The sequence below is a fragment of the Mycobacterium sp. IS-1742 genome (assembly GCF_001500125.1).
Lineage (GTDB): Bacteria > Actinomycetota > Actinomycetes > Mycobacteriales > Mycobacteriaceae > Mycobacterium.
This window is the reverse complement of sequence record NZ_LQIV01000001.1, coordinates 223,562-280,808: the sequence shown is the minus strand read 5'-3', so window position 1 is coordinate 280,808 and position 57,247 is coordinate 223,562. Positions and strand designations below refer to the sequence as shown.

General features: G+C 69.7%; 52 protein-coding genes, 1 tRNA gene, 1 pseudogene and 1 riboswitch (2 of these 55 cut by a window edge). Of the genes and pseudogenes, 31 read left to right on the top strand and 23 right to left on the bottom strand.

Annotated elements, in window-relative coordinates; translation table 11 throughout:
* A protein-coding gene (locus AU196_RS01425) for a DEAD/DEAH box helicase (RefSeq protein ID WP_059093287.1) crosses the window boundary here: on the bottom strand, nucleotides 1-345 show its 5' end (the start). The gene continues 1,983 nt to the left of window position 1, outside the view; only the first 345 of its 2,328 coding nucleotides appear in the window; it begins with the start codon at nucleotides 343-345; the stop codon falls past the left edge of the window.
* A 308-nt stretch (nucleotides 346-653) separates the two neighbouring features.
* Between AU196_RS01425 and AU196_RS01420 the strand changes: the two genes are divergently transcribed.
* The 3 genes from AU196_RS01420 (at nucleotide 654) to topA (ending at nucleotide 4,538) form a co-directional block, all read left to right on the top strand.
* The gene (locus AU196_RS01420; RefSeq protein ID WP_011562175.1) at nucleotides 654-857 is read left to right on the top strand and encodes a cold-shock protein; all 204 of its coding nucleotides are present in this window, start codon (nucleotides 654-656) and stop codon (nucleotides 855-857) included.
* A 134-nt stretch (nucleotides 858-991) separates the two neighbouring features.
* On the top strand, nucleotides 992-1,585 hold the full coding sequence (locus AU196_RS01415; protein WP_059093286.1) for a hypothetical protein: 594 nt from the start codon (nucleotides 992-994) through the stop codon (nucleotides 1,583-1,585).
* A 121-nt stretch (nucleotides 1,586-1,706) separates the two neighbouring features.
* Nucleotides 1,707-4,538: a type I DNA topoisomerase gene (gene topA, locus AU196_RS01410; RefSeq protein WP_059093285.1), complete on the top strand. Its 2,832-nt coding sequence runs from the start codon at nucleotides 1,707-1,709 to the stop codon at nucleotides 4,536-4,538.
* Between the two features lie 3 nt (nucleotides 4,539-4,541).
* On the opposite strand, the gene AU196_RS01405 is transcribed toward topA, so the two are convergent.
* Entirely contained in the window at nucleotides 4,542-6,173 is a 1,632-nt protein-coding gene (locus tag AU196_RS01405) for an adenylate/guanylate cyclase domain-containing protein (protein WP_197415677.1), read from the bottom strand.
* A gap of 36 nt (nucleotides 6,174-6,209) precedes the next feature.
* Between AU196_RS01405 and AU196_RS01400 the strand changes: the two genes are divergently transcribed.
* On the top strand, nucleotides 6,210-7,418 hold the full coding sequence (locus AU196_RS01400) for a DNA polymerase III subunit delta' (RefSeq protein ID WP_059093283.1): 1,209 nt from the start codon (nucleotides 6,210-6,212) through the stop codon (nucleotides 7,416-7,418).
* A 56-nt stretch (nucleotides 7,419-7,474) separates the two neighbouring features.
* A tRNA-Thr gene (locus AU196_RS01395) sits at nucleotides 7,475-7,547 on the top strand.
* Nucleotides 7,548-7,657: 110 nt separating this feature from the next.
* Here AU196_RS01395 and AU196_RS01390 read toward each other — a convergent pair.
* From AU196_RS01390 to AU196_RS01360, 7 genes are read right to left on the bottom strand one after another with little or no spacing between them, the layout of a single operon-like run.
* Nucleotides 7,658-8,437: a hypothetical protein gene (locus tag AU196_RS01390; RefSeq protein ID WP_059093282.1), complete on the bottom strand. Its 780-nt coding sequence runs from the start codon at nucleotides 8,435-8,437 to the stop codon at nucleotides 7,658-7,660.
* Nucleotides 8,437-10,632 carry a TPR repeat domain-containing protein gene (locus AU196_RS01385; RefSeq protein WP_059093281.1) on the bottom strand — a complete coding sequence of 732 codons (2,196 nt, stop codon included), beginning with the start codon at nucleotides 10,630-10,632 and terminating at the stop codon, nucleotides 8,437-8,439. Before AU196_RS01385 ends, AU196_RS01390 begins: the two co-directional genes overlap by 1 nt.
* A gap of 56 nt (nucleotides 10,633-10,688) precedes the next feature.
* Nucleotides 10,689-12,440: a hypothetical protein gene (locus tag AU196_RS01380; protein ID WP_059093406.1), complete on the bottom strand. Its 1,752-nt coding sequence runs from the start codon at nucleotides 12,438-12,440 to the stop codon at nucleotides 10,689-10,691.
* Nucleotides 12,437-13,429 carry a UDP-glucose 4-epimerase GalE gene (galE, locus tag AU196_RS01375; RefSeq protein ID WP_059093280.1) on the bottom strand — a complete coding sequence of 331 codons (993 nt, stop codon included), beginning with the start codon at nucleotides 13,427-13,429 and terminating at the stop codon, nucleotides 12,437-12,439. The genes AU196_RS01380 and galE overlap by 4 nt, the downstream gene beginning before the upstream one ends.
* A gap of 14 nt (nucleotides 13,430-13,443) precedes the next feature.
* On the bottom strand, nucleotides 13,444-14,700 hold the full coding sequence (locus AU196_RS01370) for a hypothetical protein (RefSeq protein WP_059093279.1): 1,257 nt from the start codon (nucleotides 14,698-14,700) through the stop codon (nucleotides 13,444-13,446).
* Complete coding sequence (locus AU196_RS01365; RefSeq protein ID WP_059093278.1) at nucleotides 14,697-16,025, bottom strand: M1 family metallopeptidase; 1,329 nt, start codon at nucleotides 16,023-16,025, stop codon at nucleotides 14,697-14,699. Before AU196_RS01365 ends, AU196_RS01370 begins: the two co-directional genes overlap by 4 nt.
* Nucleotides 16,022-19,969, bottom strand: a complete 3,948-nt coding sequence (locus AU196_RS01360) for a Pls/PosA family non-ribosomal peptide synthetase (RefSeq protein ID WP_059093277.1) — start codon at nucleotides 19,967-19,969, stop codon at nucleotides 16,022-16,024. Before AU196_RS01360 ends, AU196_RS01365 begins: the two co-directional genes overlap by 4 nt.
* A gap of 277 nt (nucleotides 19,970-20,246) precedes the next feature.
* Between AU196_RS01360 and AU196_RS01355 the strand changes: the two genes are divergently transcribed.
* The 3 genes and pseudogenes from AU196_RS01355 (at nucleotide 20,247) to AU196_RS01345 (ending at nucleotide 23,371) form a co-directional block, all read left to right on the top strand.
* On the top strand, nucleotides 20,247-21,275 hold the full coding sequence (locus AU196_RS01355; protein ID WP_059093276.1) for a TerC family protein: 1,029 nt from the start codon (nucleotides 20,247-20,249) through the stop codon (nucleotides 21,273-21,275).
* A 36-nt stretch (nucleotides 21,276-21,311) separates the two neighbouring features.
* Complete coding sequence (locus tag AU196_RS01350; RefSeq protein ID WP_059093275.1) at nucleotides 21,312-21,722, top strand: hypothetical protein; 411 nt, start codon at nucleotides 21,312-21,314, stop codon at nucleotides 21,720-21,722.
* Between the two features lie 42 nt (nucleotides 21,723-21,764).
* A pseudogene (locus AU196_RS01345) lies at nucleotides 21,765-23,371 on the top strand (aldehyde dehydrogenase (NADP(+))).
* Here AU196_RS01345 and AU196_RS01340 read toward each other — a convergent pair.
* The 4 genes from AU196_RS01340 to AU196_RS01325 all read right to left on the bottom strand — a co-directional run bounded on the left by AU196_RS01340 (nucleotide 23,343) and on the right by AU196_RS01325 (nucleotide 26,643).
* Nucleotides 23,343-24,524, bottom strand: a complete 1,182-nt coding sequence (locus AU196_RS01340) for a metallophosphoesterase (protein ID WP_059093274.1) — start codon at nucleotides 24,522-24,524, stop codon at nucleotides 23,343-23,345. The pseudogene AU196_RS01345 and the gene AU196_RS01340 sit on opposite strands and share 29 nt — an antisense overlap.
* A gap of 1 nt (nucleotide 24,525) precedes the next feature.
* A complete protein-coding gene (alc, locus tag AU196_RS01335) occupies nucleotides 24,526-25,536 on the bottom strand; it encodes an allantoicase (RefSeq protein WP_059093273.1) in 1,011 nt (336 codons plus the stop codon).
* 22 nt (nucleotides 25,537-25,558) lie between these two features.
* Nucleotides 25,559-26,080: a 2-oxo-4-hydroxy-4-carboxy-5-ureidoimidazoline decarboxylase gene (locus AU196_RS01330; protein WP_059093272.1), complete on the bottom strand. Its 522-nt coding sequence runs from the start codon at nucleotides 26,078-26,080 to the stop codon at nucleotides 25,559-25,561.
* 74 nt (nucleotides 26,081-26,154) lie between these two features.
* Nucleotides 26,155-26,643, bottom strand: coding sequence for an inorganic diphosphatase (locus AU196_RS01325; RefSeq protein WP_059093271.1), 489 nt, complete (start codon nucleotides 26,641-26,643; stop codon nucleotides 26,155-26,157).
* A gap of 129 nt (nucleotides 26,644-26,772) precedes the next feature.
* Between AU196_RS01325 and dacB the strand changes: the two genes are divergently transcribed.
* From dacB to hpt, 4 genes are read left to right on the top strand one after another with little or no spacing between them, the layout of a single operon-like run.
* Nucleotides 26,773-28,161, top strand: coding sequence for a D-alanyl-D-alanine carboxypeptidase/D-alanyl-D-alanine endopeptidase (gene dacB, locus AU196_RS01320; RefSeq protein WP_059093270.1), 1,389 nt, complete (start codon nucleotides 26,773-26,775; stop codon nucleotides 28,159-28,161).
* Nucleotides 28,149-29,201, top strand: coding sequence for an Rv3626c family coenzyme F420 biosynthesis-associated protein (locus AU196_RS01315; RefSeq protein ID WP_059093269.1), 1,053 nt, complete (start codon nucleotides 28,149-28,151; stop codon nucleotides 29,199-29,201). The genes dacB and AU196_RS01315 overlap by 13 nt, the downstream gene beginning before the upstream one ends.
* Entirely contained in the window at nucleotides 29,180-30,142 is a 963-nt protein-coding gene (gene tilS, locus AU196_RS01310; RefSeq protein ID WP_059093268.1) for a tRNA lysidine(34) synthetase TilS, read from the top strand. Before AU196_RS01315 ends, tilS begins: the two co-directional genes overlap by 22 nt.
* Entirely contained in the window at nucleotides 30,126-30,773 is a 648-nt protein-coding gene (gene hpt, locus AU196_RS01305) for a hypoxanthine phosphoribosyltransferase (RefSeq protein ID WP_059093267.1), read from the top strand. Before tilS ends, hpt begins: the two co-directional genes overlap by 17 nt.
* A gap of 14 nt (nucleotides 30,774-30,787) precedes the next feature.
* On the opposite strand, the gene AU196_RS01300 is transcribed toward hpt, so the two are convergent.
* From AU196_RS01300 to AU196_RS01285, 4 genes are read right to left on the bottom strand one after another with little or no spacing between them, the layout of a single operon-like run.
* A complete protein-coding gene (locus AU196_RS01300) occupies nucleotides 30,788-31,513 on the bottom strand; it encodes an SIMPL domain-containing protein (RefSeq protein WP_059093266.1) in 726 nt (241 codons plus the stop codon).
* A 16-nt stretch (nucleotides 31,514-31,529) separates the two neighbouring features.
* Complete coding sequence (locus AU196_RS01295; RefSeq protein WP_059093265.1) at nucleotides 31,530-32,546, bottom strand: zinc-binding dehydrogenase; 1,017 nt, start codon at nucleotides 32,544-32,546, stop codon at nucleotides 31,530-31,532.
* Nucleotides 32,546-33,736, bottom strand: a complete 1,191-nt coding sequence (locus AU196_RS01290; RefSeq protein ID WP_059093264.1) for an LLM class flavin-dependent oxidoreductase — start codon at nucleotides 33,734-33,736, stop codon at nucleotides 32,546-32,548. Before AU196_RS01290 ends, AU196_RS01295 begins: the two co-directional genes overlap by 1 nt.
* Nucleotides 33,733-34,662, bottom strand: coding sequence for an alpha/beta fold hydrolase (locus AU196_RS01285; RefSeq protein WP_197415665.1), 930 nt, complete (start codon nucleotides 34,660-34,662; stop codon nucleotides 33,733-33,735). Before AU196_RS01285 ends, AU196_RS01290 begins: the two co-directional genes overlap by 4 nt.
* 220 nt (nucleotides 34,663-34,882) lie before the next feature.
* Between AU196_RS01285 and ftsH the strand changes: the two genes are divergently transcribed.
* The 11 genes from ftsH to AU196_RS01230 all read left to right on the top strand — a co-directional run bounded on the left by ftsH (nucleotide 34,883) and on the right by AU196_RS01230 (nucleotide 44,557).
* Complete coding sequence (gene ftsH / locus AU196_RS01280) at nucleotides 34,883-37,216, top strand: ATP-dependent zinc metalloprotease FtsH (RefSeq protein WP_059093262.1); 2,334 nt, start codon at nucleotides 34,883-34,885, stop codon at nucleotides 37,214-37,216.
* 22 nt (nucleotides 37,217-37,238) lie between these two features.
* Nucleotides 37,239-37,844 carry a GTP cyclohydrolase I FolE gene (gene folE / locus AU196_RS01275; RefSeq protein ID WP_059093261.1) on the top strand — a complete coding sequence of 202 codons (606 nt, stop codon included), beginning with the start codon at nucleotides 37,239-37,241 and terminating at the stop codon, nucleotides 37,842-37,844.
* Nucleotides 37,841-38,668: a dihydropteroate synthase gene (gene folP / locus AU196_RS01270; protein WP_059093260.1), complete on the top strand. Its 828-nt coding sequence runs from the start codon at nucleotides 37,841-37,843 to the stop codon at nucleotides 38,666-38,668. The genes folE and folP overlap by 4 nt, the downstream gene beginning before the upstream one ends.
* Nucleotides 38,665-39,039 carry a dihydroneopterin aldolase gene (gene folB, locus AU196_RS01265; RefSeq protein ID WP_059093259.1) on the top strand — a complete coding sequence of 125 codons (375 nt, stop codon included), beginning with the start codon at nucleotides 38,665-38,667 and terminating at the stop codon, nucleotides 39,037-39,039. The genes folP and folB overlap by 4 nt, the downstream gene beginning before the upstream one ends.
* Nucleotides 39,039-39,569 carry a 2-amino-4-hydroxy-6-hydroxymethyldihydropteridine diphosphokinase gene (gene folK, locus AU196_RS01260; RefSeq protein ID WP_059093258.1) on the top strand — a complete coding sequence of 177 codons (531 nt, stop codon included), beginning with the start codon at nucleotides 39,039-39,041 and terminating at the stop codon, nucleotides 39,567-39,569. Before folB ends, folK begins: the two co-directional genes overlap by 1 nt.
* The gene (locus AU196_RS01255) at nucleotides 39,569-40,048 is read left to right on the top strand and encodes a DUF3180 domain-containing protein (protein ID WP_059093257.1); all 480 of its coding nucleotides are present in this window, start codon (nucleotides 39,569-39,571) and stop codon (nucleotides 40,046-40,048) included. The genes folK and AU196_RS01255 overlap by 1 nt, the downstream gene beginning before the upstream one ends.
* Before the next feature lie 77 nt (nucleotides 40,049-40,125).
* Nucleotides 40,126-41,382 (top strand): DUF6779 domain-containing protein, encoded by a 1,257-nt coding sequence (locus tag AU196_RS01250; protein ID WP_059093256.1) that lies wholly within the window; start codon nucleotides 40,126-40,128, stop codon nucleotides 41,380-41,382.
* Nucleotides 41,383-41,465: 83 nt separating this feature from the next.
* Entirely contained in the window at nucleotides 41,466-42,407 is a 942-nt protein-coding gene (locus AU196_RS01245) for a Rossmann-like and DUF2520 domain-containing protein (RefSeq protein WP_059093255.1), read from the top strand.
* Nucleotides 42,404-43,345: a pantoate--beta-alanine ligase gene (gene panC / locus AU196_RS01240; RefSeq protein WP_059093254.1), complete on the top strand. Its 942-nt coding sequence runs from the start codon at nucleotides 42,404-42,406 to the stop codon at nucleotides 43,343-43,345. Before AU196_RS01245 ends, panC begins: the two co-directional genes overlap by 4 nt.
* Nucleotides 43,345-43,752: an aspartate 1-decarboxylase gene (gene panD, locus AU196_RS01235; protein ID WP_059093253.1), complete on the top strand. Its 408-nt coding sequence runs from the start codon at nucleotides 43,345-43,347 to the stop codon at nucleotides 43,750-43,752. Before panC ends, panD begins: the two co-directional genes overlap by 1 nt.
* Before the next feature lie 4 nt (nucleotides 43,753-43,756).
* Complete coding sequence (locus tag AU196_RS01230; protein ID WP_059093252.1) at nucleotides 43,757-44,557, top strand: type III pantothenate kinase; 801 nt, start codon at nucleotides 43,757-43,759, stop codon at nucleotides 44,555-44,557.
* Here the strand turns inward: AU196_RS01230 and AU196_RS01225 are convergent.
* Complete coding sequence (locus AU196_RS01225; protein WP_059093251.1) at nucleotides 44,554-45,798, bottom strand: alanine racemase; 1,245 nt, start codon at nucleotides 45,796-45,798, stop codon at nucleotides 44,554-44,556. The two genes, AU196_RS01230 and AU196_RS01225, sit on opposite strands and share 4 nt — an antisense overlap.
* Nucleotides 45,799-45,879: 81 nt before the next feature.
* On the opposite strand from AU196_RS01225, the gene lysS reads away from it, so the two are divergent.
* From lysS to AU196_RS01195, 6 genes are all read left to right on the top strand, one after another.
* Nucleotides 45,880-47,418 (top strand): lysine--tRNA ligase, encoded by a 1,539-nt coding sequence (lysS, locus tag AU196_RS01220; RefSeq protein ID WP_059093250.1) that lies wholly within the window; start codon nucleotides 45,880-45,882, stop codon nucleotides 47,416-47,418.
* 115 nt (nucleotides 47,419-47,533) lie between these two features.
* Entirely contained in the window at nucleotides 47,534-47,875 is a 342-nt protein-coding gene (gene lsr2 / locus AU196_RS01215) for a histone-like nucleoid-structuring protein Lsr2 (protein WP_059093249.1), read from the top strand.
* A 362-nt stretch (nucleotides 47,876-48,237) separates the two neighbouring features.
* A complete protein-coding gene (gene clpC1 / locus AU196_RS01210) occupies nucleotides 48,238-50,781 on the top strand; it encodes an ATP-dependent protease ATP-binding subunit ClpC (protein ID WP_059093248.1) in 2,544 nt (847 codons plus the stop codon).
* A gap of 129 nt (nucleotides 50,782-50,910) precedes the next feature.
* Nucleotides 50,911-51,036: riboswitch (cobalamin riboswitch) on the top strand.
* The gene (locus AU196_RS01205; RefSeq protein WP_059093247.1) at nucleotides 51,011-51,229 is read left to right on the top strand and encodes a CbtB domain-containing protein; all 219 of its coding nucleotides are present in this window, start codon (nucleotides 51,011-51,013) and stop codon (nucleotides 51,227-51,229) included. It overlaps the preceding riboswitch by 26 nt.
* A gap of 28 nt (nucleotides 51,230-51,257) precedes the next feature.
* Nucleotides 51,258-52,052: a CbtA family protein gene (locus tag AU196_RS01200; protein WP_059093246.1), complete on the top strand. Its 795-nt coding sequence runs from the start codon at nucleotides 51,258-51,260 to the stop codon at nucleotides 52,050-52,052.
* Complete coding sequence (locus AU196_RS01195; RefSeq protein ID WP_059093245.1) at nucleotides 52,049-52,600, top strand: histidine phosphatase family protein; 552 nt, start codon at nucleotides 52,049-52,051, stop codon at nucleotides 52,598-52,600. The genes AU196_RS01200 and AU196_RS01195 overlap by 4 nt, the downstream gene beginning before the upstream one ends.
* Here the strand turns inward: AU196_RS01195 and AU196_RS01190 are convergent.
* Both AU196_RS01190 and mhuD read right to left on the bottom strand, forming a co-directional pair.
* Nucleotides 52,597-53,937, bottom strand: a complete 1,341-nt coding sequence (locus tag AU196_RS01190) for a serine hydrolase (RefSeq protein WP_059093244.1) — start codon at nucleotides 53,935-53,937, stop codon at nucleotides 52,597-52,599. The two genes, AU196_RS01195 and AU196_RS01190, sit on opposite strands and share 4 nt — an antisense overlap.
* Before the next feature lie 13 nt (nucleotides 53,938-53,950).
* Nucleotides 53,951-54,280 (bottom strand): mycobilin-forming heme oxygenase MhuD, encoded by a 330-nt coding sequence (mhuD, locus tag AU196_RS01185; RefSeq protein ID WP_059093243.1) that lies wholly within the window; start codon nucleotides 54,278-54,280, stop codon nucleotides 53,951-53,953.
* 38 nt (nucleotides 54,281-54,318) lie between these two features.
* Between mhuD and AU196_RS01180 the strand changes: the two genes are divergently transcribed.
* Nucleotides 54,319-55,089, top strand: a complete 771-nt coding sequence (locus tag AU196_RS01180) for an alpha/beta fold hydrolase (RefSeq protein ID WP_059093242.1) — start codon at nucleotides 54,319-54,321, stop codon at nucleotides 55,087-55,089.
* Here AU196_RS01180 and AU196_RS01175 read toward each other — a convergent pair.
* Nucleotides 55,063-55,326, bottom strand: coding sequence for a hypothetical protein (locus tag AU196_RS01175; RefSeq protein ID WP_059093241.1), 264 nt, complete (start codon nucleotides 55,324-55,326; stop codon nucleotides 55,063-55,065). The genes AU196_RS01180 and AU196_RS01175 overlap by 27 nt on opposite strands.
* Nucleotides 55,327-55,397: 71 nt before the next feature.
* On the opposite strand from AU196_RS01175, the gene AU196_RS01170 reads away from it, so the two are divergent.
* Nucleotides 55,398-56,378, top strand: a complete 981-nt coding sequence (locus AU196_RS01170; RefSeq protein ID WP_059093240.1) for a helix-turn-helix domain-containing protein — start codon at nucleotides 55,398-55,400, stop codon at nucleotides 56,376-56,378.
* Between the two features lie 7 nt (nucleotides 56,379-56,385).
* On the opposite strand, the gene AU196_RS01165 is transcribed toward AU196_RS01170, so the two are convergent.
* Together AU196_RS01165 and AU196_RS01160 are read right to left on the bottom strand one after the other, a co-directional pair.
* On the bottom strand, nucleotides 56,386-57,069 hold the full coding sequence (locus tag AU196_RS01165) for a class I SAM-dependent methyltransferase (protein ID WP_059093239.1): 684 nt from the start codon (nucleotides 57,067-57,069) through the stop codon (nucleotides 56,386-56,388).
* Nucleotides 57,070-57,141: 72 nt separating this feature from the next.
* A protein-coding gene (locus AU196_RS01160) for a putative bifunctional diguanylate cyclase/phosphodiesterase (RefSeq protein ID WP_059093238.1) crosses the window boundary here: on the bottom strand, nucleotides 57,142-57,247 show its final stretch. It continues 1,766 nt past the right edge of the window; 106 of the gene's 1,872 nt are visible here — the last part of the coding sequence; the start codon falls outside the window, past its right edge; its stop codon occupies nucleotides 57,142-57,144.

Genomic DNA, 57,247 nt, shown 5'->3' with positions numbered 1-57,247 from the left:
GAGCGCCTTCGTCGGCGACAGATACAGTGCGCGCGTACGGGGCTCGGATGCCATCGCGGACAGGATCAGCAGCTGGTAGGCCAGCGATTTGCCGGACGCCGTGCCGGTGGACAGCACCACGTGCCTGCCGTCGTGGGCGAGGTCGGCCGCCTCGCGCTGATGGGACCACGGCGTGCGCACGCCCCGATCAACGAACGCCTGCACGACATCTGGGTGCGCCCACTGCGGCCACGGTTGCGGTTGCCCCGAACGGGGCGGGAGGTCGGCGACGTGACGCAGCGGATGCTCGTCGGCCACCACTCCCGCCACCGCACAAGACAGCAGCTCCCGGCCGAAATCTGACACTGCCCACCCTTCCGAAACACGTCCGTAACAGTGCGCCGCGCCGTCGGCGTCGGTGCACACGTGAATTGTTCCCCAAGGAAGTGCGCTGAGACTGTCGCACCAGCGCTGAACGTGATTGACTTAGCGCGGTCGCAGCTTCTGTGTTCGTGTACTCGCACTCGCAGGATCGACGTTGCGATCGCGGTTCCTGCGAGGGTTGTAGGTCGGGTCGAGTTCCGACGACTCCACGAAGGATGGCGGTCGGAACGGGCCCGGTGTACCGAAACGGTGGACCGCACCCGGAGAAGAAGAAAAGGAAAAAACAGGAAATGCCACAGGGAACTGTGAAGTGGTTCAACGCGGAGAAGGGGTTCGGTTTCATCGCCCCCGAGGACGGCTCCGCAGACGTGTTTGTCCACTACACGGAGATTCAGGGCAGCGGCTTCCGCACCCTGGAGGAGAACCAGAAGGTCGAGTTCGAGGTCGGCCAGAGCCCCAAGGGGCCGCAAGCTACGGGTGTGCGCACCATCTAGTACAGCGAGCCTGACGAAACACCCCCACTGATCCGCTTCCACGGAACTGTGGGGGTGTTCTCGTTCGCGGTGCCGTCGCTGCGCATGCCGCGGGGCACCTCACGGCGGACGCTCGGCTGGCTTACTGTCGATTCGTGAGCCAGCTGTCCTTCTTCTCGGCGGAGGCGGTACCCCCCGCCGTCGCCGACCTCACCGGGTTGCTCGCCGCACCCGGTCAGGTGGTGCTGGTCGGCGCGGGCCGCGAACAGGGTGCTCGGCTCTCGGTGGTCGTGGACGATCTGTGGCGGGCCGAGGCGCTCTCCGAGATGATCGCCGACGCCGGATTGACCCCGGAGATCTCGCGCACCGACGAGAACACCCCGCTGGTGCGCACCGCCGTGGAGCCGCGGCTGGTCGCGATCGCCGCCGAATGGACCCGTGGCGCGGTCAAGACGGTCCCCCCGCAGTGGCTGCCCGGACCCCGTGAATTGCGGGCGTGGACGTTGGCGTCAGGCACCAGGGAACCCAACGGCTATCTGCTCGGGCTGGACCCGCACGCGCCGGACACCCATTCGCCGCTGGCGTCGGCGATGATGCGCATCGGGATCGCGCCGACCCTGATCGGCACCAGAGGGTCCCGTCCGGCACTGCGAATCAGTGGTCGACGCCGCCTGACACGCCTGGTGGAGACGGTGGGGGAACCTCCGGAACACGCCGCGGCGTTGCCCCATTGGCCCAGCGTTCAGTGACCCGTGACGAAGGGGTCAGTTTGCGTCGCTCAGCGTAGGGTGCGAAATTGTCAGGTGCCGACAGGCGCTGACGGAGGCATCCGGCGCCGCATGGCGATCGAGGAATTGGAGCAGGATCCAGTTGGCTGACGGTAGCCGCAGAGGCGGAAACAATGGCGTTCGGCGACTCGTCATTGTCGAGTCGCCGACGAAGGCACGCAAAATCGCCGGGTATCTGGGCTCGAATTACATCGTCGAATCGTCGCGCGGACACATCCGTGACCTGCCCAGAGCCGCTGCTGACGTGCCCGCCAAGTACAAGTCGGAGCCGTGGGCCCGCCTCGGCGTCGACGTCGAACACGACTTCGAACCGCTCTACATCATCAGCCCGGACAAGAAGGGCACCGTCACCGAGCTCAAGGGCCTCCTCAAGGACGTCGACGAGCTCTACCTCGCGACGGACGGTGACCGCGAGGGCGAGGCCATCGCCTGGCACCTGCTGGAAACGCTCAAACCGCGCATCCCGGTCAAGCGGATGGTGTTCCACGAGATCACCGAACCCGCCATCCGCGCCGCCGCCGAAAGCCCCCGCGACCTCGACAACGACCTGGTCGACGCGCAGGAGACCCGCCGCATCCTCGACCGCCTCTACGGCTACGAGGTCAGCCCGGTGCTGTGGAAGAAGGTGGCGCCGAAGCTCTCGGCGGGCCGCGTGCAGTCCGTGGCGACCCGCATCATCGTCCAGCGTGAACGCGAGCGGATGGCCTTCCGCACCGCCGGCTACTGGGATGTGAGCGCCGAACTGGACGCCAGCGTCTCCGATGCGCAGGCCACCCCGCCGACGTTCACGGCGAAACTGAACAGCGTCGACGGTCGCCGGGTGGCCACCGGCCGCGATTTCGACTCCCTCGGTCAGGTGCGCAAACCCGACGAGGTCCTGGTCCTCGACGAGGCCGCGGCCGGGGCGTTGGCGGCGGGTCTGCAGGGCGCGCAGCTGTCGGTCGCCTCGGTCGAGCAGAAGCCCTACACGCGCAGGCCGTATGCGCCGTTCATGACGTCCACGCTGCAGCAGGAGGCGGGCCGCAAGCTGCGGTTCTCCTCGGAGCGCACGATGAGCATCGCGCAGCGGCTGTACGAGAACGGCTACATCACCTACATGCGTACCGACTCGACCACGCTGTCGCAGTCAGCGATCGATGCCGCGCGCAATCAGGCCCGCCAGCTCTACGGCGAGGAATACGTCCACCCGACGCCGCGCCAGTACACCCGTAAGGTCAAGAACGCCCAGGAGGCGCACGAGGCGATCCGCCCCGCCGGCGACGTATTCCAGACCCCCGGACAGCTGCACGCCCAACTCGACACCGACGAGTTCCGGCTCTACGAGCTGATCTGGCAGCGCACCGTCGCCTCCCAGATGGCCGACGCCCGCGGCACCACGCTGAGCCTGCGGATCGGCGGGGACTCCCGGGACGGCCAGTCGGTGGTGTTCTCCGCGAGCGGGCGCACCATCACCTTCGCCGGCTTCCTCAAGGCCTACGTCGAGAGCATCGACGAACTCGCGGGCGGCGAGTCCGACGACGCCGAGAGCCGGCTGCCGAACCTGACCCAGGGCCAGCGTGTGGACGCCAAGGAGCTCACGCCCGCCGGCCACCAGACCAGCCCGCCCGCCCGCTACACCGAGGCCTCGCTGATCAAGGCGCTCGAGGATCTGGGCATCGGCCGGCCGTCGACGTACTCGTCGATCATCAAGACCATTCAGGACCGCGGTTACGTCCACAAGAAGGGCAGCGCGCTGGTCCCGTCCTGGGTGGCGTTCGCTGTGATCGGTTTGCTGGAGCAGCATTTCGGCCGTCTCGTGGACTACGGTTTCACCGCCGCGATGGAAGACGAGCTCGACGAGATCGCCTCCGGTCAGGAGCGAAGGACCAACTGGCTCAAGAACTTCTACTTCGGCGGCGAGCACGGCGTCGGGGATTCGATCGCCCGCTCGGGTGGTCTGAAGAAACTGGTCGGCGTCAACCTCGAGGAGATCGACGCCCGGGAAGTCAACTCCATCAAGCTCTTCGACGACGCCGAGGGCCGTCCCATCTACGTCCGGGTCGGCAAGAACGGCCCGTATCTCGAACGGATGGTCGCCGACGAGGACGGTGAGCCGGGCGACCTCAAACCCCAGCGCGCCAACCTCAAGGACGAGCTGACACCCGACGAGTTGACCCTGGAACTGGCCGAAAAGCTGTTCTCCACACCGCAAGAGGGCCGATCCCTGGGTGTCGACCCGCAGACCGGCCACGAGATCGTCGCCAAGGACGGCCGGTACGGACCGTATGTGACCGAGGTGCTGCCCGCCCCTGAGTCGGACGATCCCGACGAAGGCACCGCCGGTACGCCGGCGAAGAAGGGCAAGAAGCCCACGGGCCCCAAACCGCGCACCGGTTCACTATTGCGCACGATGGACCTCGAGACCGTCACGCTCGACGACGCACTCAAGCTGCTGTCGCTGCCGCGGGTGGTGGGTGTCGACCCCGGCACCGGCGAGGAGATCACCGCGCAGAACGGCCGGTACGGGCCATACCTCAAGCGCGGCACCGACTCCCGATCGCTGGCCACCGAGGAGCAGATGTTCACCATCACCCTCGATGAGGCGCTCAAGATCTATTCCGAGCCCAAGCGCCGGGGCCGGCAGGGTGCGGCGACGCCGCCGCTGCGGGAGCTGGGCGCCGACCCGGTCAGCGGTAAGCCGATGGTGATCAAGGACGGCCGCTTCGGCCCGTACGTCACCGACGGCGAGACCAACGCCAGCCTGCGCAAGGGCGACGACGTCATGTCGATCACCGACGAGCGCGCCTCCGAACTGCTCGCCGACCGGCGGGCCCGGGGTCCGGTCAAGAAGAAGGCCGCCGCCAAGAAGGCGCCGGCGAAGAAGACGGCAGCCAAGAAGACCGCGGCCAAGAAGGCCGCCGCGAAGAAGGCGTAGCGCTCAGCGCGACAGATCGCTGATCTCGCGCGGGGACATCAGGTTCACCGGGCGCGCCAACTGTGTCGGGGCGATGCGGCCGCGCAGTTCGACGGTCTCGCCGACGTTCCAGCATAACGCCTCGGCGTCGAGCGCCCCGCTGACGGCGATCGCCGACGCCAGGACGTGCCCCGGCTCCAGCTTCGCGAGCTCGGTGAGCCGGGCGGCCTCGTTGACGGGGTCGCCGATGACCGTGTACTCGAAGCGGGCCTGGGCGCCGATGTGGCCGGCGATCGCGCGCCCCGCCGACACCCCGATGCCGAATTCGGTCTGGCCGAGGACCTTGATGAGCTCGTCGTGCAGTTCGCGCGACGCCGCCAGCGCCGCGCCGCACGCATCCGGGTGCTCGATCGGGGCCCCGAAGATGCACAGCGCCGCGTCACCCTGGAACTTGTTGACGAAGCCGCCGTGGCGGTTCACGGTGTCGACGACCACCCGGAAGAAGTCGTTGAGCAGGTTGACCACGTCGGCGGCCGGAATGGTCGAGGCGAGATGGGTGGAACCGACCAGGTCCACGAACAGCACGGCCACGTCGCGCTCCTGGCCGCCGAGTTCGGTACCGCGTTCCAGCGCCCGGCGCGCGACATCCTCGCCGACGTAGCGGCCGAACAGGTCGCGCAGCCTCTGCCGTTCGGACAGGTCGCGCACCATGTCGTTGAATCCGGCCTGCAGCAGGCCCAGCTCGCTGGCGTCGTAGATCTGCATGTGGGCGTTGTAGTTGCCGCGCTGGACCTCGCCGAGCGCCCAGCGCAGCTGGCGCAGCGGGTCGGCGATCGACATGGCCACCAGCACGGTGCCGGCCAACCCGATCACCAGGGCGGCGATGGCCAGCAACAGGATCGGCATGGTCAGCCGGTCGGCGGGGGCCTCGAGGATGTCGAACTGGCTGGCCACCAGCGCGAGCACGATCGCCAGCACCGGCACACCCGTGGAGAGCACCCAGGTGAGCACCTGGCGCAGGACCACGCCGGGCGCTCGGAAGTTCTCCGGGACGCCGCCGCGCAGCGCCGCCACGGCGACCGGTCGCAGCACCCGCTCGGACTGTAAATAGCCGATGATCGCGGTGGCCGTCGCGCCGAGTGCGGTGGCGACGGCCACCACGGGCGCCGACTTGCTGGCGACCGGCCAGCTCGCGACGATGAACACGATCGACCCCAGGCACCAGTTCGCGACGCTGATCACGGTCCGGTAGAACGGCATTCGCAGGGCGCGGGTCCGGGCCAGGTCGGTGGTGCCGGGGTCGCTCTCGGCCAGCAGGGTGTCGCGGCGCTGCCACCGGATGACGGGGATGAGCAGCCGCAGGCTCAGGTAGGCGCCGACGGTGAACGAGACGAACAGGTAGCCCAGGAAGATCGCGAGGTTGGCCGCGGGCAGGTCCTGGAGCTGGACGCGGTCCTCGGGCGGCAGGCCGAATCGCAGGAAGCCGAGCACGAACAACGCACCGATGATGTCGGCCTGGAGCATGCCCAGGGTGAAGACCGGCCACGGCGTACGCGCCACCCAGCGGACGAATGCGCTGATTCGCCCGATCGGTACCGCCTCCGATGCCACCCGTTTACCGTATCGGGCGAAGGCGACGTTGAGCGCTGCTGTCAGCGAGTTGTGTCGGTCTGACCACTACTGTTGGCGGTGATGGCCGGAGTTTTTTCCCGTTTGGTGGGCCAACACGCTGTTGAGGCGGAGTTGGTGGGTGCCGCACAGGCTGCCCGTGGTGATGACGCTCACAGTGTCTCGGCCACCGGGACCATGACACACGCGTGGCTGATCACCGGCCCACCGGGGTCGGGGAGGTCGATCGCGGCGCTGTGCTTTGCCGCCGCGCTGCAGTGCACCTCCGACGGTGTCCCGGGCTGCGGTGAGTGCCGGGCGTGCACCACGACCATGGCCGGTACGCACGCCGACGTCCGGCGGATCATCCCCGAGGGCCTGTCCATCGGCGTGGACGAGATGCGCAACATCGTGCAGATCGCCTCGCGGCGGCCGGGAACGGGCCGCTGGCAGATCGTCGTGGTCGAGGACGCCGACCGGCTCACCGAGGGTGCGGCGAACGCGTTGCTGAAAGTCGTCGAGGAGCCACCGCCGTCGACGGTGTTCCTCCTGTGCGCGCCGTCGGTGGACCCCGAGGACATCGCGATCACGCTGCGGTCGCGCTGCAGGCACGTCGCGCTGGTGACCCCGTCGGTGGACGCGATCACCCAGGTGCTCATCGAGGGTGACGGCCTGTCGGAGCAGGACGCCCGCTGGGCGGCGTCGGTGAGCGGCGGTCACGTCGGGCGGGCGCGCCGGCTGGTCGTCGACGAGCAGGCGCGCGATCGCCGCAAACGGGCGTTGAGCCTGGCTCGGGACGCGGCCACCCCGTCGCGGGCCTATGCGGCGGCCGAGGAACTCGTGGCTTCGGCGGACGCCGAGGCGAAGGCGCTGACCGTGGACCGCAACGAGACCGAGGTCGAGGAACTGCGCACGGCGCTGGGCGCGGGCGGGACGGGGAAGGGCACCGCGGGCACCATGCGCGGTGCGACCGGGGCCATCAGGGATCTGGAGAAGCGGCAGAAGTCGCGGCAGACCAGGGCCTCTCGCGACGCGCTGGACCGCGCACTGATCGACCTGGCCACCTACTTCCGGGATGCGCTGCTGGTGGCGTCGGGGGCCGGTCATGTCCAGGCCAACCATCCGGACATGGCCGACAAGGTCGCGGCGCTGGCGGCGCACGCGCCCCCGGACAAGCTGCTGCGCTGCATCGAGGCGGTGCTGGAGTGTCGCGAGGCGCTCGCGGTGAACGTCAAGCCGAAGTTCGCGGTCGACGCGATGGTGGCCACCGTCGGACAGGCGCTGCGGGACTGACTTTGGTGGCCGGCGGGCGCTGCCGTAGACTCGTGCCGCCCGGTCTGGCCGGGCACGCCGCCTTAGCTCAGTCGGTAGAGCGATTCACTCGTAATGAATAGGTCAGGAGTTCGATTCTCCTAGGCGGCTCTCTTCTTGCCTCGCCGAGCGCACGGTTGTTGACGTGCCTACTCGAGTTTTGCGTACACCAACCGTGCAGTCGGCGTACGACACCACCATGCGATCCAGGGTGGTATGGGCTACCCGCTTGCAGCCTCGGGCCAGCCGGGAATGGGCGGTTGGGTGGGGAAGAAATCACGGGGGTGGGTGCCATCGATGATCTCGGCGCGAACCGGCGCCGGGTCCGGCGCGTTGTCGACGCACTTCTGTTTGTCGGCCTCGTATGTCGGCCAGGCGTCAGCGAAGCCCGGGTCGCCCACCGTCCAATAATTGAGCATGCCGCGGACGCGCCACTCGCCGAAAACGTCGTCGACGGGGTCGGGTCGTGGGCCGGATTGTGGCGGTCCGGGCTCCGATCTCGGGCCGACAAGCGCAATCTTCGCGACGTCGATCCCGCGTTCGTTCTTTGGCCCGACGCGCGCCACGCTCCGGTAGGACCCGTCCTCGGTTTCAGTTGCGACGCGATAGTTGTACGTGCAGACCACGGTCGTGACTTCGTCACCGGTGCGGTCCATGGAGAGAAGATGGTGAGTGACAGTGCCCACCGAAGGCGTCTTGCTCGGAACATCAAGGGCCGGCCTGGTCACCCAGAGGTCAGATCCGTTGTCGGGCACTGCACGTTCGAACCCGGGATACGCGTAGGCCATATCGCCCGCGTTCTGACTGAGCATGAAGGATTCCACGAAGGCCCGAACCGGCACGGCGGGTCCGGTTCGTACATCCATGCCGGCGTCAGCGGTCCACTCGTATCTGAGCTCCGTGTTGGTTCCCTGCCAACGCTCGATACCGCGATCCTGTGTACACGCGGAAAGAACGGCGACGAGGATGAGGAACAGGGTCACGCGCCGAATGGCGGTCATCAGCCCCCACCACCTGGAATCTTGACTGTCATGTTGTACCAGTACATGAAGTCGTCGGCCGGGTTCGAGTCAGGATTTCCGCCGGCCCGATTGATGTAGTCATTCAGATCGTCGTTGTAGTCGGTGTCTTTGGGCACCCAGACTTTGGCAGCGTCGAGTTCTTCGCGGGACGCCAACCTTCCATCGAGCAGGTAGCGCTGGTCTACGTCTTCAGGCCTCAATGCTCCTGTCGCCAATAGCGCATTGGCCGCGAAGCGGGATGCCTCATCAGGCTTCATGTCCGGTACAACCGGCGCCGTCGTATCGATCTGCGGCCCGACGAACGAACTCTCCATTGCTTCACCGAAGGTCGCGACCATGGGTCCACCCACCGGTCCGCTCATTCCGCTCAGGGCGGCGATCCCGGTCTTGTAGGCCGTTTCTCGCCATTGATGAGCTTCCGCGCTGTTCTGCTGCATCACATGCGCCGCGTCGGCCGCACCGGCGGAGACCATGCCTTTCAGCACAGCGGCGTCCGCCATTCTCGAATCATCTTCGGGAACCGGCACTCCGTTCTTGACGTCGGTGGCCCAGTCGAGGGAGCGATCGACTGCGAGTGCGTCGGCCGCGCTGTTGAACTCGACGTAGGCGTCCTCCTGAGTGCTCAGAAGCGAGAAGACGCCCTTCCCGATCGGACGCTCGGAATCACTGCTGTCGAGGTCGGCGAAACCGTCGCCGTCGTCGCCACCGACACTGGCGATGTCGTCCACGTACGGAGAGAGGCCGTGGGCGTACGCCTTGACGAGTTCGGGGTTGTACTCACCGAGCGTCTGTCCGGCGATGTTCATCAACTCGCTCTTGTGTTCGCCCAGATACCGTCCGTATGCCTCGGCCGTCGCGTCGGCGATATCCGGTTCGAGATGGTTGTCGTGCGTCCAGCTGAACAGAGCGCCTGCGGCCTTGCCGTCGTCATTCCAGGGCATGTGGTTCACGTCGCGGAGGAAGTCCTGCCCGTCGCTGCCATGGGTTCCGAGAACGTGGTCGTGGATGATCTGGTGATCCGGCGCGACGGCCTCGAAGAGGCCCTGCGTCGCCGCGGACGCGTGGGCCGCGGGAACATCGCTGTCCATCACCGCGTCGGCGGCCCGCATCAACCCGCGATCGACTTCCGTACCCGTCTGGAACCTGTCGTTCCCGTCGGCGACGATCTCGGAGACTTTCTGCAAGTCTCCGTAGTTCTTCAGGACGTTCGTATCGTCGACCTGCTTCAGGTCGCCTGCCCCGTCGAGGGTTTCCTGGACGCTCCGGGGGAGCTGATCGAAGCCACCGGTCGTCATCCGAGTGGGGTCGTCGAGAGCCTCCGGTGTGGTCTCGGTCCTGGGGAATCTGACGTCGTCGTTGCTCATCAGCTGCCAGGAGTCGCCGATGATGTCCTTGTGGTCCCCGAGCCGTTGTTCGGCTTTGTGGAGATCGTCGACGCTCATCCCGTGCTGTTGGGCCTGCATCTGGCTCAGATAGGAGGCTTGCTCCGAGGTCAGTTGCTGCCCCGGTTCGATCTTGCCGAGGACAGCTTCGACGCGTGCGGCGGCATTCTGGTCGCCGGCGAGCGCGGCCTGAACATCCTGCTCCGCACGCTCGTTCTCGGGCGTCGCGCGGGCCTGCTCGTTCCCCAGCGCGTCGGCGTCGTCCTTCTTCTCGTCCTTCTCGCCGTTGCCGAACTTCTGACCGCGCCCCAGCGCGTCGAACTCGGGTGCCAGCCTGGCGAGATTCTGCGCGATCGTGTTCGACTCGGCGTTGGTCTTCTGCACGACGTCGGTGAGCTGCCCGAGCCCCCTGTTGGCGATCTGCATCAGCATCGCGTCGCGCTGCTTACCCGGCGGCACGCTGTTGGCGGCGTCGGTCACCCACTGGCGCAGGTGATCCAGGTTCTGCCGGCCCGTCGCGACCGTCTGCGCCGACTGGTCGACCTGCTGGGCGATCCTGCGGTCCAACTCCGCGAGCCGCGTGAAGACGGCCTGGTGGTCGGTGTTGGCCTTGTCGTAATGGGTTGCGGCGGCCCCCGACCACGTCGATCCGGGCGCCGCCGCGGTGACGCCGGATCCGAGATCGGTCAACTGCGGACTGCTGTCGAAATCCGTGCCCGGCTGCGGGGTGCCCTCTCCGAACGTTTGCCGGGCGTTGTCCCACGTTGTGTAGAAGCCGTCAAGCGCGCTCACCGGCGCCCCACCCGCCCCCGTCGCACCATCATTTGCCCAGTATCCCGTACCCGGGACTACCTCGGTGCCACAAATCCGACCGGACCGGGCGATATGCACACCGACAGCGCCGCGGTCGTCGCGCTGACATCGATTGCGCCACCGGCGCCCGGCAGCCGCACGAACACCCGGTTCAGGCCCGGCCGCACCGGCACCTTCACCTGCGGGCCCTCCGACAGCGCCATCAGCAGTGACCCGTCGCTGTTCGCCAGGTAGTTGATCTCCGCGGTCCAGTCCGCAGGCAGCAGCGGCCCGTCGAGTGGCATGCGCACCGGGAAGTCGGGCTGCACCAGGTAGCCGCAGTCGGGCTCCGGCCCGGGAACGATGGCCCGCACCCACGTCACGAGCGCGTCGACCACCTGCCCGCTCCGGTCCACAATCCTCAGCTCGGTCGTACTCGACCCGATGTCCGGGCGGTCATCGACCAGCGCGAACATGTGGCTCAGCAGGTTCTCCGGGCCCGCTACCCGCTGCAGGATCAACGGATCGACCTCCTGGTCGAGCATCGGTTCGTCGACCTCCGCCAGACCCGCCCGCGCATTGGCCACGTACGCCGGCACGGGGCTGTCCCGCCAGATCCGGTGGAACGTCACCGTCGAGTACAGGCTGCTCGCCACGAACGCGGCGGCCAGACCGGCCACCGCCACCGAACGACGGCGCGACGGGTCCAGCCACTGCATCCCCTCGCGGTTGGGGGCGCAGAACGCGACCGCCATCAGCAGCGCCAGCACCACCACCAGATCCGGCAGGTACCGCAGCGTCTGCGCCAGCTCCAGCGCGGTGAACCGCGACGACCGCATGAGGTAGATCGGCACCTGGCAGGCGACCGCGTACCCGACCGCGACCGCCCACACCGGTCCGATCCGCCGCTTGCGCGCGACGGACACTGCGACCCCGGCGGCCAACGCCACCCATCCCAGCACCATCACCGCGACCGGGGGCGTCGCCCACGGCGACGCCGGCGCCCACCGCTGCCAATCCCACGGCCCGCCGACCAGTCCGGGCACGATCCCGTGAGTGACGGACCGCGACAGCAGGTCCCACGTCATCCCCAGGTCGAAGCTCCACCGCTTCTGGTCGACGACGAGCAGGTACACCCCAACCCAGGCCGCGGTGACCGCCAGCGCGCCGACCCACAACCGGATCCCGCGCTGCCACACCGCGACCACAGTCGAGGACCCGGTCACATGGCCCAGCAGCGCGACCACCGCGAAGGCGACGAACGGGATCACCGCCGCCTTCTCGAAGAACAGCAGTCCGCCGACGTACACGGCGAGCGCCGTCACCGCGTATCGCCGCCGTCCGGTGCGCACCAGCAGGACCGCGTCCGCGCACACCCACGTCAGCGCCGCCAACATCGGCAGCGAGTTCAACCCCGCTGCCCACCAGGCGAACCCGGGCACCGCCAGCGGCGTGAACAACGCAAACGTCAACGGCACCAACAACACCGGACGCCACCCGAGAATGACGTGCAGCGCGCGCAACAGGGCCAGCGACGCCAGCAGCTGCAGCACCACCAGGCTGACCGCGGGCAGCGCCCACGACCAGGGCGCCGCCCTGGTGATCACCCCGGACACGAGGAACGCCGCGGGCATCACATGCCCGTCGTGATCGTCGAACAGAAACGTCGGTGACAGCAGGTCCTGCGTGCCGGCCCGGCCGACGAGGATCAGGTCGTCCCAATAGAAATAGCCGCCGAACGCCAGCACCGCGCGAACGGCCAGCTGCACCGCGACGAGCGAGATCGCGGCTGCGGCGACCCGGTTCAGCCGGCCCACTCCGCACCCGGAGCCGCCGCCCGCGCCACCAGGCTGGCCCGCCACGCCGACGCGACCATGTCGCGCACCGAATGCCGCATCTGCCAGTCCAGGTCTCGCCGGGCGAGGTCACCGGCCGCGACGATGCGCGCCGGGTCGCCGGGACGCCGCGGCATGATCTCCGGCTCGAAGTCGATGCCGGTGACCTCCCTGATCGCGGTCATGATCTCGCGCACGGACGTGCCGTCGCCGCTGCCCAGGTTGTACACCGGCTCCACCGGCTGACCGTCGGCCAGCCGCCGCGCCGCGGCCACGTGGGCCAGCGCCAGGTCGGTGACGTGGATGTAGTCGCGGACACACGTGCCGTCGGGGGTGGGGTAGTCGGCACCGTTGATGCGGGGGACGCGTCCGTCGTGCAGCATCTCGAACACCAACGGGAACAGGTTGTGCGGACTGGCGTCGTACAGCGTCTCCGACCCCGACCCCACCACGTTGAAGTACCGCAGGCTGGTGTGCCGCAGGCCGGTCGCGCGTGCGACGTCTCGCAGCAGCCATTCGCCGATCAACTTCGTCTCGCCGTAAGGCGATTCCGGCCGCGTGGCGGTCTGCTCGTCGACGATGTCGACGTCGGGGGTGCCGAACGTCGCCGCACTCGACGAGAACACGACCTTGTCGACGCCGGCGTCGTCCATCGCCCGCAGCAGCGTCACCATCGCGGACACGTTCTGCTCATAGGTGTGCAACGGCCGCGACACCGACACCCCGGCGTACTTGTAGCCGGCGACGTGGATCACCCCGGTGACGCGGTGACGGCGCAGGGTGTCGAGGACCAGCGGTTCGTCGAGCAGAGTGCCCCGCACGAACGGGACCCCGGTCGGCACGAACTTCTCGAACCCCGACGACAGGTCGTCGATGACCACCACCGGTGTCCCGGCGTCGAGCAGCGCGTGCACGACGTGCGAGCCGATGTAACCGGCCCCGCCCGTCACCAGCCAGGTCATGTCCGCCTCCTACGTCAAACCCGGCCAGGATATCCCGGCGCAGTGGCGAGCCCGGCCAGGTGCACGGCGATGCCCACCAGCGGTCCGCACAGCAACGCGACCACCGTCCTGGTCTCCAGGTCCAGCGGCATCAGCAGCAACAGCACCGCCGCCACGGTGGCGCTCACCCAGCCGAGTGCGTACGTGCGGTGCATGGCCGCGGCCACCGTCGCCGCGCCGGTCAGCGTCAGCAGGGCGATCGCCACGGCGGCCGCGGTCAGCCACGCCAGCAGCGCGCCGTCGGCCCGGTACTGTTCGCCGAACCCGGCGCGCAGCAGCCAGGGCCCCAGCAGGCCGGCGGCGACCACACCGACCGCGCCGAGGCCCGACACCACCGCCGCCGGACCGATCAACGCGCGCAGCCGTGCGGTGCGCTGGTCGACGAAGTGGGCGATCAGGTTGCCCTGCATCGCGGTCAGCGGCACCAGCAGCGGCGCCCGGGTGAGCGTCACGGCCAGGATGACCACGCCGCCTGCCGCCCCGAGGTCGTCCGACGTCGCCTTGAGCAGGACCGGGAACCCCATCACCAGCACCGCGCTGGCGCCGGCCGCGGCGATCGAGTGGGCGGCCCCGCGCAGGAACTGCGCCGTGCTGCCCGGCGTCCGCAGGCGCGCGGCGGCCCGCGTGGCGGGGGAGCAGACGAGCAGCAGCAGCCAGGCGACCGCGCCGCCGACGGTCGCCCACAGGTAACCACCGAGACCCCATCCGATCGCGAACGTCGCGACGGCCACCAGGACGCGGATCACGGCGTCGGCCACCATCAGCGCTCCGTATTGGCTCCAGCGGTTGACACCCGCCAGCATGCCGAGCAGTGTCGCGTGCACGCAGAAGCCGGCCAGCCCCGCGCCGAGCAGCGCCACCGACAGCCACCGCGCCTCCACGAACACGCGGCCCGCCCACAGCGGCGCCGTCACCACGATGAGGGCGGCCGCGACGACACCGACCACCGCGCCTACCCGCACGGGACGGGTGTGCGGGCCGCCGGCCGGACTGTCGACCCTGGCGTCGCGGACCTCCCGCGTCGCCTCCTGCAGCAGTCCGAACGCCGCGCCGCTGGCCAGGCCGAACGCCCCCCAGAACACCCCGAACACCGAGAAGCCGTCGGGTTCGAGGTCACGCGCCGCGAGATACAGGACCGCGTAGCCGCACAGCGCGGTCACCGCCGTCGCGACACCGACCCGGGCCACGCTGCTCCGCGTGACCGGGCCGGTCGACGGCGCCGCGTCGGTCACAGCTTCGGCAGATCCTCAGCGTAGAGCCACCCGTCCCACAGCGGGCGAAGGGACTCGTCGGCGTAATTGGCCGCCAGGCCGGTGAAGTCGTCGGTGAACGCGGTGCTGTGCCGGTGCCGCGCCGTCCAGTCCCGCAGCAGGTCGAAGAACTTCTCGTCGCCGATGCGCGTGCGCAGGACGTGCAGGGTCAGCGCACCGCGCTTGTACACCCGGTCGTCGAACATGTCCTTCGGGCCTGGGTCCGACAGCAGCAGGTCCTGCGGTAGTTCGGCCAACCGCGCGTGATAGTGGTGCGCCCAGTCGTCGGCGCTGCGGCCGCCCGAGTGCTCCGACCACAGCCACTCCGCGTAGCACGCGAACCCTTCGTGCAGCCAGATGTCGCGCCAGCGCCGCACGGTGACGGAGTTGCCGAACCATTGGTGGGCCAGTTCGTGGGCGATCAACCGCTCGGCCCTGCGCGTGCCGTTGCAGTGGTTGGCCCCGAAGATCGAGATGCCCTGGGCTTCGAGCGGGATCTCGAGGTCGTCGTCGGTCACCACCACCGTGTAACCGCTCGCCAGCGGATACGGCCCGAACAGTTTCTCGAACAGCTTCATCATCTGCGGTTGACGGCCGAAGTCGTGGTCGAAGTTGCGGCGCAACCGGGCCGGCAGGGCGGCCTGCATGATCACCGGCGACTTCGCCAGCTTGTGCAGGTCGTACATGCCGATCTGCAGGGTGATCAGGTATGTCGACGTCGGTTCGGCCTGTTCGTAGGTCCACACGGTGTGGCCTGCCCTGGCGCGGCGGGACACCAACTCGCCGTTGGCGATCGCGCGGTACGGGCTGTCGGTGCTGACCTGGATGCGGTAGCTGGCCTTGGAGCTCGGGTGGTCGTCGCACGGAAACCACGTGGACGCGCCGTTGGGTTGTCCGGCGACCAGCGCGCCATTGGTCAACTCCTCGAATCCGACGTCACCCCAAAGGGTTTCGACCGGTTGAGGGGTGCCGCCGTACCGAACCTCGACGACCAGTGCCGCGCCGGCCGGCAACGCCGAGGACAACTCGACCCGCAATTTGTCGTGCCCGCAGGAGAACCGGGCCGGCCGGCGGCCGTTGACCGCCACCTTCGTCACCCGCAGGGTGTCGGCGAGGTCGAGGGTGAAGGTGCGCAGTGCGGCGAGGGTGACGGCGGTGATCGTCGCCGAACCGGACAGCCGGTTGATCGCGACCTTGTACTCCAGGTCGAGTTCGTACCGTGACACCCGGTACCCGAAGTTCCCGGTCTCGGGTAGGTAGGGGTCGATGACGGCGGGGGTGTTCTTCGCCTTCTTCGAACGCGTCACGCGGCGGAGCCCTCGGGGTCGCGGGCCGGCTTCTTCTTCTTGGCCTCGTTCTTTGTGGAGGCCTCGCCGCGCTTCTTGCGCAACGGGTTCCACGGTTTGATCGGATTGCCCTGCCAGCGTGTCGAGGCAGGCACCTCGTCACCGCGCATCACCAGCGAGCCCGGCCCGACCGTCGCCCCGGCGCCCACGCGGGCCGCGGGCAGGGCCACGCAGTGCGGTCCGAGCGTGGCCCCGTCCTCGAGGACGACGGTGTCCATCCGCATGATGCGGTCGTGGAACAGATGGGTCTGCACCACACATCCGCGGTTGACGGTGGCGCCCTCGCCCAGGGTGACCAGATCGGCCTCCGGCAGCCAGTAGGTCTCGCACCAGACGCCGCGGCCGATGGTCGCGCCGAGGCCGCGCAGCCAGACGTTCATCACCGGTGTGCCGCTGGCGGCCCGGGCGAACCACGGCGCGGCGACCGTCTCGACGAACGTGTCGGACACCTCGTTGCGCCAGACGAACGACGACCACAGGGGGTGTTCGATCGCCTCGATCCGGCCGATCACCACCCGCTTGGCCAGCACCGCGACGGATCCGGCCACCGCGCCCGCGACCAGCAGGACCACCCCGCCGAGCAACGCCGCCCACAGGTAGCCGAGGTGAACGATCAACGCCTGCAACGACATCAGCACCCCGACCCCGATCGCGAACGTCACGATGACCGGGACGAGCCGGCACATCTCGACGGCGCCGCGCATCGCCTTGAGCCGCGGGGTGGGATGGAAGGTGCGCAGCGCGTCGGCGGCGGTGGGCTTGCGGCGCAACCGGACCGGCGGGCTGCCCAGCCACGACGACCCGGCCTTCGCCTTGCGCGGGGTGGCCGACAGCACCGCCACCAGACCGTCGTCGGGGACCTTGCGGCCGGGCTGGGTGATACCTGAATTGCCGAGGAAGGCGCGCCTGCCCACGGTGGCCTTCGCGACGTGGATCCAGCCGCCGCCCAGTTCGTAGGACGCGACCATGGTGTCGTCGGCGAGGAAGGCGCCGTCCTCCACGACGGTGAACTTCGGGGTGAACAGCGCCGTCGAGATCTCGGTGCCGTCGCCCACCTGCGCGCCCAGCACCCGCAGCCACCAGGGGGTCAGCAGGCTGGCGTACAGGGGGAACAGATACGTGCGGGCGGCGTCGAGGAGGCGTTCGGTGGCCCACAGCTGCCAGCCGATCCGGCTGCGCACCGGGTGGTAGCCCTCGCGCAGGCCGAGCGCCAGCAGCCGCACGCCGGCCACCGTGAACACGGCGTACAGGACCACCGCGACCACCGTGGCGACCGGCGTCCACAGCAGCGCCGGGAGGATCGCGTCGGCCACCGACGCGGTGTCGGCGACGCCCCAGCCGATCACGGCCAGCCCGGCCGCGAGCGCGAGCAGCGGCAGCCCGGCCAGCAGCAGCGACGTCACCCCGTACACCGCGACCCACAGCGGCGCGCGCGGTGGGCGGTGGCCCGGCCACGGGTGCCGCGCCTTCCCGGACTTCGCGGCCGGCGAACCCGTCCAGTACTGACCGTTCTTCACCTTGCCCACCACCGCCGACCCGGCGGCCACGTCGGCGTTCTTGCCGACCACCGCACCGGGCAGCAGCGTGCTGCGCGCGCCGATGGTGGCGTCGTTGCCGATGGTGATGTGCCCGACGTGGAACTGGTCGCCGTCGATCCAGTGCCCCGACAGGTCGACCTCGGGTTCGACCGAGGAGCGGTGCCCGATCTTGAGCATGCCGGTCACCGGCGGTGCGGAGTGCAGGTCGACTTCCTTGCCGACCGAATTGCCCAGGGCGCGGGCGTAATACACCATCCACGGTGCGCCGGCGAGGTTCTCGGCGCCGCTGGCCGCGGCGAGCCGTTCGGCCAGCCACACCCGCAGGTGGACCGCGCCGCCGCGGCGGTAGGTCCCCGGCTGCAGGGTGCCGAGCAGCATGCGCGCGAACAGCACGGCGATACCCATCCGGCCGACGGGGGAGACGAACAGCACGAAACCGGCCAACACCACCCACCAGTTCAGCGGCGCCGCCCACGACACCAGCGAGAGTTCGGCGGCGACGTTGTTGAGCAGCGCCAGCCACACCACCCACTGCAGGGCGGTCAGCGTGGCCAGCGGCAGCGTCAGCGTCACCTGCGCGGCCTGGGTCAGCCGCGGTGTCGGGGCGACGTCGCGCGTCACCACCTGCGGGGGCGGGTCCAGTTCGTCGAGGTATCCGGCCAGCGATCCGAGGCGGGGGTGGTCGTAGAGGTCGGCGACCGTCACCATCGGGTAGCGCCGCCGCAGCGCCACCACCAACTGCGCCGCGGACAGGCTGCCGCCGCCGCAGGCGAAGAAGTCCGCCTCGGGACCGTCGACCGGGGCGGCCAGCACGTCGCGCCACAGGTCCGCGAGCCAGCCCATCGTGCCGCTCATCGCGGGGGCCTCGTCGTCGGCGCCGGCCACCGGCCACGGCAGCGCGTCGCGGTCGACCTTCCCCGACGTCCGGGTGGGCAGTTCGTCGACCAGGACGAGCCGCGGGACCAGGGCCGCGGGCAGCGCCTCGGCCAGTGCGGCGCGGGCCCCGGCGAGGTCGAACGACGGATCCGCACTCGCCACATACCCGACGAGCAGGGGTGTCCCGCTGGCGGTTCGGCGCACCGCGGCGGCGCCGCCGCTCACCCCGGGCAGATGCACCAGCGCCGAGTCCACCTCGCCGAGTTCGATGCGCCTGCCGCCCACCTTGACCTGGTCGTCGGCGCGGCCGAGGAAGTAGAGGCCCTCGGGCTGCAGACGCACCAGATCGCCGCTGCGGTAGGCGCGGTCCCAGCCCAGCGTCGGCATCGGCGCGTATTTCTCGGCGTCCTTGTCCGGGTCGAGGTAGCGGGCCAGCCCCACGCCGCCGATGACGAGTTCGCCGACTTCGCCGTCGGCGACGGGCACACCGTTCTTGTCGACGACCGCCAGATCCCAGCCCGGAAGCGGCAGCCCGATGCTCACCGGGCTGCGTCCGTCCAGGCGCGCGGCGCACGCCACCACCGTCGCCTCGGTGGGCCCGTAGGTGTTCCACACCTCGCGCCCGTCGACCGCGAGCCGTTCGGCCAGCTCGGGCGGGCAGGCCTCACCGCCGAAGATCAGCAGGCGCACCGCCTCGAGGGCTTCGGCCGGCCACAGCGCGGCCAGTGTCGGCACCGTCGAGACGACCGTGATGTCGCGGGACACCAGCCACGGGCCCAGATCCATCCCGCTGCGCACCAGCGACCGCGGGGCGGGCACCAGGCAGGCGCCGTGCCGCCACGCCAGCCACATCTCCTCGCACGACGCGTCGAACGCCACCGACAGCCCGGCGAGCACCCGGTCGCCCGGGCCCAGCGGGTTGTCGGTGAGGAACATCTTCGCCTCGGCGTCGACGAAGGCGGCGGCGCTGCGGTGGGTGACGGCCACGCCCTTCGGCACGCCGGTGGAGCCCGACGTGAAGATGATCCACGCGTCGTCGCGGCTCAGCGGGGCGACCGCGCGCCACCCGCGTGACGACCCGGGCCCGCGGACCAGCCCCCGTTCGGTGATCACGGCGACGACGTTGGCCTCGCTGAAGACCAGGTGCGCGCGCTCGTCGGGATCGTCGGCGTCGACGGGGACGTAGGCGGCGCCCGCGGCGAGGGTGGACAGGATCGCGACGTACAGCGCGTAGGAGCCCGACGGCATCCGGATGCCGATGCGGTCACCCCGCCCGATGCCGCGGGCGGCCAGCCACTCGACGCTGTCCTCGATGTCGGCGATCAGCTCCGCGTAGGTCAGCTGGACCGTGCCGTCGTCGATGGCCGGAGCGTCGGGATGACGGGCGGCCGTCTCGTGCAGGATGTCGACGAGGGTGCGTGGCGCGGCGGCGAACGTGGACTGGAGGTACTGATGGGGGAGGCCGGCGCCGGGAACCGCTGCTGTCACCACCTCAAAGTACTCAGCTGCCCGCCCGACGGACCCCACGGCGCGAGCGGTGTGTGGTGACAATTGGATCAAGGCGGGTACCCCCGCGCAGAACAGCTTTATCGGACCCCGATTGGCCTGTCCGGCGTCGGCCGGGCACAATCGCCTCCGGAGGGGAGTATTCCTTCGCCGCGGTGTCGTCACTACGTCGTCCATCATCGGTCGACCGGTGCTGCGGGCCGACGCGTCGAGCGTCGGCGGAAGAGACCTCCGGCGTGTTCGACGACCGGAGGTATATCGAGTGAACGTTTCCGCCCTGGAGTGGGGCATCACCATCGCCGTCACGGTGGCGGTGCTGCTGTTCGACGTGGTGGCCATCGCCCGGCGCCCGCACGAGCCCTCGATGAAGGAATGCGCGATCGCGCTGTCCGTCTACGTGTCGCTGGCCGTCGCGTTCGGGGTCTGGGTGTGGGTGTTCCACGGCGGGGACTACGGGCTGGAGTTCTTCGCCGGCTGGCTGACCGAGTACAGCCTGTCGGTCGACAACCTGTTCATCTTCATCATCATCATGGCCAGCTTCAACGTGCCCAAGAAGTACCAGCAGGAAGCGCTGATGGTGGGCATCATCCTGGCCCTGATCTTCCGCGGCATCTTCATCGCGCTCGGCGCGGTGGCGATCAACCAGTTCTCCTGGGTGTTCTACATCTTCGGCCTGTTCCTGGTGTACACCGCGTGGAACCTCGCCCGCGACACCGACCACGAGGACGACGGCGACAACGCCGTGGTCAAGTTCGCCCGCAACCACCTGACGCTCACCGACAAGTGGGACGGTCTGAAGCTGTGGATCAAACAGGACGGCAAGCGGCTGATGACGCCGATGTTCCTGGTGATCGTGGCGCTGGGGACCACCGACCTGATCTTCGCGCTGGACTCGATCCCGGCGATCTTCGGTCTGACGCAGGAACCGTATCTGGTGTTCACCGCCAACGTGTTCGCCCTGATGGGTCTGCGGCAGCTGTTCTTCCTGCTCGGCGGCCTGCTCAAACGGCTGGTGTACCTGTCGCAGGGCCTGGCCTTCATCCTGCTGTTCATCGGCGTGAAGCTGTTCCTGCACGCCCTGCACGAGAACGAACTGCCGTTCATCAACGGCGGTGAGCACGTGCCGGTGCCGGAGATCCCGACCCTGCTCAGCCTGGGCGTCATCGTCGTCACCCTGGTCATCACGACGGTCCTGAGCCTGATGAAGACCCGGGGTAAGAGCACCGACGAGATCAGCGAGGTGCGCGACGAGATCGAGGACGACGGCAAGAAGTCCTTCGACTCCCACTGATCCCAACCGTCGACCCGCTGTGGGCGGCCGCCTAGCGTGACGTCCGTGCGGCTCTTCGTGACGGATCGTGGTGAGTGGGACGAGCTGACCGACGGCGACCGGGATGCAGTCCGGGTGAGCGCCCCCGACCTGCAGCAGGCCCGCCGGGCCCGCGCCCGGATCCGGGCCGGGGCGGACGACGTTGCGGTGATCCTCGATGTGACGGTCGCGGTGGGCGCCGACTTCCGCTCGGCGCGCTCGGCGTTCCGCTCGGACACCGGCGACGACCGCACCGTGCGGTACGCCGGCACGCTCGACGGGCTCGCCGGCCTGATCGCCGACATCGAGATGGCCGACGTCGCCGACGGCGTCACCCTGCTCGCCGCCGGCCCGCCGCAGGACGTGCGGGCGCTGGGCCGCGATGTGCTGGCCCGACTGGCGATGCGGGGTCAACCACAGGCCTCCTAGCGCGCTTGGACAGCCGCGGAACCGGCGGCTTAGCGTGCAGGCATGACAGCGGCGCCGAAGACCGAACCGACCGGACGGATGCTCATCGCCGGGGCGGCTGTGCGCGGTGCGGGCGCCGAGATCCGCGGATTCGACCCGACCGTCGGCACCGACCTGGAACCCGGGTACCGCTACGGGGACGCCTCGCACGTCGACGCCGCGTGCGCGGCGGCCGCCGGGGCGTTCGGGCCGTACCGCAGCACACCCGCCGACCTGCGAGCCGGGTTCCTCGAGGCGATCGCCGACGGCCTCGTCGCGATCACCGACGACGTCGTCGCCCGCGCGCACGCCGAATCGGGGCTCCCGCACGCGCGGCTGATCGGTGAGCTGGGCCGCACCTGCGGACAGCTGCGGCTCTTCGCCGCCGTGTTGCGCGACGGCAGCTGGAACGGTGTGCGGATCGACACCGCCCAACCGGATCGCACCCCGCTGCCCCGCCCCGACCTGCGCCAGCGCGCGATACCGCTGGGGCCGGTCGCGGTCTTCGGGGCGAGCAACTTCCCGCTGGCCTTCTCGGTCGCCGGCGGCGACACCGCGTCCGCGCTGGCCGCGGGATGCCCGGTGGTCGTCAAGGCGCACGACGCGCACCCGGGCACTTCCGAGTTGGTCGGCCGGGTGATCGCCGACGCGGTCGCCGCGGCCGGTTGCCCGCCGGTACGTTCGCACTGCTCAACCTCACGCAGGAAGCCGCCATCGCGGTGGTCACCGACCCGCGGATCAAGGCGGGCGGATTCACCGGTTCACGCGCAGGCGGGCTGGCCCTGATCGACGCCGCGGCACGCAGGAGGGAGCCGATACCGGTCTTCGCCGAGATGAGCGCGGTCAACCCGGTGTTCCTGCTCGACGGCGCGCTGAACGGTCACGGAGCCGACCTCGGGCGGGGGTTCGTCGGATCGCTCACCCTGGGCTCGGGACAGTTCTGCACCAATCCGGGCCTGGTCGTGGCGGTGGACGGACCCGGCCTGGACACGTTCGTCGAGGCCGCGCGCGAGGCCCTCGCCGAAACAGCGGCGACGGCGATGTTGACGCCGGGCATCGCGGCGCACTACCGCGCCGGAGTCGAGGCGCTGGCAGGTGAGGCGACGCTGATCGCCCGCGGATCGGCCGACGGCCCCGCGGCGGTGTCGTGCCGGGCGGCGTTGTTCGGCACCGACGCGGTCAGCCTGCTCGGATCGCCGTCACAACAGGCGGAGGTGTTCGGCGCCGCCGGCCTGATCGTGCGCTGCGCCGACTTCGAGCAGATGAAGACGGTCGCCGCAGGCGTCGAGGGACAGCTCACCGCCACCCTGCACGCGGACGAGTCGGATCACGATCGGGCCGCCGAACTGCTGCCGCTGCTCGAACTCAGGGCCGGCCGGATCCTGTTCAACGGCTGGCCGACCGGCGTCGAGGTCACCCACGCGATGGTGCACGGCGGACCGTTCCCCGCCACCTCCGATTCGCGAACCACATCGGTCGGATCCCGGGCGATCGAACGGTTCCTGCGCCCCGTCTGCTATCAGAACGCGCCGAAGGCGTTGCTGCCCAGCCCGATCGCGGACGGCAACCCGGACGGGCTGTGGCGCCGGGTCGACGGGGAACTCACCCGGGACTCAACGACAGCACGGTGATGTCCGGCGGTGCGCCGATGCGCACCGGCGGACCCCAGAACCCCGCGCCCCGAGTCACATACAGCTGGGTGTCGTCGACCGTGGACAGTCCGGCGAGCGCCGGTTGCACGGCGCTGACCGCGTAGTGGAACGGCCACATCTGGCCGCCGTGGGTGTGCCCGGACAGCTGCAGGTCCACCCCGCGCGCCGCCGCCTCGGACACCAGAACGGGTTGGTGCGCCAGCAGCACCGTCGGCCGGGCCGCGCCGAGGCCGGCCAGGGCACGATCCAGATCCGGCGGCTCGTTCGCGGACTCGCCGGCGAGGTCGTTGACCCCGGCCAGGTCGAACGCCGCACCGCCACGCCGGATGGCGGTGTTCTCGTTGCGCAGCGGCTGCACACCGAACCGCTCGAGCTCCCGCAACCAGGACGCCGTGTCGTCGACGAAGTACTCGTGATTGCCCGTCACGAAGAAGGTGCCTTCCCGAGACGCCAGGTCGCGCAACGGTTCCGCCGCCGCGCCGAGCTCCGCGACGGTGCCGTCGACCAGGTCGCCCACGATCGCGACCAGGTCGGGTCCGGCCTCGTTGATCATCCGCACGATGCGCTCGGTGTGCGCGCGTCCGGCCAGCGGTCCGAGGTGGATGTCCGACACCACCGCGATGCGGAATCCCGCGAACGCGGGGTCGAGCCGGCGCAGCCGGACCGGGACGTCCAGCACGTTCGGCGGCCCGATCGCGGTGGCGGCGCCGAAGCCGACCAGCCCGACCGACGCGGCGCCGGCCGCCGCCGCGCCGGCGCGGGCGAGGAACAGGCGCCGGTTCACTTCCGAGGACGGCGGATCCGGTTGCGCGGGTTCGGGTTCGGGTTCGTGGGTGGGCCGTCGCACCCAACCTCGCAGGGCCAGTCGGACCGGTTCCAGCACGAGCAGTGTCAACAGCAGGTAGGCGGCCAGTCCGAACCAGAGATATCCCGGCCAGGCGAACCACGCCGACTCCCGCACCCCGGCCACCCTGGGCAGGATCAGCGCCGCGAACAACAGGGTGAGGAGCCCGAGCAGGGCGGCGGTGAGGATCCGGCGGGCGCGCCCCGGCCGGGTGGTGTCCTTGACGAGCCGCTTCCACAGGTACAGATGGATCAGCGCGAGGATCGCGGCGAGGATGACGATGAACATGTCAGCCGGACAGGCTCCATCGCTCGGCCACGGCATTGAGTCCGTCGTCGGTGAGCCGCCCGAACAACCGCAGCCGCGCCATGCCGCCGTCGGGGAAGACGTCGAGCCGCGCTTCGGTCACCGGCCGCCCGGACTCGATGAGGAACCGGTGCCGCGTATCGGGTTGCAGCACCACCTCGTCCAGCAGGTCGAACCATTCACCGTCGGCGTCGCGGCCCCGCAACCGCGCGGAACCCGGCGCGTTGCCGAGGAAGTAGGACGTGTCGAGTTCGGCGAAGCTCGCCACGCCCTGCCCCGCCAACTGCACCTGCACCCAGTCGTTCCCGGCGTCGCGGCGCCGCGACGTCTCCCATCCGTCGCCCATGGTGCGCGCCGTGCCCGGCAGCAGCAGATTGTTCGGGGAGCTGTAGAACATGTTGGAGCAGCCCGTGATCCGCCCGCCGTTCTCCAACGCGGCCAGGTCGAGCGGCAGCTCGGCGAACTGCGGGTCGAGCAGGCCTTCGCCGTGCACCCGCAACCGGGCGACGCCGCCGTCGGGGTGGATCGACAGCCTCACATGGGACCAGCGCCGCCCGGAGGTCACCTCGAACGGGTTGCGGGTGTCCCCGTCGACGGGGCTGCGCTCGACGATCGTGGTCCAGTGACGCCCGACCAGTTCCGCGGTGGACGGATGGCCGGGAACGTAGGTGGCCTCGATGGACACCTCGGGCGGGTAGTTGCCGGTGAACCAGGCGGTGTCGACGACGACGCCACGCACGACGCCGGGCACACCGAGCCGCACGATCGCCGAATCGCAGGATTCCCGATCGGCGCCGCGGCTGCGCCGCGTCTCCCACCCGTCGTACACCTGCCCCTTGTGGCCGAAGGTCGCCGGCCGGTGCTCGGCCGGCGCCGGGATGATCAGGTTCTCCTTCTCGGCGAACAGTTCGTCGTTGGCCCACACCACCGCGCCGCCGGCCGCGCGGGAGGCCAGATCGGGGAGAGAGAGGAAATGTGACTGCGCGGTGCTCACTCGCGCAGCGTAGGTGAGGAGCTCACCAGTTGTGGTAGCCGCCTTCGGGGCCGAGCATCCGCTCCAACCTGCTCCGGTTGATCCGGGCGAGTTCGTTGCGGACCACCTTGCGCTCGGTCTCGCGGTCGTTGAGCAGGCGGTCGGTCATCGTGGCCAGCACGTCCTGCGCGCCGTAGCCGTTGACGCACATGACGAACCCGAACCCGAAGTGGTCGTGGTAGCGCCGCGAGGCGGCGCTCAACTGCTCCATCACCTCGGGCCGCTCGTCGAACACCGCGCACTGTTCGGCCGCGGACTTCTCGCTGCCGGGGCGGCGGCCGATGTCGGGATGGGCCTGCAGGATGGAGTCGATCGCGTCCTCGCACAGGCCGAACAGCAGCGCGTCGGCCTCCCGGAACAGCGCGTCGTGGCTGTCGTACGGCCGGCCGCGGGCCAGGTCGGCAGCCAGGGGCACGCTGTAGCAGCACTCGTAGACCGCGTGGACGGCCCGACGGATCGGCATGGCGTTGTAGGCCCCGAGGCCAATGCCCTGGTGCATCAGCATGGCCCCATGATCGGAGCGTCAAGCCACGACCGGGTTACGCCGTGTTACGGGCGCGATAATTTCTGTCCCCGGGGCTAGTGGGCCTCGGTCTTGAACCGCTCGAAGGAGCGCTGCACCTCGGCCTCGGCCGCCTCGCGGCCGGTCCAGTCGGCGGCCTTGACGTACTTGTTCGGCTCCAGGTCCTTGTAGTGGACGAAGAAGTGCTTGATCTCCTCGAGCACCTGTTCCGGGACGTCCGCGAGGTCCTTGATGTGATCCCAGCGCTTGTCGCCCGCGGGCACGCACAGCACCTTGTCGTCGCCGCCGGCCTCGTCGGTCATCTGGAACATCGCCACCGGACGGGCGTCGACGATGCAACCGGGGAACACCGATTCGGGCAGCAGGACCAGCGCGTCGAGCGGGTCGCCGTCCTCGCCGAGGGAATCCTCGATGAAGCCGTAGTCGGTCGGGTAGGCCATCGACGTGTAGAGGTAGCGGTCCAGCTTGAGCCGGCCGGTCTCGTGGTCGACCTCGTACTTGTTGCGTGATCCCTTGGGGATCTCGATGACGACCTCGAACTCCACCGCTGTCGGCTCCTTCGTCTGTGTACGCACCGGGGTCGTCGGGTGACGACGACGCGGGTCCACAGTAAACGAGCGATACGCTGCTGTTGGCGGGGTGGTTCGGTCACCTCATTCGACAGCAGGAGAGTTATGCGGCCCACCCGGTGGCGGCGATCGACCCACGTGCTGGTCGGGCTGGCGGTGGTGGTGCTGGTCGCGGTCCTCGTCGCGGTCGCCGCGGTGCTCACCACCGGCCGCGATTCGGATGCCCAGGCCGCCAGGCCGCTGCCGGCGCCCGCCACCGCGAACCCGGCGGTCGTGCCGGTCGCCGAATCCGCGCCCGTCCCGACGAACGCCGGTCTCGCCGCGGCGCTCGCACCCGCCCTGGCCGATCCGAACCTCGGTGACCTGGCCGGCCGCGTCACGGACGCGATGACCGGCGAGCGGCTGTGGGAGAAGCGCGCCGACGTGCCGATGCAGCCGGCCTCGACGAACAAGACGCTCACCGCCGCCGCGGCGCTGCTGACGCTGGACCGGGAGGCCCGCCTGACCACGACGGTGGTGGCCGGTGACCAGAAACGCGATCCCGGTCTGGTGGTGCTCAAGGGTGGCGGCGATCCGACACTGTCGGCGGCCCCCCGCGGCACCGACAGCTGGTACAAGGACGCCGCGCGGATCAGCGACCTCGCCGATCAGGTCCGGCGCAGCGGGATCGAACCGACCGCGGTGGCCGTCGACACGAGTGCATACGCGGGTCCGGAGATGGCATTCGGCTGGGATCCGCTGGACATCCCCGGCGGTGACATCGCGCCGATGGTGCCGGTCATGCTCGACGGCGGCCGCACTCAACCGGTCAGCGAGGAGTCGCGGCGTTCACCGACCCCGGCCGTCGACGCCGGGCGCGCGCTGGCCACCGCGCTGCGGATCGACCCCGCCTCGGTGACGGTGCTGCGGGGCCCGTACCGCGGCGGCAAGCAGATCGGCGCTGTGCAGTCGCCGCCGCTGATGGAACGGCTGCGCGTGATGATGAACCTGTCCGACAACGTCATGGCCGAGGCGATCGGCCGCGAGGTGGCCGCCCAACTGGGCCGGCCGCAGAGTTTCGACGAGGCCGCCAACGCGGTGCTCTCGGAGCTTCGTAAGGTCGGCGTCGACACCACGGACGCCCGGCTGTTCGACTCCAGCGGCCTGTCGGTCGACGACCGGCTGACCGCCCGGACCCTCGACGAGGTGGTCACGGCGGCCGCCGGCGACGACCACCCCGAGCTGCGGCCGCTGGTGGACCTGCTGCCCATCGCCGGGGGCAGCGGCACGCTGTCAAACCGCTACCTCGACACCGCCGCGGGCCGCCAGGCCGCCGGCTGGCTGCGCGCCAAGACCGGATCGCTGACCGGGACGAACTCGCTGGCCGGCATCGTCACCGACGCCCGCGGCCGAGTGCTGACGTTCGCGCTGATGTCGAACAACGCCGGCCCCACCGGGCGCACGGCGCTCGACGCCCTGGCGGCCACCCTGCGCGCCTGCGGATGCGGCTCGTGAACGCCTCGTCCGGTGACCTCACGGTGGGGCGAACGGTGGACTGGCGGTTCGCCGCCACCGTCGGCGCCCGGCTCGCCCGGCCCGGCCCGCCCGCCACCGACTACACCCGCCGCCAGGCCATCGAGCAGCTCGCCGCGGCGTCGCGCGAGGCCGAACTTCCCGTGCGCGAGGTGACCGGGCTCAACGAGGGCAACGCCGTCACCGAGGCGCGCATCGTCGACCGCCCCGGATGGATCCAGGCCGCGTCGCAGTCGATGCGGACGATGACGGGCGGCACGGACCGGCCGAGCAGCTTCCTGACCGGGCGCGTCACCGGCGCCCAGACGGGAGCGGTGCTGGCGTTCGTCGCGTCGGGGATCCTCGGCCAGTACGACCCCTTCGCGGACGGCGGCGGTGAACTGCTGCTGGTGTGGCCGAACGTGATCGCCGTGGAACGCCAGCTGCGGGTCTCGCCGGCCGACTTCCGGCTGTGGGTCTGCCTGCACGAGGTCACCCACCGCGTCCAGTTCCGCGCCAACCCGTGGCTGGCCGACCACATGTCGTCGGCGCTCGCGGTGCTGACCAAGGATGCCGGCGAAGACGTCACCGAGGTGGCCGCGCGGCTGGCCGAGTACGTGCGCAACCGGCGCGCCCACACCGATCCGAACTCGACCGGGGTGCTGGGCCTGATGCGCGCCGTGCAGGCCGAACCGCAACGGCGCGCACTCGACCAGCTGCTGGTGCTGGGCACCCTGCTCGAAGGACACGCCGACCACGTGATGGACGCCGTGGGCCCGGCCGTCGTGCCCTCGGTCGCCACCATCCGCGCCCGTTTCAACCAGCGGCGCGAGCGCAAACAGCCTCCCGTGCAGCGCATCCTGCGCGCGCTGCTCGGCGTCGACGCCAAGATCAGCCAGTACACGCGCGGCAAGGCGTTCGTCGACCACGTCGTGGCCGAGGTCGGGATGGAGCGGTTCAACACCATCTGGTCCGGGCCCGAAACACTGCCGCTGCCAACAGAAGTCGACGAGCCGCAGCGATGGATCGACCGCGTGCTGTAGCCGCGTTGCGCGCCGAGCTGGCCCGGTTCGCCCGTCGTCACCTGGCCGGTACGCAGCGTTGGTGCGTGGCGCTGTCCGGCGGAGCCGATTCGCTGGCGCTGACCGCGGTGGCCGCCGACATCCTGCCCACGGTCGCGCTGATCGTCGACCACGGGCTGCAACCGGATTCGGCGGCCGTCGCCGAGGCCGCCCGCGAGGCGGCGCTGCGGCTCGGCTGCACCGACGCGCGGGTGCTGCGTGTTCAGGTCGGTACCTCGGGTGGGCCGGAAGCCGCCGCCCGCACCGCCCGGTACGACGCGCTGCGCGCCGCACACGGGGGCGCACCGGTGCTGCTCGCCCACACCCTCGACGACCAGGCGGAGACCGTGCTGCTGGGGTTGGGGCGCGGCTCGGGTCCGCGTTCCATCGCGGGTATGCGGAGCTGCGACCCGCCCTGGTACCGCCCGCTGCTGGGGGTGCGGCGCGCCGAGACCGCCGCCGCGTGCGCCGAACTCGGGCTGCGGCCGTGGGTGGATCCGCACAACGCCGACCCCCGGTACACCCGCAGCCGGTTGCGCGCCGAGGTGCTTCCGCTGCTCGAGGACGTCCTCGACGGGGGAGTGGCCGCGGCGCTGGCCCGCACCGCCGCCGCACTGCAGGAGGACAACGACCTCCTCGACGCGCAGGCCGAGGCGGCGTCGGCCGAGGCGACCGTGGGCGCGGGGCTCGACACCGCGCGGCTGGTGGGGCTGCCCGCCGCCATCCGGCGCCGGGTGATCCGCAGCTGGCTGCTCGCCGGGGGCGCCCGGGGGCTGACCGACACCCAGATCCGGGGGGTCGACGCGCTGGTGAGCGACTGGCACGGACAGGGCGGGGTCGCGGTCCCGTCCGCCGCGGTGCGTGAGCGCCTGATCGCCGCACGTCGCGACGGGATGCTGACCCTGCATCGGGAGCCGGTGTAGAACAGCCGCGTTGGTTCCGGCCGCGACGGCATGGCACGCTGTGGGCGTGCCTGCGCAATCACCTGACCTGTACGAGGGCGACATCAAGTCAGTGCTGCTTTCGGAGGAACAGATCCAATCCCGCACGGCCGAATTGGCCGCGCAGATCGCCGAGACCTACCGCGCGGCCGTCGGGGAGAGCGGACAGGACCTGCTGCTGGTCACGGTGCTCAAGGGCGCCGTCATGTTCGTCACCGACCTGGCCCGCTCGATCCCGCTGCCGACCCAGCTCGAGTTCATGGCCGTGAGCTCCTACGGTTCGTCGACGTCGTCATCGGGGGTGGTGCGCATCCTCAAGGACCTCGACCGCGACATCAACGACCGCGACGTGCTGATCGTCGAGGACATCGTCGACTCGGGGCTGACACTGTCCTGGCTGCTGCGCAACCTGGCCACCCGGCAGCCGCGGTCGCTGCGGGTGTGCACGCTGCTGCGCAAACCCGACGCCGTCCGCGCCGACGTGGACATCGAATACGTCGGCTTCGACATCCCCAACGAGTTCGTCGTCGGGTACGGCCTCGACTACGCCGAGCGCTACCGCGACCTGCCCTACATCGGCACCCTCGAGCCGAAGGTCTACACCCACGACTGACCGGTGGTGTCCGATCAGGCCAGCTCCCAGATCACCGTCACGCTGAACCCGACGGTCTGCATACCCGGTTCCAGCGGCACCGCCATGGCCGCTTCGCCGCGCGGCATCGGGGTGGGTGGCGTCGACCCGGGGGACTCGGCGATCGAGATGACGTCGCCGAGGTCGAGGCCCGACAGCTGGGCGTACTGCTCGGCGCGGTTCTTGGCGTCGTCGAACGCGCGGGCGCGGGCATCCCGGATCAACTGGGAGTCGTCCTCGATCGAATAGTTGACCGAGTTGATGCGGGTGGCGTCGCCGCCGGTGCTGACGATCAGCGCCAGCGCCTGGGACGCCGAGCTGAGGTCGCGGATCTTCACGTCGATCGCGTTGCTCGCCCGGTATCCGATGATGTCGGTGCCGTCGGCGCCGAACTGCGGTTGCAGGCTGACCTGGGTGGTGTTGATGTCCTCGCGGGGGATGCCCGCGTCGACGAGTGCGTCGATCACCGCCTGCTGGCGTTCGCCGGACTGGTTCATCGCCCCGGTCACGTCGGCGGCGATCGCCTCCATCGCGACGCCGGCGGTCAGCGTGTCCGGGGCGCCCTGCACCTCACCGGAGCCGACGACGGTGACCTGCCGGGTGTCGGCGGACCCGCTCGCCGTCGGGCCGGAGGTGGCGTCACAGCCCGCCACGCCGGCCATTGTCACGCCCGCCGCGACGACGGTGAGCAACCGGGTCTTCGCGCGCGCAGAGATCGGCATGCCAGGCACCCTACCGTCAGGGGGTCACCAAGATCTTGCATTGCTCGTCGGGTCGTGACAGCGACGTGAAGGCGTCGCCGACCCCGTCGAGGCCGACCTCCGCGGTGATCAGCGGGGCGACGTCGATCGCGCCTTCGGCGATGGCCCGCAACGTCTCCGCGAATTCGGCGGGGTCGTAGGCGAACACGAACTGGATGGTGAGTTCCTTGGGCGCGCCGTAGAACGGCATGATCGTGTCGGGTTCCATGCACACCCCGGCCACCACCACCCGGGTGCGGGCGGGTGCGCGGCGCATGACGTCGTTGAGAATCCCGGGGGCCCCGACGGCCTCGAACACCACGGCCGGCGCGGCGCCCTCGAACGGGGACCGTTGCGCCGGGTCGACGGTCTCGTGTGCGCCCATGGTCTGCGCGAGCCGGCGTCGCGTCTCGGAAAAATCCGCGGCGACAACGTGTTCGACGCCGCGCAGGCGCAGCGCGGCGATGATCGCCATACCGATGGGCCCGCACCCCACGACGAGTGCGGACTCACCGGGGGTGATCGCGGATGCGTTCACCGCGTGCAGCCCCACAGCCATCGGCTCGGTCAGCGCGGCGTGCCGGGGGTCCAGGCCGTTCGGCACGGGCAGCAACAGCGGCGCGGACAGCAGCATGCGCTCGGCGTAGCCGCCGATCACATTGTTGGAGTACACGATCGGCGCCACGCCGGTCGCCGAGAGCAGCACGGGGATCGACGTCACGACCGTGCCGGGGGGCGGCGCGTCGGTGTCCGGGCCGGATTCGAGCACCTCGGCGGAGATCTCGTGGCCCATGAACACGTCGGCGGACAGGTCCACCGGCTCACCCAGATCGGGCATGCCCTCCATCTGCGCGCCGGCCGCCAACGCGTCCGCACCGTGCGCGGCGAAGTGCAGATCGGATCCGCAGATGCCGCAGGCCTTCACCGCGACCAGCACCTGCCCGGTGCCGGGGACGGGTTCGGGCACATCGTCGCGCAGCACCATCCCGCCGCCGCGCAGCACCGACGCACGCACTACCGCTGATCCGTCTTCAACTCGTCGGTGTGTTCGGTGATCGCCTTGACGATCGCGTCCCCGGCCCGGCCGAGCAACTGGTCCCGCATGCCCTTGGCCCAGTCGTGCGAAGCGCGGGGCGCGGTGAGCTGACCCTTGAAGTGCGGCATCACCTTTCGGGCGAACAAATCGTAGGAGTGGTAGGTGGCCTCGGGTGAGGCCCAGTCGTGGCCGAGCAGCAGCAGCGTCCCGAACCCGCCGGACTTCTCCAGGAGATCCTCGATGTAGGCGATGGCATCGTCGGGGGTGCCGATGCAGCAGTTCCCCTGTGCGGCGTACTCGGTGACGAACTCGCGCGGTGAGCGTTCCCCGTCGACGCTGTTGGACAGCGGGACGAAACCGGCCGCGCCGAAGTAGTTGGCGAAGTCCGCGAGTCCGTAGGTGCAGTCGTCGATGGCCTGGTCGCGGGTGTCGGCCAGGTGCATGATCGACAGGACCCGCCAGTTGTCCCGGTCGGGTTCTGGCCGGCCGGATTTCGCCGCCTGGTCGACGACGACCTGCCACGTCGACTCGAGTGCGGCGAATCCGCCGGGCACCGACATCGACAGTGACAGCAGCGACGTGCCGAGCGCCCCGGCCAGCCTCGGACCGGACGGCGAGATCATCGCGGCGGTGGAGATCTCGGGATACGGCCACGTGTAGGGCCGGATGTGCAACTGGGCGTCGCGCAGCGTGAACCAGTCGGTCTCACGGGTGATGCGTTCGGTGAGTTCCGCGCGGAACAGCGCGAGGATCGCCTCGAGCGACTCCTGCATCATGCGGCGCTGTTCGACCGGGTCCAGGCCCATCATGTAGGCGTCCGACGGGAGCGCACCCGGGCCGGTGCCGAACATCACGCGGCCCCGGGTGAGGTGGTCGAGCAGCACCCACCGGTCGGCGACCATGAGCGGATGGTGGTAAGGCAGCGACACCACCCCGGTGCCGAGGCGGATGTGCCTGGTCCGCTCGGCGGCCGTGGCGATGAAGACCTCCGGGCAGGCGATGAGTTCGTAACCGCCCGAATGGTGTTCGCCGAACCACGCCTCGTCGTAGCCGAGGCGGTCGAGGCGGACCACCCGTTCGAGGTCATATTCCAGTGCGACGGTGGGTGATTGGCCCACCGGGTGGAACGGGGTGATGAACACCCCGAAGTTCAGCGGTGTGCGGCTCATGACAGCTCCAATCCGGACAGGTGTTCCAGCAGCAGGGCGTTGACCTCGTCGGGGCGTTCCTGCTGCAGCCAGTGGCCGGCGCCGTCGAGAAGCACCTCGCGGTACTCGCCGGTGACCAGGTCGGTGACCCGGTGGCGCGGGGTGAAGCTCAGCACCGGGTCGGCGCTGCCGGCGATGAACAGCGTCGGCACCGTGACCGTCGGGGCCGGGGTGGACTCGGTCAGTTCCCAGTTGCGGTCGAAGTTGCGGTACCAGTTCAGGCCGCCGGTGAAGCCGGTACGGGTGAACACGTCGGCGTAGTGGTCGAACTCCTCCTGGCTCATCCACTCCGGCAGCGGCGGCAGCGGGTGGTCGGCCAGGTCGGGGGCCGGGGCGCTGAACCCCTCGAGTGCCAGCATCCGCTGCAGCGACTGACGCGGGTCGCGGCCGAGGTCCGCGTCGGCCACCCCGGGCTCCTGGAAGTAGAGGATGTAGAAGAAGTGGTCGCCGAAGGTCTTGCGCCAGATCTGCGTCGGTGGATCCGAGGCGCGCGGGACCGGCGGCACACTCAGGTTCACCATGCCCGCCACCCGGTCGGGGTACAGCAGTGCGAAGTTGGTGACGACCGGTGAGCCCCAGTCGTGGCCGACCACGGCCGCCCGTTGCGCGCCGACGTCGTCGAGGAGGCCCGCGAGGTCGCCGGTCAGCGCGACGATGTCGTAGTCGTCGATCGCGTCGGGGCGGGTCGAGCCGCCGTAGCCCCGTTGGTCCGGGGCGATGACGTGGTAGCCGGCCTCGGCCAGCACCGGGATCTGGTGGCGCCACGAGTACGCCAGTTCCGGGAAGCCGTGCGCGAGCAGGACGACGGGCGCTCCGCGCTCACCGGCCTCGACGACGCGCAGGCGGACGCCGTTGGTGTCAACTAACCGTTCGGTCGATGTGATCACGGTCTCACCCAAGCACAGCGCCGCCGCGATCGGAAGGGTCTGGTCACGACCGTGTCCAGTTCCCGCAAGCCTCCGGCAAGCCGTCGGACTTCATCGATCGTTCCCTCCGGCAAGCCGTCGGGAACAACGCGACGTTGGTCTAGCGGTAGCCTGAACTAATCCCAGCTGCACGTATCGGAAGGACGTGGCCCGGCAGGCGCTTTTGCGGGCCTAGGAGAAGATGAACCGGAAAAATGTGATCCGCACGCTGATCGTGATCGCGGTCGTGTTGTTGCTGGGTTGGTCGTTCTTTTATTTCAGTGACGACACCCGCGGATACAAACCCGTCGACACCTCGGTGGCGATCGCCCAGATCAACGGCGACAACGTCAAGAGCGCCCAGATCGACGACCGCGAACAGCAGCTCCGCCTGGAGTTGAAGAGCGGCAACGGCGACACGGAGGACAGCGACAAGATCCTCACGAAGTACCCGACCGGGTACGGGGTGACGCTGTTCGAATCGCTGCAGGACAAGAACGCCAAGATCAACACGGTGGTCAACCAGGGCAGCGTGCTGGGGTCGCTCCTCATCTACATGCTCCCGCTGCTCCTGCTGGTCGCGCTGTTCGTCTTCTTCTCGCGGATGCAGACCGGCGGGCGCATGGGCTTCGGCTTCGGCAAGTCCAAAGCCAAGCAGCTGTCCAAGGACATGCCCAAGACCACCTTCGCCGACGTCGCGGGCGTGGACGAGGCGGTCGAAGAGCTCTACGAGATCAAGGACTTCCTCCAGAACCCGTCGCGCTACCAGGCGCTGGGCGCCAAGATCCCCAAGGGCGTGCTGCTCTACGGTCCGCCCGGGACCGGTAAGACCCTGCTGGCGCGCGCCGTCGCCGGCGAGGCCGGGGTGCCGTTCTTCACGATCTCGGGTTCGGATTTCGTCGAGATGTTCGTCGGTGTCGGCGCCTCCCGCGTGCGCGACCTGTTCGAGCAGGCCAAGCAGAACAGCCCCTGCATCATCTTCGTCGACGAGATCGACGCGGTCGGCCGCCAGCGCGGCGCCGGTCTCGGCGGCGGCCACGACGAACGCGAACAGACGCTGAACCAGCTGCTCGTCGAGATGGACGGTTTCGGCGATCGCCAGGGCGTCATCCTGATCGCCGCGACGAACCGCCCCGACATCCTCGACCCCGCGCTGCTGCGGCCGGGCCGCTTCGACCGGCAGATCCCGGTCACCAGCCCCGATCTCGCCGGCCGGCGCGCGGTGCTGAAGGTGCATTCAGCGGGTAAGCCGATGGCCGGCGACGCAGACCTCGACGGGCTGGCGAAGCGCACCGTCGGCATGTCCGGCGCCGACCTCGCCAACGTCATCAACGAGGCCGCGCTGCTCACCGCACGCGAGAACGGCACGGTCATCACGGGTCTGGCGCTCGAGGAGGCCGTCGACCGCGTCGTGGGCGGACCTCGCCGCAAGAGCCGCATCATCAGCGAGCACGAGAAGAAGATCACCGCCTACCACGAGGGTGGCCACACCCTGGCCGCCTGGGCGATGCCCGACATCGAGCCCATCTACAAGGTGACGATCCTCGCGCGCGGCCGCACCGGCGGTCACGCGGTCGCCGTTCCCGAGGACGACAAGGGTCTGATGACCCGCTCGGAGATGATCTCCCGGCTGGTGTTCGCCATGGGCGGGCGCGCCGCCGAGGAGCTGGTGTTCCGCGAGCCGACCACCGGCGCGGTGTCCGACATCCAGCAGGCCACCAAGATCGCCAGGGCGATGGTCACCGAGTACGGCATGAGCAGCAAGCTCGGCGCGGTGCGGTACGGCACCGAACACGGCGATCCGTTCCTCGGCCGCACCATGGGCACGTCGTCGGACTACAGCCACGAGGTCGCGCAGATCATCGACGACGAGGTCCGCAAGCTCATCGAGGCCGCCCACACCGAGGCGTGGGAGATCCTCACCGAGTACCGCGACGTCCTCGACACGCTGGCCGGTGAGCTCCTCGAGAAGGAGACCCTGCACCGCGTCGAACTCGAGGCGATCTTCGGCGACGTCAAGAAGCGTCCGCGCCTGACGATGTTCGACGACTTCGGTGGTCGCGTCCCGTCGGACAAGCCGCCGATCAAGACGCCCGGCGAGCTGGCCATCGAGCGCGGCGAGGAGTGGCCGCAACCCAAACCCGAACCCGCGTTCAAGGCGGCGATCGCCGCGGCCAGCAAGGCCGCGGAAGAAGCCGCCCGGACGAACGGGTCGAACGGATCAAACGGGTCCAACGGGTCGCCGAACGGCGCGCCCAACGGTGTGACGCAGCCCGACTACGGCGCCCCCGCCGGCTGGCATGCGCCCGGCTGGCCGCCGCAGCAGCAGTCCGGCCAGCAGGGCGGCTACTGGTATCCGCCGCCACCGCCGAACCCGGGCTGGGGTGAACCGCCCCGGCAGCAGCAGGCCTACCCGCCGTACCAGCAGCATCACCCCCAATCCGGGCACGGACCGCAGGGTGGCAACCCGCCGCGCGATCCGCAGCAGGAGCGGGGCCGCGACGGCGACCGCCCGAACCCACCTGCGCAGCACTGACAACTTCACAAGGGAGGCCTCGATGACGCGGTCGTACGATTCGGCCACGATCAAGATCGCCGATTTCGACCAGGCGCGTGCGGAGGCCGCGGTGCGCGAACTGCTGATCGCGGTCGGGGAGAATCCGGACCGGCACGGTCTGGTGGACACCCCGGCGCGGGTGGCGCGCGCCTACCGGGAGATGTTCGCGGGGCTCTACACCGATCCCGACGACGTCCTCAACACGACGTTCGACGAACAGCACGACGAGATGGTGCTGGTCAAGGACATCCCGATGTACTCCACGTGTGAACACCACCTCGTGGCGTTCCACGGGGTGGCGCACGTCGGGTACATCCCGGGCGTCGACGGCCGGGTCACGGGTTTGTCGAAACTCGCACGGGTGGTCGACCTGTACGCGAAGCGCCCGCAGGTCCAGGAACGGCTGACCGCCCAGGTCGCCGACGCGCTGATGCGCAAACTCGATCCCCGCGGTGTGATCGTGGTGATGGAGGCCGAGCACCTGTGCATGGCCATGCGCGGCATCCGCAAACCGGGCGCCACGACCACCACGTCGGCGGTCCGCGGTCAGTTCAAGACCGACAAAGCTTCGCGGGCCGAGGCGCTGGATCTGATCTTGCGCAAGTGAGCGCATCCGCGGTGCAGGTGATGGGGGTCGTCAACGTCACCGACGACTCCTTCTCGGACGGGGGCCAGTTCCTCGACCCGGGTCACGCCGTCGCGCACGGGATGGCACTGGCCGCCGAGGGGGCGGCGATCATCGACGTCGGCGGCGAATCGACCCGGCCCGGCGCCACCCGGGTCGACCCCGACATCGAATCGGCCCGCATCATCCCGGTGGTGGAGGCGCTCGCCGCGGCCGGCATCACGGTCAGCATCGACACGATGCGCGCCCGGGTGGCCGCCGACGCCCTGGAACACGGCGCCGCGATCGTCAACGACGTGTCCGGCGGCCGGGCCGACCCCGACATGGCGCGGGTGGTCGCCGAGGCGCGGGTGCCGTGGATCCTCATGCACTGGCGGTCGGTGGCCGCCGACCGTCCGCACCAGGTGCCGGTGTACGGCGACGTGGTCGGCGAGGTCCGCGCCGAACTGCTCGCCAGCGTCGACGCCGCGGTCGCCGCGGGCGTGGACCCGATGAACCTGGTCATCGATCCGGGCCTCGGCTTCGCCAAGACCGGACAACACAACTGGGCGCTGTTGCACGCGCTGCCCGAGCTGGTGGCGACGGAGATCCCGGTTCTGGTGGGCGCCTCGCGTAAACGGTTCCTCGGCGCGCTGCTCGCCGACGCGTACGGGGCGGTCCGTCCCCCCGACGGACGGGAGACGGCCACCGCGGTCATCTCCGCACTGGCCGCGCTGCACGGTGCGTGGGGTGTGCGGGTACATGACGTGCGCGCCTCGGTGGACGCCCTGAAAGTGGTGGGCGCCTGGCAGGGAGGTGGGCAGTGACCGACCGGATCGAACTGCGCGGGCTGAGCGTGCGCGGCAACCACGGTGTCTTCGACCATGAGCGCCGCGACGGGCAGGACTTCGTGATCGACCTGACGGTGTGGCTGGACCTGACGGCCGCCGCGGCCAGCGACGACCTCGCCGACACCGTGGACTACGGCGGGCTGGCGCAGCGCGCGCACGACATCGTCGCCGGTCCGCCGCGCAATCTCATCGAGACCGTCGCGGCGGAGATCGCCGAGGATGTGATGACCGACGAACGCATCGAGGCCGTCGAGGTGGTCGTGCACAAACCGGAAGCGCCGATCCCGCTGAGTTTCGCCGACGTCGCGGTGGTGGCGCGCCGGACGCGCGGACGTGAGGAGCACTGATGGCAAGAGTCGTGCTGTCGATCGGATCCAACGTGGGTGACCGCCTGGCCCGCCTGCAGTCCGTCGTCGACGGTCTTGGGGAGGCGGTGCGCGCGGTGTCACCGGTCTACGAGACCGAGGCGTGGGGCGGCGTCGAACAGGGGGCGTTCCTCAACGCGGTACTGATCGCCGACGATCCCGACCTCGACTGCCACGGGTGGCTGCTCCGCGGTCAGCAGTTGGAGCAGGACGCCGACCGCGTCCGCGGCCAGCGGTGGGGGCCGCGCACGCTGGACGTCGACATCATCACCTGCCACGACGGGGACGCCGAAGTGCGTTCCGCGACTGCGGAGCTCACGCTGCCGCATCCGTACGCGCATCTGCGGGCGTTCGTGCTGATGCCGTGGCTGGCGGCCGAACCCGATGCGACGTTGACGGTGGCGGGCACGACGCGGCCCGTCGCGTTGTGGCTCGAGGAACTCGACCCCGCCGAGCGCACCGGTGTGCGGCTCACCGACCTGGCACTGCGCACGGAGATCCCGGCCGACTGATGGGCCCGACCCGTAAACGCGACCTCGCGGCCGCGGTGGCCCTCGCGGCCATCGTCGGGTATTTCGCCGCACTGCTCGCCTATCCGCGGCTGTTCCCGCCGGTCACCCTGTGGACGGGGCTGTCGCTGCTCGGTGTCGCCGTCGCGATCGCGGCGTGGGGTGTCAACGTGCGCAACAAGATCCGCGACGGGGAGATCGGCGACGGACCCGGCCGCCTGCACCCGCTCGCCGTCGCCCGATCGGTCGTGATCGCCAAGGCGTCCGCCTGGGTCGGCGCCCCGGTTCTCGGCTGGTGGGCGGGCGTCCTCGTGCAGATCCTGCCGCAGCGGGGCGCACTGCGGGCCGCCGGTGAGGACACCCCGGGTGTGGTGATCGCCGCGGCCAGCGCACTGGCACTGATGATCGCCGGTCTGTGGCTACAGAATTGCTGCACATCGCCACCGGAACCACCCGAGGATCCCGACGCGCAGTCGGGCTGAACAGCGCCGCAAGGCGGGCGGTCGAATCGCCGCGCGGGTCGACACGCTCGACGACCTGTGGCGGGTACAGTCGGCCCATGACTGTCCTGCCCCGCGGACCGCGCGCCCGGCGCGGCAATCGCAGGCCGGGCTGGATGCTGCTGACAGTGTTGCTGGTGCTGGCGATCCTGGCAAGTTCTGCGCTGGTGTTCACCAACCGGGTGGAGTTGCTGAAACTCGCTGTCATCCTGGCGTTGTGGGCGGCGGTGGCCGCGGCTTTCGTCTCGGTGATCTACCGACGGCAAAGTGATCACGACCAGGCCAAGGCGCGCGATCTCAAACTCGTCTACGACCTCCAACTGGACCGCGAGATCTCCGCGCGCCGCGAGTACGAGCTGACGGTGGAGACGCAGCTGCGCCGCGAGCTGGCCAACGAACTGCAGGCGCAGGCGGCCGACGAGGTGGCCGCGCTGCGCGCCGAACTCGCGGCCCTGCGCACCAATCTGGAGATCCTCTTCGACGCCGATCTCGCACACCGGCCGGCGATCGAACACGACCGCACCACCGTGCGGGCCTACAGCGATTGGGCGCCCGACGCCGAGACCACCGGCCGCGTCAGCAGCAGCCGGCTCGACGACATGCTGCGCGACGCCGACGCCGACGAGAGTGAGTCGCGCACCGAGGAAAGCCCGATCATCGACGTGCCCGCCGAACCGCAACCGCCCGAACCGGAACCGGCCCCGGCGTTCGGCGGGGCGCACCGCCGACCCTCGGAAGCCGAACCTCAGAGCGAGGAGCAACCGCGTCGTCGCCGGCGCCGCGCCGAGGAGGCGCCCCCGCCGACCCCGCCAACCCCCGAGCCGACGCCCGAGCCCGACCTCGAACCGGAGACCGATCCGGGTATCTCGCGGTTGTCGGAGGTGCCGGCCTCCTGGGAGCGGCCCACCCCGCCGCAGGCACCCGAACCCGAACCCGCACCGGCGGCCGGCTGGCAGCCGGCGCCCGCCGAGGGACAGTGGATCCCGGCCGGCGCACCAGGCAGTCACTGGGTGGCGCCCGCGGCCGAGGAGCCGCCGTCGGAGTACGTCGGACGACGCCGCGCCCAGGAGCCCCCGGTGACCCCACCGCAGCCGGAGCCGCGCCGCGGTAAGCACTCCGCACCGGGTGACGACGGGGAGACCGACGCCGCCGCGCCGGCCGTCGGGCCCGTGCAGGGTCCGCAGGAGACGGCCGAAGAGGCCCACGCCCGGCGGCGCCGCAGCCTCGAGGACACCGGCGGGCAGTCCGTCGCCGAACTGCTCGCGCGGCTGCAGGCCAACCCCACCGGCGGCGGTCGTCGGCGCCGCGAGCCGTGAGCTAACCTTCTAGCGACCGTCCGGTACCCGAGCCGCAGGGACCGGAACGTAACGAGAACTCGAGACTTGCGAGGTCGCCTGCAATGGAGCAGCCCCCAGCACCGTCGTGGGGTCCGCCCGACGGCCTGCGTCCGGCCCGTTTGTCGGTCGGCGTCATCTCCGCCGGCCGGGTGGGCACCGCCCTGGGCGTCGCACTCGAGCGCGCCGGCCACATCGTCGTCGCCTGCAGCGCCATCTCCGGAGCGTCCCGCGAGCGCGCCCGGCGCCGCCTGCCCGACAGCGCGGTGATGCCGATCCACGACGTCGCGAGCCGTGCCGAGTTGCTGCTGCTGGCCGTTCCCGACGCCGAACTGGCCGCGGTGGTCTCGGGTCTGGCGGCCACCGGCGCGGTCCGGCCGGGCGTGATCGTCGCCCACACCTCCGGTGCGAACGGGGTCGGTGTCCTGGCACCGCTGAGCGAGCGGGGGTGCATACCCCTGGCCATCCACCCGGCCATGACATTCACCGGCGCCGACGAGGACATCGCCCGGTTGTCCGACGCGTGCTTCGGGGTGACCGCCGCCGACGACGTCGGTTACGCGATCGCCCAGTCGCTGGTGCTCGAGATCGGCGGCGAGCCGTTCCGGGTGCGCGAAGACGCCCGCCCGCTGTACCACGCGGCGCTGGCTCACGCGGGCAACCACGTCACCACGGTGATCCTCGACGCGGTCGAGGCGCTGCGTTCCGCCCTGTGGGGGCAGGAATTGCTGGGCCAGGAACTGGTCGGGGACGCACCGGGCGGGATCGCCGAGCGGGTGATCGCCCCGCTGGCCAGGGCGTCGTTCGAGAACGCGCTGCAGCGCGGCCAGGCCGCCCTGACGGGTCCGGTGGCGCGCGGTGACGCCGCCGCGATCAGTGCGCATCTGCACGCGCTCGCCGAGGTGAATCCCGAACTGGCAGAGGCGTACCGGACCAACTCGCTGCGTACCGCACAGCGAGCTCACGCGTCCGACGACGTCTTCGCGGCCCTGGCGGGGCGGTCATGACCGCACGCAGGCCGACACCATTCGCCAAAGGCGAACTCAACGTCTACCGGACTCCCCGCGACGTCGGCGATGTGGCCCGCGCGTTGCGCACCACCGGACGCCGTGTCGTGCTCGTCCCGACGATGGGGGCGCTGCACGAAGGTCACCTGACCCTGATTCGGGCCGCCAAGCGGGTGCAGGGCGCGGTCGTCGTCGTGTCGATCTTCGTCAACCCGTTGCAGTTCGGCGCGGGGGAGGACCTCGACGCCTATCCCCGCACGCTCGACGACGACCTCGCCGCGCTGCGCGCCGAGGGTGTCGAGATCGCGTTCACGCCCACCGTCAGCGACATGTATCCCGACGGCACCCGGACGTCGGTGCATCCCGGCCCGCTCGGCGATGAACTCGAAGGTGCCTCGCGCCCAGGGCATTTCGCGGGTGTCCTCACCGTGGTCTGCAAGCTGCTGCAGATCGTGCGGCCCGACCGGGCGTTCTTCGGCGAGAAGGACTACCAGCAGCTGGTGCTGATCCGGCAGATGGTCACCGACCTCAACATCGACACCCAGATCGTCGGGGTGCCGACCGTGCGCGAGGCGGACGGGCTCGCGCTGTCCTCGCGCAACCGCTACCTCGACGAGGTCGAGCGCGAACACGCGGGCGCCCTGTCGGCCGCGCTGCTGGCCGGGATGTACGCCGCGTCCAGCGGCGCGGACGCCACGCTGGACGCCGCGCGGGCCGTGCTCGACGAGGTCCCCACCATCGAGGTCGACTACCTGCAGGTCCGGGACCCCATGCTGGGTCCGGCGCCGCACGAGGGGGCGGCCCGCCTGCTGGTGGCGGCGCGTCTCGGGTCGACCAGACTGCTCGACAACATCGCCGTCGACATCGGCGCCTCGGGCGGTATCGACGGCCACCCCCGCGTCGGCTCACCCGACCACCAATTGCCCTGGAGAAACTGATGCTTCGCACGATGCTGAAATCGAAGATCCACCGAGCCACCGTCACGCAGTCCGATCTGCACTACGTCGGTTCGGTCACCATCGACGCCGATCTGATGGACGCCGCCGACCTCATCGAAGGCGAACAGGTCACGATCGTCGACATCGACAACGGCAACCGATTGGTGACCTACGCGATCACCGGTGAGCGCGGCAGCGGTGTGATCGGGATCAACGGCGCGGCAGCGCATCTGGTGCATCCCGGCCACCTGGTGATCCTGATCGCCTACGGCACCATGGAGGATGCCGAGGCGCACGCGTACCGGCCGCGGGTGGTCTTCGTCGACGCCGACAACAGGCAGGTCCACCTCGGCACCGACCCGGCCCTGGTGCCGGACAGCGCCGCCGGCCTGATGTCGCCACGGTAGCGCAGTGCTTCTCGCCATCGACGTCCGCAACACCCACACCACCGTCGGGCTGATCTCGGGATCCGGCGATCACGCGAAAGTCGTTCAGCAGTGGCGGATCCGGACCGAATCCGAAGCCACCGCCGACGAGCTCGCGCTGACCATCGACGGCCTGATCGGTGACGACTCCGAACGCCTCACCGGCGCCGCCGGGCTGTCCACGGTGCCCTCGGTGCTGCACGAGGTCCGCCTGATGCTCGACCAGTACTGGCCGTCGGTTCCGCACGTGATGATCGAACCCGGTGTGCGCACAGGTATCCCGTTGCTCGTCGACAATCCCAAGGAGGTCGGTGCCGACCGGATCGTCAACTGCCTGGCGGCCTACCACCGGTTCGGCAGCGCGGCGATCGTCGTCGACTTCGGTTCCTCGATCTGCGTCGACGTCGTCTCGGCCAAGGGGGAGTTCCTCGGCGGGGCGATCGCACCGGGGGTCCAGGTGTCGTCGGATGCGGCCGCGGCCCGTTCGGCGGCGCTGCGCCGCGTCGAACTGATCCGGCCCCGGTCGGTGATCGGGAAGAACACCGTCGAGTGCATGCAGTCGGGCGCGCTGTTCGGCTTCGCGGGCCTGGTCGACGGGCTGGTCAACCGTATCCGCGAGGACGTCGACGGGTTCTCCGGAACCGACGTCGCCGTGGTCGCCACCGGGCACACCGCACCGCTGGTGCTCCCGGACGTGCACACGGTCGCGCACTACGACCGCCACCTCACCCTCGACGGGCTGCGGCTGGTGTTCGAACGCAACCGCGACAACCATCGCCGCCGCTAGAAGAACGTCCGGATCAGGTCGACCACCCGGTTGTCGTCGTCGAGCACCGGGATCATCTGCCATTTGTCGAACGTCGTACACGGGTGCGACACCCCGAACTCCAGCCAGTCGCCGACCCCGACCTCGTCCGCGCCGACCCGCAGGTAGGCGTGTTGGTCGTCGAGACGGTCGATGTGACTGTCGCGCAATGTTCTCGGCAGCGGAAGGCCCTGGTCGAACGACACGTCGCGGCGTCCCATCCCGAGTAGCGCCAGACCGTCCTCCGGGCGGGAGACCACCTGTGCCCACACGCTCATCGCCGGGATGAGACCGCCCGAACCGGTCCGCTGCAGCGGAGAGGTCCGCGCGTAGAGCCCGTCGTCGTGGGTCAGGTAACAGCCGCTGCGCAGCACCGTGCGCACCGTCAGCCCCGCGGGCCAGCCGCCGGTGAGCATGTCGGCGACCTGGTCGAAATAGGTGCTGCCGCCCGCAGTGAGCAGCACCTCCTCCGTCTCGAACCGCCCCGCCAACCGCTCCACCGCGGCCCGCAGGTCCGTCAGGTATCCGGTCACGGCGGCCTGCGCATCCGCATCCACCTCGTGTCCGCGAGCCGCCTCGTACCCCGCGACGCCGACCAGGCGCAGCCCCGGTGACGCGGTGACCGCCCGCGCGACCGCGTCGACCTCGGCGGCGGACCGGCATCCGGTGCGGCCGCCGGCCATCCCGACCTCCACGCACACGTCGAGCGGGCGCACGGCGTCCGTCAGAGCCGCCGACATCAGGTCGACCCCCCGCAGCGAATCCACCCAGCAGACCACCCGGAACGCCGGGTCGGCCGCCATCTCGCGTGCCAGCCAGGCGATCCCGGCCCGGTCGACGACCTCGTTGGCGAGCAGCACGTCACAGACCCCGAAGGCACGCAGCACCCGCACCTGGCTCACCGTCGCCGCGGTGACGGCGACGGCGCCCGCGTCGAACTGGCGGGCCAGCAGCTGTGGGGCCATGTGGGTCTTACCGTGCGGGGCCAGCTCGACGCCGTGTCGGCGGCACCACCGCGCCATCGTCACCAGGTTGTGCGTCAGCGCGGACGCCCGCAGCACGCACGCCGGGCCGACCACGCCCGCGGAGAACAGCTCGGGTGCACGCCCGCAGACCTGCGCGGGGGTGGCGCCCCACCATTCGGCGGGCATTCCTTTGTACCGCCAGTCGAGCGGTTGGTCGGCCAGCGCCGCGACGGCGTCGTGGTCGATGAGGCGGCGCATCTGTTCATTAAAGGCGCCCGCCGGCCGGAGGCGGTCGCGGCGTGCAGGGGGTATGCGCAACCGGCGTTAAGCTGGCACCCCGTGACACCGACCGCCGGCGGCGACAACGCCGCAGACACCGCGCCCGAGAACGACCCTGACATCCCCGAGCAGTTCCGCATTCGTCAGGCCAAGCGGGAACGTCTGCTGGCCGAGGGGCGCGACCCGTACCCGGTGGCCGTGGACCGGACGCACACCCTCGCCGACGTGCGCGCGGCGTTCCCCGACCTGCCCGTCGACTCCCAGACCGGCGAGGTCGTCGGCGTCGCGGGCCGGGTGGTGTTCGCCCGCAACTCGGGGAAGCTGTGTTTCGCCACCCTGCAGGAAGGTGACGGGACCCAACTGCAGGCCATGATCAGCCTGGCCGAGGTGGGCCGGGAGTCGCTCGACAACTGGAAAGCCGACGTCGACCTCGGCGACATCGTGTTCGTGCGCGGACAGGTGATCAGTTCGCGCCGCGGTGAGCTTTCTGTGCTCGCCGATTCCTGGCAAATCATCTCCAAGGCGCTGCGGCCGCTGCCGGTCGCGCACAAGGAGATGAGTGAGGAGGCGCGGGTCCGGCAGCGCTACGTCGACCTCATCGTGCGTCCGGAGGCCCGCACGATCGCGCGTCAGCGCGTGGCGGTCGTGCGCGCCGTGCGCAACGCGCTCGAGCGGCGCGGCTTCCTCGAACTCGAGACGCCGATGCTGCAGACCCTGGCCGGCGGCGCGGCGGCGCGGCCCTTCGTGACGCACTCCAATGCGCTCGACGTGGACCTGTACCTGCGCATCGCGCCGGAACTGTTCCTCAAGCGCGCCCTGGTCGGCGGTTTCGAGAAGGTCTTCGAGCTGAATCGCAACTTCCGAAACGAAGGTATCGATTCCACGCATTCGCCTGAATTCGCGATGTTGGAGACTTATCAGGCTTACGGCGACTACAACGATTCCGCGAGGGTCACGCGGGAACTAATTCAGGAAGTCGCCGACGAGGCGATCGGCACCCGTCAAGTGCCATTGGCAGATGGCACGGTCTACGACCTCGACGGCGAGTGGGACTCGGTGGAAATGTACCCGTCGCTGTCGGCGGCACTGGGCGAGGAGATCACCCCGCAGACCTCCGCCGACGAACTCTGGCGGATAGCCGACCGGCTGGGTGTGGAGATTCCGCGCGACCGCGGATACGGGCACGGGAAATTGATCGAGGAACTGTGGGAACACACCGTCGGCGAGGGTCTCTGGGCGCCGACGTTCGTGCGGGACTTCCCGGTGGAGACGACGCCCCTGACACGCGCGCACCGCAGCATCGCGGGCGTCACCGAGAAGTGGGATCTCTATGTCCGCAAGTTCGAGTTGGCGACCGGCTATTCCGAACTGATCGATCCGATAATCCAACGGGAGCGATTCGAGGCGCAGGCCCGTGCGGCAGCCGCCGGTGACGACGAGGCAATGGTTCTCGACGACGATTTCCTGGCGGCATTGGAGTACGGCATGCCGCCGACCACTGGTACCGGAATGGGCATCGACCGGTTGTTGATGGCGCTTACCGGCCTGTCAATTAGGGAGACAATTCTCTTCCCGATTGTTCGTCGTCACGGGAACTGAAAATCCGTCATTGCGGCGTTGTTGAATAGTGTAGGTTCGTATGGCACATTGGAGGCCGAGATTCGGTAACCAAAAACTATCCACCAAGCGCAGGTAGAAGGGTCAGTGTGAACTGATGGCGAAGAAAGTCACCGTCACGTTGGTCGATGATTTCGACGGTGAAGGTACCGCCGACGAAACGGTCGAATTCGGACTCGACGGCGTCAGCTACGAGATCGACCTCTCCAGCAAGAACGCGAAGAAGCTGCGCGAAGACCTGAAACAGTGGGTCGACGCCGGTCGCCGCGTCGGCGGTCGCCGCCGTGGCCGCGCCACCGGACCCACCAGGGGCCGCGGCGCCATCGATCGCGAGCAGAGCGCCGCGATCCGCGAGTGGGCCCGCCGCAACGGCCACAACGTCTCGACCCGCGGCCGGATCCCCGCCGACGTCATCGACGCCTTCCACGCCGCCACGTAGTTCTCGGCCGGATACGGGCAACGCGTTCGCGCGTTGCCCGTTTCGCGTCTTCGGACCAGGTGGCGGGGTTTCGCTGGTGGCGAACCGTTCGCCGGCGGACACCGGAAACGAATCGCCGGACCTCTGCGTTGACATGGTCAGCAGCGGGAACAGGGCGGACGGTGCGGCGCACACGGCGCCGGAGGTCCCGGCAGCCCTGGTAGTCGTGGTGGCCCTTGGCGGTACGGACCGCCAACCACGGCGCTCGCTGCAGCCGCCCGATAGAGTGGACGGCAGGTGTACTGGAGTTCGGTGGCAACAGCCGGTAGCGGCGCCTCCGGGGTCCATACGCCACCTATGCGATGGAGAGCAGGTAACCAGCGATGTTCGAACGTTTTACCGACCGTGCCCGCAGGGTCGTCGTCCTGGCTCAGGAAGAGGCCCGGATGCTCAACCACAATTACATCGGCACCGAGCACATCCTGCTGGGACTCATTCACGAGGGTGAGGGCGTAGCGGCCAAGTCACTGGAGTCGCTGGGCATCTCGCTGGAAGGCGTGCGCAGCCAGGTCGAGGAGATCATCGGCCAGGGCCAGCAGGCGCCGTCGGGTCACATCCCCTTCACCCCCCGCGCCAAGAAGGTGCTGGAGCTGTCCCTGCGCGAGGCGCTGCAGCTCGGGCACAACTACATCGGCACCGAGCACATCCTGCTCGGCCTCATCCGCGAAGGTGAGGGTGTCGCCGCCCAGGTTCTCGTGAAGCTCGGGGCCGAGCTCACGCGCGTGCGCCAGCAGGTCATCCAGCTGCTGAGCGGCTACCAGGGCAAGGAGTCCGCGGAGGCCGGCACCGGCGGCCGCGGCGGCGAGTCCGGCAACCCCTCGACCTCGCTGGTGCTCGATCAGTTCGGCCGCAACCTCACCGCCGCCGCGATGGAGGGCAAGCTCGACCCCGTCATCGGCCGCGAGAAGGAAATCGAGCGGGTCATGCAGGTGCTGAGCCGCCGCACCAAGAACAACCCGGTGCTGATCGGCGAGCCCGGCGTCGGCAAGACCGCCGTCGTCGAGGGCCTCGCGCAGGCGATCGTCCACGGCGAGGTGCCCGAGACGCTGAAGGACAAGCAGCTCTACACCCTCGACCTGGGCTCGCTGGTCGCGGGCAGCCGGTACCGCGGCGACTTCGAGGAGCGCCTGAAGAAGGTGCTCAAGGAGATCAACACCCGCGGCGACATCATCCTGTTCATCGACGAGTTGCACACGCTCGTCGGCGCGGGTGCCGCCGAGGGCGCGATCGACGCCGCCAGCATCCTCAAGCCGAAGCTGGCGCGCGGTGAACTGCAGACCATCGGCGCCACCACCCTCGACGAGTACCGCAAGTACATCGAGAAGGATGCCGCCCTGGAACGCCGCTTCCAGCCGGTCCAGGTCGGCGAGCCGACCGTCGAGCACACCATCGAGATCCTCAAGGGTCTGCGCGACCGCTACGAGGCGCACCACCGCGTCTCGATCACCGACAGCGCGATGGTGGCCGCCGCGACGCTGGCCGACCGCTACATCAACGACCGGTTCCTGCCGGACAAGGCGATCGACCTGATCGACGAGGCCGGCGCCCGGATGCGCATCCGCCGGATGACCGCACCGCCGGACCTGCGCGAGTTCGACGAGAAGATCGCCGACGCGCGCCGGGAGAAGGAGTCCGCGATCGACGCGCAGGACTTCGAGAAGGCGGCCAGCCTGCGCGACAAGGAGAAGCAACTCGTCGCGCAGCGTGCCGAGCGGGAGAAGCAGTGGCGCTCAGGCGATCTCGACGTCGTCGCCGAGGTGGACGACGAGCAGATCGCCGAGGTGCTCGGCAACTGGACCGGCATCCCGGTGTTCAAGCTGACCGAGGAGGAGACCACCCGTCTCCTGCGCATGGAGGACGAGCTGCACAAGCGGATCATCGGCCAGGAGGACGCCGTCAAGGCCGTCTCCAAGGCGATCCGCCGCACCCGCGCCGGTCTGAAGGACCCCAAGCGCCCCTCCGGATCGTTCATCTTCGCCGGCCCGTCCGGTGTCGGTAAGACCGAGCTGTCCAAGGCGCTGGCGAACTTCCTGTTCGGCGACGACGACGCGCTCATCCAGATCGACATGGGCGAGTTCCACGACCGCTTCACCGCCTCGCGGCTGTTCGGTGCCCCTCCCGGGTACGTCGGCTACGAGGAGGGCGGCCAGCTCACCGAGAAGGTGCGCCGCAAGCCGTTCTCGGTCGTGCTGTTCGACGAGATCGAGAAGGCCCACCAGGAGATCTACAACAGCCTCCTGCAGGTCCTCGAGGACGGCCGCCTCACCGACGGTCAGGGTCGCACGGTCGACTTCAAGAACACCGTGCTGATCTTCACCTCGAACCTCGGTACCTCCGACATCAGCAAGGCGGTCGGGCTGGGCTTCACCAAGGGCGGTGGCGAGAACAACTACGAGCGGATGAAGCAGAAGGTCAACGACGAGCTGAAGAAACACTTCCGCCCGGAGTTCCTCAACCGCATCGACGACATCATCGTGTTCCACCAGCTGACGCAGGACGAGATCATCAAGATGGTCGACCTGATGATCGGCCGGGTGTCCAATCAGCTGCGGGCCAAGGACATGACGATGGAGCTCACCGACAAGGCCAAGGCGCTGCTGGCCAAGCGCGGGTTCGATCCCGTGCTCGGTGCGCGGCCGCTACGTCGCACGATCCAGCGCGAGATCGAGGACCAGCTGTCGGAGAAGATCCTGTTCGAGGAGATCGGACCCGGTCAGCTGATCACGGTCGACGTCGAGAACTGGGACGGCGAGGGAGCGGGCGAGGACGCGAGGTTCACCTTCAGCGGTGGTCCGAAGCGGTCCGAAGCCGTCGAGCCGGATCTCGCGCAGGCCGGCGCCGCCGGTGCGCCGAGCGCAGCCGAGTAACGACGAGTCACGCAACGGGCGGTCACCTCACGGTGACCGCCCGTTTCGCGTTCCCGCGACCTTGATCGAGGGTCGCGGCGCGAATCCTCCGCGCAGTGCTTAGGATGTGCGATGTAATCGGCAGGCGAAGGAATCTGGTGGGAATCCAGAACGGTCGCGCCACTGTGAGAGTCAGACCCGACGCCTGCTTCACTCCACTCGGGACGCGGAATCCCGGAAAGGACCCCTGATGACGTCACCGCAAGCCCGCAAGACCCGGGTACCGGCCATCGACCTGTCGGCCACCCGCGCGGCGGTCTGGCTGTCGGCCACCGCGTTCCTCGCGCTGCTGGTGCTCTACTTCCTCGGCTTCGATCAGGGGGCGACGTCGGTCTTCGGCGCCGACAACACCGCGATCCACGAGTTCATCCACGACGCACGCCATCTCCTCGGCTTCCCCTGCCACTGACCCACGGGCAGAGGGGAGACAAGTCAACATGGAAAAACAGATCATCGGGCGCGGCCTGCTGGCCGGTGCCCTCGCGGCCGTCGTCGCGTTCGTCTTCGCGCGGATCTTCGTCGAACCCGTCATCGACAAGGCCATCGAGTACGAGGACGGCATCGGCGCCGCCCGCCAGGCCCTCGACCATGCCGGACACGGTCACAGCCACGGCGAGGACGGCGGCGGGTTCTCCCGCGCCATCCAGATGAACGTCGGCCTGGGCTTCGGCATGCTCGCGTTCTGCGTGGCGATGGGCGCGTTGTTCGCGATCGTCTTCGCGGTCGCCTACGGGCGGGTCGGCGACGTGTCGGCGCGGCTGCTGTCGCTGTACGTCGCCGGCGGCATGCTGCTGAGCCTCTACGTCGTGCCGTCGCTGAAGTATCCGGCCAGCCCGCCCGCGCTCAGCCTCGACGAGACCCTCCGCCAGCGCACTCTGCTCTACCTGCTGATGGTCGTCGTGTCGGCCGCATTGCTGGTGGGCGCCGTGTATCTCGGCCGTCGACTCCAGGATCGGCTCGGCACCTGGAACGCCACGCTGGCCGGGGCCGGTGCCTATGTGCTGGCCGCCGCGGTGCTGATGCTCATCCTGCCGACCATCGACGAGACCCCCGGTCCGCTGCGTGACGACGCCGGGACGATCCTCTACGAGGGTTTCCCGGCCGACGTGCTCTACGACTTCCGGCTGTACTCACTCGGCACGCAGGTCGCGATGTGGGCGACGATCGCGCTGGTGTTCGCGCCGCTGGCGTCGCGTCTGCTCGACGGCAGACGCGAGGTCCTCCGGACGTGAGCGAGATCGTCCGGCTGACGCTGGTGTCGCATGCGATGACCGACGCCGTGTCGGCCGGACGATTCCCCACCGACGAGCCGCTGAACGCGCAGGGGCACCGCCAAGCCGACGCCTGCGTCGAGCTCGGGTCCACCGACACCGCCTACTGCGGGCCGGAGAAGCGGACCAGGCAGACCGCCGAACTGCTCGGCGTCCACGCCGCCGTCGAACCGTTGCTGGCCGATCTGGATTGCGGCCGGTGGCGCGGTGACGTGCTGGGCGGTGTGGATCCCGCCGAACTCGCGATCTGGCTCACCGACCCCGGCCAGGCGCCGCACGGCGGGGAGACGGTGGTCCAGGTGATCGAGCGGGTGCGCCGGTGGATGGACTCGCTGGCCGGCCGGCGCGGCCGGGTCGTCGCCGTCACCCATCCCGCGGTCGTGCGCGCGGCGATTCTGGTGGCGCTCGACGCCCCGGCCAGATCGTTCTGGCGGATCGACGTGGCGCCGGTGAGCCGCACGGTGCTGCATTTCCGCGGGCACGCGTGGACGTTGCGGTCCACCCACTAATCGGCGACCGGCACCATCTCGAACGTCTGGTGCACGATCGACAGCAGCCATCGCGCCGCGGTCCGGCTGCGGTACCGGGGCCAGTTGAGCTGGAAGCTCACCACCCACGCCTGGCCGGTGTGGTCGACGGCGTACCAGCTGAACGTCAGATCGCCGGGTAGGTTGCCGCCCTTGGCGCCGATGTACGGCCACTTCGCGCGGTCCAGGTCCACCCCGGGGATGGCCGACAGGATGTCCCGGACCGGTGCGGCCGCGCCGACGGCGGCGGCCTGCACAGCGGCGTGGACGCGGCAGATGTCCGAGGCGCTGCCGTACCACTCGGCGCCGTAGTCGGAGGCCGGGGTGTGGGTGCGGGTCGGGTCGGGTTCGTACGGACGCGCATGGGTCTGCTCGAGCAGCGCGGCGCGGCCCGCCGGGTCGGCACTCTTCCACTGTTCGCGCAGATCCGGCTCGCCCCAGCCGACCGAGAACATCTCGTGCATGGTCGGGAACGGGGTCATGCTGGCCGGATCGTGATGACCGGCGGCCACCAGTGCCCGCTCCACCGCTCCCGGTCCGAGGCGCTCGATCAACAGGTCGGTGGCCATGTTGTCGCTCGCGGAGATCATCTGCTGGGCCGCCTCGCGGACCGAGACGGTCGCACCGGGCGGCAGTTCCTCGAGGCCTGCCGAGCCGACGGCCTTCGCGCGTTCGGTGATCGTGAGCCGGTCTCCCCAGCCCACGCTGCCGTCCGTGACTGCCTCGGCGACGGCGAGCAGCACGTAGAGCTTGAAGATCGACGCCAGCGGCAGCGACATCTCGGTGTTGGTGCCCGCCACCTTCTGGCACTTGCCGATCGGTCCGCCCTGGCCGACCCGCGACACCTGATAGGAGTAGCGCGCGCCGGACGCGCCCAGCACCGCGTCGATGTCCGCCCACTTCTCGATCGCCGGCGGGCGCAACGTCACGTCGAACCGGTCGACCAGACCGTTGTCGTCGGTGCGCAGTTCGATGTCCTGCTCGGCGCCGTAGGGGGTCTTGACGTGCAAGGTCGCGGTGCCGGCGCGGATGTCGACCCCGCTGACGGTGATCGGGCGGTCCCACCACAGGTTGCCCATGGCGTCGATGATCTCGTCGACCTGGTCCTCGACGGCCATCGTGCGCACGTTGACGTCGCCGATGGGCCAGTCGGAGTTGACCATGTCCATGGTCTGTTTGGCGCGCAGGCCCTGTGGCGTACTGGTGCCGATGTGCGCGCCGTAGGCGGCGTCGGCCGGGGCGGTGCTGTCCTCACCGCACCCGGACACTGAGGAGACGACGAGCGCGGCAGCAGTCACCAGGCCGGCCACCCGGCGCACTGTCCGCGTCGCGTCAGGCCTTCTCGCCGGACCCCGCAACGTCGAGCACGACCTCGAACTCCAGCAGCGACGCACCGGTCGCGACCGGGTTGGCGGCCTGACCCTTGTGGGCCTCGATCGCCGGGCCGGTCGCCCACGCCTGGAACGCCTCTTCGGTCTCCCACTGCGTGACGACGAAGTAGCGGTTCTCGCCCTTGACGGGCCGCAACAGCTGGAAGCCGAGGAAGCCGGGCTGATTGTCCACGGCGTGCGCGCGGTGCGCGAATCGCTTCTCCAGTTCCGGGCCGGCGTCCGGCGGGACCTCGATTGCGTTGATCTTCACCACAGGGTTCTGGCTGGGCATGCGGTCAGGTTACCGCTTGGGCTGGGCAAGATGAGCACATGGACTCCCCACTGTTGACCCCCCGCGGCGGTGACGGCGCCCCCCTGGTACTGGTGCACGGGCTGATGGGGCGCGGCACCACCTGGGGGCGTCAGCTTCCGTGGCTCTCGGGCCTCGGCACCGTCTACACCTACGACGCGCCGTGGCACCGCGGCCGCGACGTGGTGGAGCCCCAACCGATCAGCACGGAGTATTTCGTGGCCGAACTCGCCGACGCGGTCGCACGCCTCGGCCGCCCCGCCACGGTGATCGGGCACTCGATGGGCGGGCTGCACGCGTGGTGCCTGGCGGCGGCCCGGCCCGAATTGGTGACGGCGCTGGTGGTCGAGGACATGGCGCCGGACTTCCGCGGCCGCACCACCGGCCCGTGGGAGCCGTGGCTGCACGCACTGCCGGTGGAGTTCGAGACCGAACAGCAGGTGTTCGCCGAATTCGGCCCGATCGCCGGGCGCTACTTCCTCGAGGCGTTCGACCGCACGGCGACCGGATGGCGGCTGCACGGGCGGCGCCGCCACTGGATCGACATCGCCGCCGAGTGGGGGTTGCGGGACTACTGGCAGCAGTGGCAGCAGGTGCGGGTCCCGGCTCTCCTCCTGGAGGCGGGCAACTCTGTCACGCCGCCGGGCCAGATGGGCCGTATGGCCGAAACCGGCTGGCGGACAACCTATCTGCGAGTTCCCGAGGCCGGCCACCTCATCCACGACGAGCAGCCGCAGGTCTATCGCGGCGCCGTGGAGGCATTCCTAGCGACGCTCGCCCAGCGCGCCTGAGGCCGGCCACACCGGGTGCTCCTCGAACCGGGTGCGGATCGCGTCGAGTTCGTGCTGGACGCGGTAGGAGTCCCGGTCCTCGTCGCGCCGGCTGTCGAATCGCCCTGCCATCGGCGCCCACACGCGGAACTGGTCGAGATCCCAGCGCAGGACACCGGTCCGTCGCGCCGCCCAGATCAGCACGGCGGTCAGGACGAAGGGGCTCGACACGGCAAGTGAGATCAGTGCTGTACTCATGGCAGTTATCTTTCGGCTGTGCACATTCCGCCAACAGTGGCAGCACTGCCGTCTTGCGCTAATATGCTGCCATGGCGTTGAAAAGCGTATCGACACTGGTGCTCGACGGTCTAGCGGTTTTCGAGTTCGGCGTCATCTGCGAGGTGTTCGGCATCGACCGCTCCGCGGACGGCGTCCCCAATTTCGACTTCAAGGTCTGCGGACCGGTGGCGGGCCAACCCGTGCGCACGACGATCGGCGCGCACCTCACCCCGCAACACGACTTCGACGATCTGCTCGGCGCGGACCTGGTCGCCGTACCCGCGATCGCCTCGGGCAAGGACGGCTACCCGCCCGAAGCGCTGGAGGTGCTGCGTGAGGCGGCCGCGCGGGGGTCGATCATCCTGACGGTCTGCTCAGGGGCATTCGTCGTCGGCGCCGCGGGGTTGCTCGACGGCAGGCCCTGTACGACGCACTGGATGTACGCCGACCTGCTCGCGCGGATGTACCCCACCGCCCGCGTCGACCGCAACGTCCTGTTCGTCGACGACGGCAACCTGATTACCAGTGCGGGCACCGCGGCGGGTATCGACGCCTGCCTGCACCTGGTGCGGCGCGAACTGGGCAGCGAGGTCACCAACCGGATCGCCCGCCGGATGGTGGTGCCGCCGCAGCGCGACGGCGGCCAGCGTCAGTACATCGAGCAGCCGATCCCGGTGAGGTGTTCGGAACGCTTTGCGCCGCATCTGGATTGGATCGTGGCCAATCTCGACAAGCCGCACACCGTCAGCACGCTCGCCCGCCGGGCGAACATGTCGGCACGCACCTTCGCCCGCCGCTTCGTCGAGGAGACCGGCACCACCCCCATGCAGTGGGTCACCGATCAGCGGGTGCTCTACGCGCGCCGGATGCTCGAGGAGAGCGATCTCGACATCGACCGCATCGCCGAGCGCTCCGGGTTCGGCACGGCCACGCTGCTGCGCCACCATTTCCGCCGGATCATCGGGGTGACACCCACCGACTACCGCAGGCGGTTCTGCTGCAACGACACCGACGCCGAGCAGACGGCCTGACGGCGGCTCACTCGGGTGCGCGCCGCCCGGCGATCATGACCAGCGGGGAGTCGGGGATGCGCCCCACCTCCACGTCGACGAGGTCGACACCGCCGGCCAGGGCCCGCGCGTCGTCGAGATCGATCGAGCGGCCGGCGATCCACGTGCGGAACACCGCCAGGTTCGGACCGTCGAGGAAGCGCGGGAACTTGTAGTGCTTGATGAAGTTCGCCGAATCCTCGAAGGTCGCGCTGCGGTCGGCGTCGGTGACCAGAAGCGGGCCGCCCGGCTTGAGCACCCGCACGCACTCGGCCATCCCGGTCTCGCGCGACGTCCAGTGCTTGACGGAGCCGTAGCTGATCACACCGTCGAAACTGCGGTCGGCGAACGCCAGCTTCGTCGCGTCGCCGTGCTGGAAGGTGACCCGGTCGCCATAGTCGCGCAGACGCTTGCGGGAGCGCTTGAGCTGGGGTTCGGACAGGTCGATGCCGATGATCGTCACGTCCGGACGCTGGTCGGCCAGGTACTGGGTGAACAGGCCGCCACCCGAACCGACGTCGAGGATGTGCGCGTTCTGGGGCAGTAGCCGCAGGAAGCGCTCGTCGATGATGCGACGGGAGCGGTACACCGACGGTGCGACGACCGCCTCGTACATCAGGGCGTGCGCCGACGAGTAGGTCGCGGTGATGTGGTTGAACGGCGCCACTGCCACGGGAAGGCTCCTTCGTTTTGCTGGCGAACGAGGTTCTTCTTACTGCACGCGGTAGACGGTGTCGAGCGCTGGCTAATCGAACCCCGGCCCGCCGGCGGTCCCGTCGCGCAGCGCGTCGACCACGATGTGCCCCTCCCGGAACAGCGCCTCCATGGCCGCGCCGTCGACCGGACGGGAC

What these genes read in the sequence shown, in the direction of transcription:
- dacB (WP_059093270.1), top strand. Translation starts at nt 26,773, where the DNA reads ATGCGGCCCACCCGGTGGCGGCGATCGACCCACGTGCTGGTCGGGCTG.
- AU196_RS01290 (WP_059093264.1), bottom strand. Translation starts at nt 33,736, where the DNA reads ATGAGCCGCACACCGCTGAACTTCGGGGTGTTCATCACCCCGTTCCAC.
- AU196_RS01420 (WP_011562175.1), top strand. Translation starts at nt 654, where the DNA reads ATGCCACAGGGAACTGTGAAGTGGTTCAACGCGGAGAAGGGGTTCGGT.
- AU196_RS01205 (WP_059093247.1), top strand. Translation starts at nt 51,011, where the DNA reads ATGACGTCACCGCAAGCCCGCAAGACCCGGGTACCGGCCATCGACCTG.
- AU196_RS01170 (WP_059093240.1), top strand. Translation starts at nt 55,398, where the DNA reads ATGGCGTTGAAAAGCGTATCGACACTGGTGCTCGACGGTCTAGCGGTT.
- clpC1 (WP_059093248.1), top strand. Translation starts at nt 48,238, where the DNA reads ATGTTCGAACGTTTTACCGACCGTGCCCGCAGGGTCGTCGTCCTGGCT.
- AU196_RS01400 (WP_059093283.1), top strand. Translation starts at nt 6,210, where the DNA reads ATGGCCGGAGTTTTTTCCCGTTTGGTGGGCCAACACGCTGTTGAGGCG.
- folE (WP_059093261.1), top strand. Translation starts at nt 37,239, where the DNA reads ATGACGCGGTCGTACGATTCGGCCACGATCAAGATCGCCGATTTCGAC.
- galE (WP_059093280.1), bottom strand. Translation starts at nt 13,429, where the DNA reads ATGACCTGGCTGGTGACGGGCGGGGCCGGTTACATCGGCTCGCACGTC.
- tilS (WP_059093268.1), top strand. Translation starts at nt 29,180, where the DNA reads ATGGATCGACCGCGTGCTGTAGCCGCGTTGCGCGCCGAGCTGGCCCGG.
- AU196_RS01175 (WP_059093241.1), bottom strand. Translation starts at nt 55,326, where the DNA reads ATGAGTACAGCACTGATCTCACTTGCCGTGTCGAGCCCCTTCGTCCTG.
- AU196_RS01340 (WP_059093274.1), bottom strand. Translation starts at nt 24,524, where the DNA reads ATGTTCATCGTCATCCTCGCCGCGATCCTCGCGCTGATCCATCTGTAC.
- panC (WP_059093254.1), top strand. Translation starts at nt 42,404, where the DNA reads ATGACCGCACGCAGGCCGACACCATTCGCCAAAGGCGAACTCAACGTC.
- AU196_RS01390 (WP_059093282.1), bottom strand. Translation starts at nt 8,437, where the DNA reads ATGACCGCCATTCGGCGCGTGACCCTGTTCCTCATCCTCGTCGCCGTT.
- AU196_RS01180 (WP_059093242.1), top strand. Translation starts at nt 54,319, where the DNA reads ATGGACTCCCCACTGTTGACCCCCCGCGGCGGTGACGGCGCCCCCCTG.
- mhuD (WP_059093243.1), bottom strand. Translation starts at nt 54,280, where the DNA reads ATGCCCAGCCAGAACCCTGTGGTGAAGATCAACGCAATCGAGGTCCCG.
- lsr2 (WP_059093249.1), top strand. Translation starts at nt 47,534, where the DNA reads ATGGCGAAGAAAGTCACCGTCACGTTGGTCGATGATTTCGACGGTGAA.
- folK (WP_059093258.1), top strand. Translation starts at nt 39,039, where the DNA reads ATGGCAAGAGTCGTGCTGTCGATCGGATCCAACGTGGGTGACCGCCTG.
- AU196_RS01255 (WP_059093257.1), top strand. Translation starts at nt 39,569, where the DNA reads ATGGGCCCGACCCGTAAACGCGACCTCGCGGCCGCGGTGGCCCTCGCG.
- AU196_RS01245 (WP_059093255.1), top strand. Translation starts at nt 41,466, where the DNA reads ATGGAGCAGCCCCCAGCACCGTCGTGGGGTCCGCCCGACGGCCTGCGT.
- AU196_RS01225 (WP_059093251.1), bottom strand. Translation starts at nt 45,798, where the DNA reads ATGCGCCGCCTCATCGACCACGACGCCGTCGCGGCGCTGGCCGACCAA.
- AU196_RS01200 (WP_059093246.1), top strand. Translation starts at nt 51,258, where the DNA reads ATGGAAAAACAGATCATCGGGCGCGGCCTGCTGGCCGGTGCCCTCGCG.
- AU196_RS01315 (WP_059093269.1), top strand. Translation starts at nt 28,149, where the DNA reads ATGCGGCTCGTGAACGCCTCGTCCGGTGACCTCACGGTGGGGCGAACG.
- AU196_RS01250 (WP_059093256.1), top strand. Translation starts at nt 40,126, where the DNA reads ATGACTGTCCTGCCCCGCGGACCGCGCGCCCGGCGCGGCAATCGCAGG.
- ftsH (WP_059093262.1), top strand. Translation starts at nt 34,883, where the DNA reads ATGAACCGGAAAAATGTGATCCGCACGCTGATCGTGATCGCGGTCGTG.
- AU196_RS01330 (WP_059093272.1), bottom strand. Translation starts at nt 26,080, where the DNA reads ATGCTGATGCACCAGGGCATTGGCCTCGGGGCCTACAACGCCATGCCG.
- panD (WP_059093253.1), top strand. Translation starts at nt 43,345, where the DNA reads ATGCTTCGCACGATGCTGAAATCGAAGATCCACCGAGCCACCGTCACG.
- AU196_RS01300 (WP_059093266.1), bottom strand. Translation starts at nt 31,513, where the DNA reads ATGCCGATCTCTGCGCGCGCGAAGACCCGGTTGCTCACCGTCGTCGCG.